The organism is Chryseobacterium angstadtii (assembly GCF_001045465.1).
GTDB lineage: Bacteria > Bacteroidota > Bacteroidia > Flavobacteriales > Weeksellaceae > Chryseobacterium > Chryseobacterium angstadtii.
The window spans coordinates 115,343-173,013 of sequence record NZ_LFND01000007.1 but is presented as its reverse complement, the minus strand read 5'-3'; the positions used below and the strand labels follow the sequence as shown (position 1 = coordinate 173,013).

At 38.5% G+C, this 57,671-nt stretch carries 45 protein-coding genes, 3 tRNA genes and 3 rRNA genes (2 of these 51 running past the window's edge); 19 read left to right on the top strand and 32 right to left on the bottom strand.

Annotated features, from left to right (window positions below; genetic code table 11):
• From ACM46_RS19765 to ACM46_RS19750, 4 genes are all read right to left on the bottom strand, one after another.
• Positions 1 to 557 carry the 5' portion of an SDR family NAD(P)-dependent oxidoreductase gene (locus ACM46_RS19765; RefSeq protein ID WP_048508411.1) on the bottom strand. The gene continues 178 nt to the left of window position 1, outside the view, so only the first 557 of its 735 coding nucleotides appear in the window; it begins with the start codon at positions 555 to 557; the stop codon falls past the left edge of the window.
• Between the two features lie 336 nt (positions 558 to 893).
• A complete protein-coding gene (gene yajC / locus ACM46_RS19760) occupies positions 894 to 1,259 on the bottom strand; it encodes a preprotein translocase subunit YajC (protein ID WP_048508410.1) in 366 nt (121 codons plus the stop codon).
• Positions 1,260 to 1,269: 10 nt separating this feature from the next.
• Entirely contained in the window at positions 1,270 to 1,791 is a 522-nt protein-coding gene (locus ACM46_RS19755) for a DUF1573 domain-containing protein (RefSeq protein ID WP_048508409.1), read from the bottom strand.
• Between the two features lies 1 nt (position 1,792).
• Positions 1,793 to 2,698, bottom strand: a complete 906-nt coding sequence (locus ACM46_RS19750) for a transcription antitermination protein NusB (RefSeq protein WP_048508408.1) — start codon at positions 2,696 to 2,698, stop codon at positions 1,793 to 1,795.
• Between the two features lie 90 nt (positions 2,699 to 2,788).
• On the opposite strand from ACM46_RS19750, the gene ACM46_RS19745 reads away from it, so the two are divergent.
• From ACM46_RS19745 to ACM46_RS19735, 3 genes are all read left to right on the top strand, one after another.
• A complete protein-coding gene (locus tag ACM46_RS19745; RefSeq protein ID WP_048508407.1) occupies positions 2,789 to 4,450 on the top strand; it encodes an ABC transporter ATP-binding protein in 1,662 nt (553 codons plus the stop codon).
• 99 nt (positions 4,451 to 4,549) lie between these two features.
• On the top strand, positions 4,550 to 4,885 hold the full coding sequence (locus ACM46_RS19740; protein ID WP_034701927.1) for a DUF3276 family protein: 336 nt from the start codon (positions 4,550 to 4,552) through the stop codon (positions 4,883 to 4,885).
• 340 nt (positions 4,886 to 5,225) lie between these two features.
• Entirely contained in the window at positions 5,226 to 7,043 is a 1,818-nt protein-coding gene (locus ACM46_RS19735; protein ID WP_241486062.1) for a M1 family metallopeptidase, read from the top strand.
• A 115-nt stretch (positions 7,044 to 7,158) separates the two neighbouring features.
• Here ACM46_RS19735 and ACM46_RS19730 read toward each other — a convergent pair whose 3' ends face one another.
• The 14 genes from ACM46_RS19730 to ACM46_RS19670 form a co-directional block, all read right to left on the bottom strand.
• Positions 7,159 to 12,198: a DUF4132 domain-containing protein gene (locus ACM46_RS19730; protein WP_048508405.1), complete on the bottom strand. Its 5,040-nt coding sequence runs from the start codon at positions 12,196 to 12,198 to the stop codon at positions 7,159 to 7,161.
• A gap of 24 nt (positions 12,199 to 12,222) precedes the next feature.
• Positions 12,223 to 12,657 (bottom strand): hypothetical protein, encoded by a 435-nt coding sequence (locus ACM46_RS22865; protein WP_053082730.1) that lies wholly within the window; start codon positions 12,655 to 12,657, stop codon positions 12,223 to 12,225.
• A gap of 279 nt (positions 12,658 to 12,936) precedes the next feature.
• Entirely contained in the window at positions 12,937 to 15,177 is a 2,241-nt protein-coding gene (locus ACM46_RS19720; RefSeq protein WP_048508404.1) for an RCC1 domain-containing protein, read from the bottom strand.
• Between the two features lie 594 nt (positions 15,178 to 15,771).
• Positions 15,772 to 15,847 (bottom strand) — tRNA-His (locus tag ACM46_RS19715).
• A gap of 35 nt (positions 15,848 to 15,882) precedes the next feature.
• Positions 15,883 to 16,602 (bottom strand): bacillithiol biosynthesis deacetylase BshB1, encoded by a 720-nt coding sequence (gene bshB1 / locus ACM46_RS19710; RefSeq protein WP_048508403.1) that lies wholly within the window; start codon positions 16,600 to 16,602, stop codon positions 15,883 to 15,885.
• A gap of 82 nt (positions 16,603 to 16,684) precedes the next feature.
• Positions 16,685 to 18,334: a tetratricopeptide repeat protein gene (locus ACM46_RS19705; RefSeq protein ID WP_048508402.1), complete on the bottom strand. Its 1,650-nt coding sequence runs from the start codon at positions 18,332 to 18,334 to the stop codon at positions 16,685 to 16,687.
• A gap of 91 nt (positions 18,335 to 18,425) precedes the next feature.
• Positions 18,426 to 19,298, bottom strand: coding sequence for a PstS family phosphate ABC transporter substrate-binding protein (locus tag ACM46_RS19700; RefSeq protein ID WP_048508634.1), 873 nt, complete (start codon positions 19,296 to 19,298; stop codon positions 18,426 to 18,428).
• Positions 19,288 to 19,485, bottom strand: coding sequence for a C4-dicarboxylate ABC transporter (locus tag ACM46_RS23045; protein ID WP_173426503.1), 198 nt, complete (start codon positions 19,483 to 19,485; stop codon positions 19,288 to 19,290). The genes ACM46_RS19700 and ACM46_RS23045 overlap by 11 nt, the downstream gene beginning before the upstream one ends.
• A 77-nt stretch (positions 19,486 to 19,562) precedes the next feature.
• Positions 19,563 to 20,402 (bottom strand): energy transducer TonB, encoded by an 840-nt coding sequence (locus tag ACM46_RS19695; protein ID WP_048508401.1) that lies wholly within the window; start codon positions 20,400 to 20,402, stop codon positions 19,563 to 19,565.
• A gap of 23 nt (positions 20,403 to 20,425) precedes the next feature.
• On the bottom strand, positions 20,426 to 20,998 hold the full coding sequence (locus ACM46_RS19690) for an ExbD/TolR family protein (RefSeq protein WP_048508400.1): 573 nt from the start codon (positions 20,996 to 20,998) through the stop codon (positions 20,426 to 20,428).
• Between the two features lie 15 nt (positions 20,999 to 21,013).
• Complete coding sequence (locus tag ACM46_RS19685) at positions 21,014 to 21,616, bottom strand: ExbD/TolR family protein (RefSeq protein ID WP_048508399.1); 603 nt, start codon at positions 21,614 to 21,616, stop codon at positions 21,014 to 21,016.
• A gap of 68 nt (positions 21,617 to 21,684) precedes the next feature.
• Positions 21,685 to 22,548, bottom strand: a complete 864-nt coding sequence (locus ACM46_RS19680) for a MotA/TolQ/ExbB proton channel family protein (protein WP_048508398.1) — start codon at positions 22,546 to 22,548, stop codon at positions 21,685 to 21,687.
• A 240-nt stretch (positions 22,549 to 22,788) separates the two neighbouring features.
• Positions 22,789 to 25,602, bottom strand: a complete 2,814-nt coding sequence (gene leuS / locus ACM46_RS19675) for a leucine--tRNA ligase (protein ID WP_048508397.1) — start codon at positions 25,600 to 25,602, stop codon at positions 22,789 to 22,791.
• Positions 25,603 to 25,781: 179 nt separating this feature from the next.
• The gene (locus ACM46_RS19670) at positions 25,782 to 26,255 is read right to left on the bottom strand and encodes a lipocalin-like domain-containing protein (protein ID WP_048508396.1); all 474 of its coding nucleotides are present in this window, start codon (positions 26,253 to 26,255) and stop codon (positions 25,782 to 25,784) included.
• Positions 26,256 to 26,434: 179 nt separating this feature from the next.
• Here ACM46_RS19670 and ACM46_RS19665 point away from each other — a divergent pair, with 179 nt between their 5' ends.
• From ACM46_RS19665 to ACM46_RS19655, 3 genes are read left to right on the top strand one after another with little or no spacing between them, the layout of a single operon-like run.
• Complete coding sequence (locus tag ACM46_RS19665; RefSeq protein WP_131707632.1) at positions 26,435 to 27,430, top strand: acyltransferase family protein; 996 nt, start codon at positions 26,435 to 26,437, stop codon at positions 27,428 to 27,430.
• Between the two features lie 23 nt (positions 27,431 to 27,453).
• Positions 27,454 to 28,209, top strand: a complete 756-nt coding sequence (locus tag ACM46_RS19660; protein ID WP_048508394.1) for a glycosyltransferase family 2 protein — start codon at positions 27,454 to 27,456, stop codon at positions 28,207 to 28,209.
• Positions 28,209 to 28,835, top strand: coding sequence for a hypothetical protein (locus tag ACM46_RS19655; protein WP_048508393.1), 627 nt, complete (start codon positions 28,209 to 28,211; stop codon positions 28,833 to 28,835). The genes ACM46_RS19660 and ACM46_RS19655 overlap by 1 nt, the downstream gene beginning before the upstream one ends.
• Here the strand turns inward: ACM46_RS19655 and ACM46_RS19650 are convergent.
• The 5 genes from ACM46_RS19650 to ACM46_RS19630 all read right to left on the bottom strand — a co-directional run bounded on the left by ACM46_RS19650 (position 28,827) and on the right by ACM46_RS19630 (position 32,345).
• Positions 28,827 to 30,059, bottom strand: a complete 1,233-nt coding sequence (locus ACM46_RS19650) for a 3-deoxy-D-manno-octulosonic acid transferase (RefSeq protein ID WP_048508392.1) — start codon at positions 30,057 to 30,059, stop codon at positions 28,827 to 28,829. The two genes, ACM46_RS19655 and ACM46_RS19650, sit on opposite strands and share 9 nt — an antisense overlap.
• A 5-nt stretch (positions 30,060 to 30,064) precedes the next feature.
• The gene (locus tag ACM46_RS19645; RefSeq protein ID WP_048508391.1) at positions 30,065 to 30,409 is read right to left on the bottom strand and encodes a cupin domain-containing protein; all 345 of its coding nucleotides are present in this window, start codon (positions 30,407 to 30,409) and stop codon (positions 30,065 to 30,067) included.
• Positions 30,406 to 30,873, bottom strand: coding sequence for a DUF1648 domain-containing protein (locus ACM46_RS19640; RefSeq protein WP_048508390.1), 468 nt, complete (start codon positions 30,871 to 30,873; stop codon positions 30,406 to 30,408). The genes ACM46_RS19645 and ACM46_RS19640 overlap by 4 nt, the downstream gene beginning before the upstream one ends.
• 21 nt (positions 30,874 to 30,894) lie before the next feature.
• Entirely contained in the window at positions 30,895 to 31,611 is a 717-nt protein-coding gene (locus ACM46_RS19635; RefSeq protein WP_048508389.1) for a C40 family peptidase, read from the bottom strand.
• Positions 31,612 to 31,697: 86 nt separating this feature from the next.
• Positions 31,698 to 32,345: an O-methyltransferase gene (locus tag ACM46_RS19630; RefSeq protein ID WP_048508388.1), complete on the bottom strand. Its 648-nt coding sequence runs from the start codon at positions 32,343 to 32,345 to the stop codon at positions 31,698 to 31,700.
• A gap of 692 nt (positions 32,346 to 33,037) precedes the next feature.
• On the opposite strand from ACM46_RS19630, the gene ACM46_RS19620 reads away from it, so the two are divergent.
• Genes ACM46_RS19620 through ACM46_RS19610 form a run of 3 tightly spaced genes read left to right on the top strand, consistent with a single transcriptional unit; the run spans position 33,038 to position 35,259 of the window.
• On the top strand, positions 33,038 to 33,634 hold the full coding sequence (locus ACM46_RS19620; protein ID WP_048508386.1) for a hypothetical protein: 597 nt from the start codon (positions 33,038 to 33,040) through the stop codon (positions 33,632 to 33,634).
• A 49-nt stretch (positions 33,635 to 33,683) separates the two neighbouring features.
• Positions 33,684 to 34,259, top strand: coding sequence for a hypothetical protein (locus ACM46_RS19615; protein ID WP_048508385.1), 576 nt, complete (start codon positions 33,684 to 33,686; stop codon positions 34,257 to 34,259).
• A complete protein-coding gene (locus tag ACM46_RS19610; RefSeq protein WP_241486061.1) occupies positions 34,243 to 35,259 on the top strand; it encodes an HTTM domain-containing protein in 1,017 nt (338 codons plus the stop codon). Before ACM46_RS19615 ends, ACM46_RS19610 begins: the two co-directional genes overlap by 17 nt.
• A gap of 56 nt (positions 35,260 to 35,315) precedes the next feature.
• Here the strand turns inward: ACM46_RS19610 and ACM46_RS19605 are convergent, their stop codons facing one another.
• A complete protein-coding gene (locus tag ACM46_RS19605) occupies positions 35,316 to 36,149 on the bottom strand; it encodes an OmpA family protein (protein WP_048508384.1) in 834 nt (277 codons plus the stop codon).
• A gap of 89 nt (positions 36,150 to 36,238) precedes the next feature.
• On the opposite strand from ACM46_RS19605, the gene tilS reads away from it, so the two are divergent.
• From tilS to rrf, 10 genes are all read left to right on the top strand, one after another.
• Positions 36,239 to 37,561: a tRNA lysidine(34) synthetase TilS gene (gene tilS, locus ACM46_RS19600; protein WP_048508383.1), complete on the top strand. Its 1,323-nt coding sequence runs from the start codon at positions 36,239 to 36,241 to the stop codon at positions 37,559 to 37,561.
• Complete coding sequence (locus tag ACM46_RS19595; RefSeq protein ID WP_048508382.1) at positions 37,534 to 38,088, top strand: RNA polymerase sigma factor; 555 nt, start codon at positions 37,534 to 37,536, stop codon at positions 38,086 to 38,088. Before tilS ends, ACM46_RS19595 begins: the two co-directional genes overlap by 28 nt.
• A gap of 97 nt (positions 38,089 to 38,185) precedes the next feature.
• Positions 38,186 to 39,157 (top strand): redoxin domain-containing protein, encoded by a 972-nt coding sequence (locus tag ACM46_RS19590; RefSeq protein WP_048508381.1) that lies wholly within the window; start codon positions 38,186 to 38,188, stop codon positions 39,155 to 39,157.
• A 96-nt stretch (positions 39,158 to 39,253) separates the two neighbouring features.
• Positions 39,254 to 40,168: a hypothetical protein gene (locus ACM46_RS19585; protein WP_241486060.1), complete on the top strand. Its 915-nt coding sequence runs from the start codon at positions 39,254 to 39,256 to the stop codon at positions 40,166 to 40,168.
• Between the two features lie 281 nt (positions 40,169 to 40,449).
• Entirely contained in the window at positions 40,450 to 40,626 is a 177-nt protein-coding gene (locus ACM46_RS23430) for a hypothetical protein (protein WP_157859466.1), read from the top strand.
• Positions 40,627 to 41,598: 972 nt separating this feature from the next.
• Positions 41,599 to 43,115, top strand: a 16S ribosomal RNA gene (locus tag ACM46_RS19580).
• A gap of 205 nt (positions 43,116 to 43,320) precedes the next feature.
• Positions 43,321 to 43,394 (top strand) — tRNA-Ile (locus tag ACM46_RS19575).
• 83 nt (positions 43,395 to 43,477) lie between these two features.
• A tRNA-Ala gene (locus tag ACM46_RS19570) sits at positions 43,478 to 43,551 on the top strand.
• 202 nt (positions 43,552 to 43,753) lie between these two features.
• Positions 43,754 to 46,513: ribosomal RNA gene (locus tag ACM46_RS19565) — 23S ribosomal RNA — on the top strand.
• A gap of 212 nt (positions 46,514 to 46,725) precedes the next feature.
• Positions 46,726 to 46,833 (top strand): 5S ribosomal RNA (gene rrf, locus ACM46_RS19560).
• The 16S, 23S and 5S rRNA genes sit together here with 2 tRNA genes alongside, the layout of an rRNA operon.
• 846 nt (positions 46,834 to 47,679) lie before the next feature.
• Here rrf and ACM46_RS19555 read toward each other — a convergent pair.
• From ACM46_RS19555 to ACM46_RS19520, 8 genes are all read right to left on the bottom strand, one after another.
• Positions 47,680 to 48,168 carry a hypothetical protein gene (locus ACM46_RS19555; protein ID WP_131707631.1) on the bottom strand — a complete coding sequence of 163 codons (489 nt, stop codon included), beginning with the start codon at positions 48,166 to 48,168 and terminating at the stop codon, positions 47,680 to 47,682.
• 90 nt (positions 48,169 to 48,258) lie between these two features.
• On the bottom strand, positions 48,259 to 48,783 hold the full coding sequence (locus ACM46_RS19550) for a hypothetical protein (protein ID WP_048508379.1): 525 nt from the start codon (positions 48,781 to 48,783) through the stop codon (positions 48,259 to 48,261).
• Entirely contained in the window at positions 48,780 to 51,536 is a 2,757-nt protein-coding gene (locus ACM46_RS19545) for a COG1470 family protein (RefSeq protein ID WP_048508378.1), read from the bottom strand. Before ACM46_RS19545 ends, ACM46_RS19550 begins: the two co-directional genes overlap by 4 nt.
• Positions 51,529 to 52,329 (bottom strand): WxL protein host-binding domain-containing protein, encoded by an 801-nt coding sequence (locus ACM46_RS19540; RefSeq protein ID WP_048508631.1) that lies wholly within the window; start codon positions 52,327 to 52,329, stop codon positions 51,529 to 51,531. Before ACM46_RS19540 ends, ACM46_RS19545 begins: the two co-directional genes overlap by 8 nt.
• Before the next feature lie 95 nt (positions 52,330 to 52,424).
• On the bottom strand, positions 52,425 to 53,003 hold the full coding sequence (locus tag ACM46_RS19535; RefSeq protein WP_048508377.1) for a hypothetical protein: 579 nt from the start codon (positions 53,001 to 53,003) through the stop codon (positions 52,425 to 52,427).
• Between the two features lie 222 nt (positions 53,004 to 53,225).
• A complete protein-coding gene (locus ACM46_RS19530; protein WP_048508376.1) occupies positions 53,226 to 55,568 on the bottom strand; it encodes a phosphocholine-specific phospholipase C in 2,343 nt (780 codons plus the stop codon).
• An 81-nt stretch (positions 55,569 to 55,649) separates the two neighbouring features.
• A complete protein-coding gene (locus ACM46_RS19525) occupies positions 55,650 to 57,185 on the bottom strand; it encodes a SusD/RagB family nutrient-binding outer membrane lipoprotein (protein ID WP_048508375.1) in 1,536 nt (511 codons plus the stop codon).
• A 19-nt stretch (positions 57,186 to 57,204) separates the two neighbouring features.
• Positions 57,205 to 57,671 carry the 3' end of a SusC/RagA family TonB-linked outer membrane protein gene (locus ACM46_RS19520; RefSeq protein ID WP_048508374.1) on the bottom strand. The gene runs 2,710 nt beyond the window's last position, so the window shows 467 of its 3,177 coding nt (coding positions 2,711–3,177); its start codon lies off the right edge, out of view; it ends in the stop codon at positions 57,205 to 57,207.

Sequence of the window (57,671 nt, the reverse complement as noted above, 5' to 3'; positions counted from 1 at the left end):
CTGATATAACCTATCACCAAAGCATTCACTTTTATGTTTCTGGAAGACAATTCCTGTCTTAAACCCGCCAGATATTGCGTAAATGCAGCTTTTGTGCTACCATACACAAAATTGCTCTTTCTGCCTCTTACACCGGATAATGAGGACAAACCGATTATTCTTTCCAGGCCTGTATTATTGGAATCCATGGCAACAATATTCAGGATAGAAACGGCTCCCATATAATTAACCATCATCATTTGTTGAGCTCCTTTAAAATCTCTCAGTGCTTTCTCGTTATCCACTAAAAATCCGGCTGCATACACCACGATATGGGGTTTTACAGGAAGTTCATCATAGAATTTCTGATGGGAATCAAAATCTACTGCATCAAAATAAAGGATATGAATCTTTGTTGCATCCAGTCTGTGATCTGCCACAAATTTTTCAAGTGAGGAAATATCCCTTGAAGCCGCTATTACAGAGAAACCTTTTTCAATATACTGCCTTATACATTGTTTAGCAACATCCGAATTGGCTCCTAATATGAGAACTGTTTTGCCTGTATTTTGATTCATGGTGCAAAGATATTTTATTTGATTTTATGATGAGGGATTTTTTTTCAAACGGTTTTACAGATAGCATTAATCTGACGAAATATGCGAAACCATAATGATCAAAGGTTTATGAGATACGAGTTTCGGGGTTTCGGGGTTGTAAGTCTTCAAACTTACACCAAAATTGATAATTCCCATTTCTTAATCTCGAACTTAGCCTTAGCCTAATAACTGTCTGATGTCTGATGTCTGATGTCTGAAATCTAGCATCTGAATCCCTGATTCTCAAACTGTATAAAAAGGCTCGGCGCGGTGAACTTCGTTCACCGCGCCGAGCTGTATTTTCAAACTAAAAAATTATTTCTTTTCAGTTTCTATTTCTTTTTTCTCTGCTGTTTTATCAGCAGCAGCTTTTGCTTTATCTCCAAAACGGGCTTCAGTAAATTCTCTTGAAACGGCCGCTTTTTCGTATTTCAGTTTTCCGGACAAAGTTTCGATAACGAATCCATCATCCTGAACCTGAGCAATTCTTCCGTGAAGACCTGAGGTAAGAACTACTCTGGTTCCTACTTTCAAGGTTTCCTGAAAGGTTTTTTCCTGCTTTTGCTTTCTCATCTGTGGTCTTATCATCAGAAAATAAAAGCCCACAAACATTACCCCCATCATGATCAGCATCATAGATGAAGATCCTCCCTGCTGTGCCTGTAAAAAGATTGTCAACATATTATTTAAATTATGGTTGAATGTTCGCTGTGAACGTTAATTTGATAGGAGCTTTATCTACGTTTGCAAATACATCTGCATATTTCTGAACGTTTCCGTCGAAGCTTGAAGAATCAAAATGCAAAGTGATTTTTCCTTTTTTACCAGGAAGAATAGGCTCTTTTGTAAAATCAGGGGCAGTACATCCGCATCCTGGTTTTACTTCGGAAATGACCAAAGGGTTTTTTCCGGTGTTTGTGATTTCGTAAATATGTTCTACTTTATCTCCTTTCTTAATCTTTCCAAAATCGAAATTGCTTTCAGATAATGCAATAGATGTTACCGGCTGGTTTGAAACCGGAGCGGCAGCTTCTGTTTCAGCAGAAACGGGAGCAGCGGCAGAATTAACCGGAGCCAGATTGGTAGCACCTGCTGTAGAATCTGCAATATTAGCAGCTTCTGCACCTGCTGCAGCTTGTTGATTTTCTTTTTTACAAGAAACCAAACCAAAGCCTATGATAGACAAAGCGATAATTGATAACGTCTTTTTCATGTTAAATTCTATTTTGATCTTTACAATATTTATCCAAAATTCCGTTAATAAATATATTGGAACGGTCTGTTGCAAATACTTTTGCAATTTCAATATATTCATTGATAATAACTCTTGAAGGGGTAAAAGGAAAATTATCCAATTCTGAAATGGCTGTCGACAAAATAACTTTATCCATTAAAGAAACTCTTTCCAGATCCCAGTTCTCAAGTCTTTCACCCAATTTCTTTTCATTTACTTCCCAATTGTTCAGGGTATCTTTAAGAAGTTTAGCCGCGAAAGTTTTATCATCTTCATCTTTAATCATCTTAATTAAAGTTCTGCTTTCTTCATCTTCTTTCAGGAAACCAATTGTTTTCTGAACCATAGAGTTCGCAATGTGGATATCATCATACCATGAAAGTTCTTTATCTCCAAGATAGTCGTGAAAATCATCATTTTCAGCAATATATCTTAAAAAAAGTTTTCCGATAAACTTCTGATCATCTTCAAAAGAATATCCGTCTTCTTTCATGAAATCCTGATAACGTTTTCCTCCTGTAATTCTCTGGAAAGTCTTCACCAGTAAATCATCGTGCATATCCCATTTCAGCTGTTTGTGCTGGCCTGTAAAGAATAATCTTTCAGGATTTTCTTCCAGCTTGATCAGTACCTGGTTGTTGATAAATTTCTGGTTAGGATTAAGGTCTGCATCAGTTTTAAGATATTTGTTCTTCCCGATTTCAATTTGGGTTTCAGCCAATTCTTTCAGTGCTACCAAAAAATTAAGCTGATAGATATAGAGATAATAGATTTTCTCTATTCCAGAGAACATATTTTTCTCTAAAACATCAAATTTTACAGGATTCTGATAGTATGAATACACTGTTTGTACTACTTTTTCACGGATTTGTCGTCTTCCTAACATTCAAAGAGCTTTTTATGGGTGCAAAGATACAAAAATTAAAATTGATGAAATTCGTAGTCTGTCTACATTTTCGTAAATTTGTAAAACTTTATGAAAGCGCTAAAAACCTTAAACCCTTACTTTTGGAAGCACAAAATATTATTGTTTTGGGGGTTGTTATTTATCATTGCCAGTAATTTCTTCAATATATATAAAGTTCAGTTTGTAGGAAAATCTGTGGACGAACTTACCAAAAGCGGTAACCTGGGCTTCAATAAGCAGGTTCTGGTGTATGTAGCCATTATTGTAGGCTGCTCACTTTTGACCGGATTTTTCACTTTTATGATGCGCCAGACCATCATCGTGGCATCCAGAAGAATTGAATATGAACTGAAAAATAAAATTTACAGACACTATCAGGAACTCTCTCTTACGGATTACAAACAGACCACGATAGGTGACCTGATGAACAGACTGAGTGAAGACGTAGTTGCAGTAAGAATGTATCTGGGCCCGGGCGTGATGTATGTCATTAATTTGCTTGTTCTTCTTTTGATTACCAGTATTTATATGGTAAAAACGGACAGTTCCATGACTTTATGGACTTTGCTGCCCCTTCCTATTTTATCCTATATTATATTTAAGGTAAGTTCCATCATCAATCAGAAGTCTAAAATAATGCAGAAAAGCCAGTCTGCTATTTCCACTTTTGTACAGGACAGCTTTTCAGGAATCCGGGTGGTGAAATTTTTTGCCAAAGAAAACTACATCAAGAAAAACTACGGAATAAAGGTAACCGACTATCAAAATAAAGCTTTAGATTTAGCTAAAACAGAAGCGTATTTTTTTACCATTATCTTATTTGTAATCGGGCTTCTGAATGTAGTGGTTATTCTTATTGGCGGTCAGAAATATATAGCAGGAGAACTGAGTGTGGGTAAAATTGCCGACTTCTTTATGTACATCAATATCCTGATCTGGCCATTCTCGATGGTAGGCTGGGTAACGTCTGTGAACCAGAGAGCGGAAGCTTCTATGCAGAGAATTAATGAATTTCTGGATAAAAAATCGGAGATCATTAATACCAACTTTGACACTTATCCTATAAAAGGAGATATTGAATTCAGAAACGTGTCTTATGTATATCCCAATACAGGAATCAGAGCTTTGGATAATTTAAGTTTTACCATCAAAGCAGGAGAATCTCTCGCGATTATGGGGAAAACCGGAAGCGGAAAATCTACGATTGCCCTTCTTCTCTGCAGACTGATTGATCCTACTGAAGGGGTGATCTTGATTGACGGTAAAAACCTGAAAGAGCACAATCTTACGAATTACAGGAACTTCATTGGCTATATTCCTCAGGAAAGCTATCTGTTCTCGGATTCTATTGAAAATAATATCGGTTTTGCCATTGATCATCCTTCCCATGAAAAAGTGGTAGAGTATGCAAAAATTGCGGATGTTGATAAAAATATTGTTGAATTTAAAGAGCAGTATAAAACACTTGTTGGTGAACGCGGAGTGATGCTTTCGGGAGGACAGAAGCAAAGAATCTGTATCGCCAGAGCCCTGATTAAGGATCCAAATATCATTATTTTTGATGATTCTCTCTCTGCTTTGGATACCGAAACAGAGCAGAATATTCTGGAAAATATTGATAGAAAAATCAGTAATGCCACATCCATAATTATCACACACAGAGAGTCTAGCGCTCAAAAAGCCGATAAAATCATCAACCTCACCGAAATTGCCAATTCTGTAACTGCTTAGCCGTTTCGTTCTCAATTGTTAAATAAATCATAAAAAAAATTTTGTGATTAAAAGAATTCTTTTATATTTGTTCTTAACAAGATTAAAAAATATCTAACAATGAGTGAATACAAGGAACGCCATGAAAATGAAATTTTCACTAAGGTGTTAAAAGCAGGGAGAAGAACTTATTTCTTTGATGTGCGCGAGACGAAAGCAGGAGATTACTATCTTACGATTACCGAAAGCAAAAAGAATTTCGGAGAGAATGGGGAAGCTACATTCGAGAAGCACAAAATTTATCTTTACAAAGAAGATTTTAAAAGTTTTCAGGAGATGTTTAATGAATCCACAGATTTCATCATTAACGAAAAGGGTGAGGATGTAATATCAGAAAAACACGACAAAGACTTCAAGAGCAAATCATTCACAATTGATTCTGACGACGAAGTTTAAAAAAAGAATATCTAAAAACACAAGCATCTGAAAAAGGTGCTTTTTTTATGCCCGCAATTCTTATAAAATAAAGCTACTGATTTAAAATAGCCTTCCATCTTTTTTTTGCGCAAACAAAGTAAGAAACTGAAAACCAATAATTTTCAAAGCAACATATTGTACAGCTAGATATTGGCTTTGTTAAAAAATTAAGTTATATTAGTCGTCAATTATTCCAAATAAACACAGATTATTAACAATGAAAGCAAAATTAAATTACATCTTATTAATCATTTTGTCATCTTCATTAATGTTTTCGCAAGAAAAAAAATATGATATTGACATGATTTCTAAAAAGGAAATGAAATCAGTTTTGAATACAAAGACAGTTCTATTCAATCCCAACACTGTAAACTATGATGTTACCTATCATAAAATAGAATTAAAAGTTAATCCAAGCGTACAAAATGTATCCGGGAAGGTTACAACTCATTATACTGCACTATCGGATATGAATACTCTGACTTTCGATTTGGTCAATCAAATGGTAGTAAGTTCAGTAAAACAAAATAATGTAAACCTTTCATTCATACAAAATACAAACAACGAATTAGTCATTACCCTTCCTGGTACACAATTAGCCGGTACAAGCGCATCCGTAGAAATTGTATATGCCGGGGTACCACCTGATACGGGGCATGTTTTTTTTACAACCCATAACAACTCTCCCATTTTCTTTACCTTATCAGAATCATTTGGAGACAGAGAATGGTGGCCGTGTAAACAAGATATGAGAGATAAAATAGATAGTATTGATTTATATATTACTGCCCCATCACAATATTTAGCGGTAGGAAACGGAGTCGAAACCACCAGCCCTGTAATTTCCGGCCCGGATAAAACCACCCATTTTCACCACAACTATCCTATTCCTGCTTACCTGGTTTCCGTTGCCGTCACCAATTACAGCACGTTCAATCAAACCGGAGGCACAGCACCAAATACCTACCCGATTATTAACTATGTTTTTCCAGAGCATCTGAGTTTAGCACAAAATAAATTAAGTGCAGTTCCTTCATTTTTAAACTTTTATGAATCCCTACTGGGAGTTTATCCTTATCATAATGAAAAATACGGAAACGCTGAAGTTACATATAGCGGAATGGAGCATCCAACAGTATCTTTTATTAGTAATTATGACAGATATATGATGGAGCACGAAATGGCTCATCAATGGTTTGGAGATAAAATTACCTGCGCTACCTGGAATGACATTTGGCTAAACGAGGGTTTTGCCACTTTCATGGATGAACTGCTAATAGAACATTATGATGGTAATGCAGCAGGAATATCGAACAGGTCCGGAATGATCAACCACATAACATCACAACCTAATGGTGCGGTATATCTTACGGATGCAGAAGCTCTAAATGAAGACCGTATTTTCAATGTCCGTCTTACTTATAATAAGGGAGCTATGGTCCTTAATATGCTGAGGCTCAAGTTGGGTGAAACAGCATTCTTACAAGGGCTTAAAAATTACATAAATGATCCCAATCTAATATACAAAACTGCAGAGACACCAGATTTTAAAGCCCATATGGAGGCCGTTTACGGAAGCAGTCTGACAGATTTTTTCAATGACTGGATATACAATCAGGGGTATCCTATTTACACCATTAAGGCTCAAAACATAGGATCCGGCCAAGTAAGAGTTCTTGTGAGCCAGACCCAATCACATCCTTCTGTTAATTATTTTGAAATGCGTTTACCCTTACAGTTTACAGGGACAGGAGGGCAAGTGTATAATACCTATGTGAATAATACCGTAAACAATGAATCATTCGTCATTAATGTTCCTTTTAACATAACCGGAGTAAAATTTGATCCGGAAAAGCATATCATCTCTAGAAATAACTCAGCGACATTAGGGATTAATGATGTAGATTTCGAAAAAGACAAAATAGAAATTCATCCCAATCCTGTAGTCAATATTTTAACGGTAGATTCTGCCACACCAATTAACAAGGCGATAATTACCGATATGGCGGGTCAAAAAATACCAGCCTTTATTATAAACAAAAATCAGATTGATTTTTCTAAGTTTAGCCCAGGTGTTTACTTATTGCAGCTGAATACTCAAAATAGTACAAAAACAATAAAAGTAATAAAGAAATAGAAGCAACGTTTTCCGACAGGATTTCATTAAGTAAATTTCCACATTTAAAGTATTCTCAATGTTATATTTAATCACCTATTGATTGATAAGTGATTAAATATAACTTTGGGAATTATTATTTATATTCCTGTTTTATCTGAGTAAGAATGGTAGGGTCCTGTATTTCATTGTCTTTGGCCAGCAACAATACTTTAGATATAACTTCTGCAGACTTCGGATCATCGTCCGCAAAAGGTAAAAACAGCCTGCCTCTATGCTGGGAATGAACCGGAAGAATAGAAAGGTATTTACCCGGAACCTGATGAACAACCGCACTACCCAAATGAACACTGTATTCTGCCATTTTACCTTTCACCAGTACATGGGAGCCTTCAATACTCACATTATCCAGCTTGAATAACCGGGCAGTTTCTTTCATCAGTACCGCCCGCATTTCAATGGAAGAATGGCTGGCTTCAGGATCTACTCCGCCCACATGAGCGACAGATACCACCAAATCTATATCCCGCATCACCTCCGAAAACAGTCTTGGATTGATATTTTCGAAAGGAATATTTTTATAATCCTTTAATGAATGGAATTCTATGGTTTCCAAGGTAGGATGCTCTACCTCTGCAGGAGAAAACCAATTGGCAATGGCATATAACTTCACCTGAAAGCCTTCTTTGTGATAGACTTTCTGTAGTCCTTCTTCATAATCTACTTTCCAGCCTCTTGTTTTGAGCAATGCCAATGTCTGCTTCGGCTGAACCTGGTGCCCTGCATATCTTCGTGACACGGATTTTTCTTTCAGCTCATCAGCGGTAGGTACATACAGTTCCCTGAATATCTGTTTGAATGGCTGAATCAGTTTCTCCGTAAAACAATAATGCTGATAATCGCTCCACACAGAATGCTGATGAAGATCCACGCAATGCGCTATACGTAAAGCCGCATCTTCTTTTAATTCCTGAATTTCACCATGAGCATTCACCAAATTCCCGTCATGGTAGAATCCTATTTTATCATCATTGGAGATGAATACGAGTTTTTCTAAATGCTTTACAATAACCGGATGTTCAAAAAGATTTTTAATTTCTGCAAAAAGAAACTCATCCCCTCTGATCATGGCTTCTTCCAGTCCTTTCCGGGAACGGGTCCATTGTTCGCGCATAATTTTACGGTAGTTCCCCAGTTCCACAATCGCTTTATCTTTTTTGATCTTCGGCGGAATAGATTTTAATTGTTTATCATCTCTGAAAACCACTATTTCAGCTTTTCCATCGTTTTCGATAATCAAGCCGACAGTCACTCCATCAATAGTCACCTGTGTTTCTTTCGAGAGAATGGTTTGAATCTGTTTCGTTTCCATAGCCCAGGTTAATCTCACCGGATCCGGATAACCCGCATTTCTTGCCAGGTTTTCCAAAGCCACCCGAATAGCCAGAGCTTCACTTGCCTGCTTCATGGATCCAAATTCCTTACTTTCTTTTTTGAATTGCTGGATGTATTCATAACGGCTTAGAACATCTTTCTCAGGATTGGTCTTACTCAGGGGTACAAGCCCGTAAACACGCAGATAATCCTGATCGCGTTTATCTTTTACTTTGGCAGTTACTTCTTTTATTTTCAAATCACCTGTAAGGGTATCAGAATAGAGTCTGGCGCGACGGTGTCCGTTTCCGTCCGATATATATTTTGCAGATTCGTAAAGCATTTCCCAGCGGGCTTTTCCTAATTCCTTATAAGCTGCCGTAAACCAGTCTTTATCTACAGCTCCATCCTGAAATTCCTGAACATCCACAGATGAATATTTAGCTACCTCACTTTCTAACTCTGAGTTCTGTGCCTGATAAGCACTGGTTTTGGTATGAGCATGCATCCACCAGATGGCAGAATCAAGGCCTTTCCATCCCAAATAACTGCTGATGAGTTTCTGCCACTGTGGCGCATAAACAGCAGCCTGTATCAAACGGAGTTCTGCGATCTTCTCCTTCTTCATCATCTCATTAAAAGATTCCTGGGTATCATTTGCTGTGGGATAGCAATTGGAAATCAGATAGGAAAACAGTTTCTGTTTGGTCATACTTTCTCTGCCATAGCTGTAAATATAATTGGCATAAAGCGAAGATTTTCCCAGTCCTTTCAAGAGCTGTACAAGGCGATGCGCTCCGTAAACGGTTTGAAATTCCTGTACAAATTGAGAAACTGCGGTATTGGAATCGCCCCTGATGAGTTCTACATCCAGGAATTTATTCTGTATTTCCTCAATAATCGGTTTCAGGAAAGGAAAAGTCTCCAGATATCTTTCCTGATAATGGCTATGAGTTCTGACTGTAAGATCCCGTATAACAGAATCGGCGGTGAAAATCCCCTCATAAAGCTCATCTTTGGTGATTTTTTTCAGTTCATAAGCTTTGCAGAACAGATAGAAATTCGGAACCGCGTGTTTTATATTTCCTTCCAGGCCATTGTGCTGCATCCACCGGTACAGGTTCCATTGTTTAATATATTGCTCATCCGTCAGGTTTTTAAAAGGAATGGCCTGTAAAAACACATTGAAAAAGCCCAGCTGCTGCCATCCGCTGCCTCCGTATCCATAATAATAGTCGCTTTCTTTTGCTTTGTATTGAAGGATATCCGCAGGCAGATGAGCAAAGAGATTGCTACATGCATCAAGCAAGAAATCTGTTTTTTCTTCAAATACAAATTGATACTGTAAGGATTCAAGGATTTTTTTTACAGGATTATCCCAATAGTAATCACTTTTCATCGGATTAGGCATCATATCCTTGTGATAGAATACATAATTTTCCAGGAAGTCACGGAATTTTTTCCGGTCACAGCTTTCTGTAAAAGTCAGTAGAAACAAATCACGCGGCTGCAGCCCTGAATTCTCATACCATTGTTTCCATACTTCGTGTAAAGGATAATTGGCTGCTAGCTGTTCCGGTGTAAAATTTTCGGTATTGTTTCTGATGTGACGGAAGGTATTTCCCATCAAAACCGTTATTGTAGAGCCGTTCCAGCCTTCTACTTCATATTCGTGGTCTTTATGTTTTAAAAATAAATCATTGAGTTTTTTTAATTCTCCTTTAATATGATTCATGGATTGGGTAAAACCATACTTATCCTTTTTAACGGCCTGCACATACACAGAGCCTGCATCTGCTTTCGGCAGTCTGTATTTTGAAATGACGGAAGGATCATAGAACCCGAATCCGTTTTCTGCGGAAAGAACTTTCTTGTCTTCGGAAGGATTAAGCTGATCGAGAAGGCTCTGTTCTCTTTCTGATATTTTTGACTTTTCCGAATATTTCTGTATCCATATCCCAATTTGCGCTGAAACTCTCTTGTCTTTCCTGAGTTGAAGCATTATATCCAGTGAAGCTGTACGCTGTTCTATATCTCCTTTATCTGCCAGTTCCTCAACCAACGGAGTAATGATGCTGTCTTCCTGCTGTACCACCAGCTCTATAAGTTTCTTGCGTAATGTACCTCCTTTTCTTTTGAACAGATCGGCAAAAAGCATGATCTCTTCTTTATTTAAAGGATTTTGCTGCAATACATTAATCCCGGAAGCCACCATAGACTCGCCTCTGTCTTTTATGATTCTAAATGCAAATTCTTTCTGGAACGGGGTTACTACTTCTTTTTTCTTTCCAAAATTGTAAGAATAGGAATAACAGTAAAAATCACCCAGAATAGATCTTGAAAGCTGCTCTCTTAACGACAGTTCAAACTGATCAAAATAAGAAAGTACTTTATCAAGCCGGCTCTGATCCTCCCCTACCAGATAAAACATGGACGCATACAAATGGCTTTTACTGAACGTTGAAGTGAGCCATGAAAATACCTTGCCTTCAAACTTTTTTTCCTTGACATCTATTTTTTTGGTGAGATCATGCAGTTTTTCAAAGAAATCAGGATAATCCGGATTGTTGATGAAAAATTTAGACGTTACATTGGCATTCAACAAGGTAGATAAAGGGCCGCCTGCAAAAGCCAGCACCTGCAGATCTCCTTCCAGCACCGCTTTATAATACAACGGCATCTGAATATAAGGATCAAAGGTTTCCACGGCGAATTTTATGGCCAGACATTTTTTTTCCACATTTCCTGTGTCATAAAGCTGATGAAGATAAGGAACTGCTTTTTCCACATCCCATACCGACTGTACCCAAAGCGCCATATACACTTCATTATTATTCTTACTTCTGATTGCATCCGGAATGAGTTCCGGATTGGTGAAGTAAGTATCCGCTAATGACACTATATTTTTAACCACCGATTCTTTTTCAGCATCCCAGCCTAAGCCCGTCCAGGTATCTATCGCTCTCACCACAGAAGAAAAACGAGTAAGTTTGTGCTCTACAATTACATGAGTCATATATTGTAAAGCTCCGATGCTGGTTTCGTCCAGAGCTTCCAGAACAGTCTGTCTCAACCCTTCCTGCCGCTGAGCTGCCAGAAGAAGTTTTTCCACTAATTCCCAGCAATGCTGCTGCTCGCTGTTGAGTAATGCTTTTATGATGTTCCTTGAGACCTTTCCCTCAGGATGTTTGTTAAAAATAATATCTTCGATTAATTGATAAATAGCCGTATTTCCTGTATCTATCGCAGCAGACCAAAGATAAAACTGATATGAATTATTGGATATCTGAGTATCGTAGATTATCTGTTCCTCCAGTGAAAGGTTGTAATACTGTTCCCCGCCATCTCCGTAAGAATAAATGCTGGGAAACTGTATGAGGCTTCCGATGAGATTCACCTGGTTGAGCATGATGTATCTTTCGTTATTGGGTGCCCGGAAGGAGCGCCTGTAGTAGCCGGTCTGGTACATTTTATAAGGCATTTTATCCCAGGCATGCTTTACCAGTCCCGCATTGTCTCCAAAGAAATATTCCAGAAGTTTATAATAGTCTTTATCTTCCCAGATGTTGGGTTTTATATATTTTTTAAGTTTTTCTGCCTGCTCACAGCCTAAAGTCAGTTCCTGATAGTAATTGAATTTGCCCAGGATCAGCAGACCTAATTCCGCTACTTCCCTTTTTAGTTTAGGTTTTGAGAAAAGCTGTGATATAAAGCCTTTCTCCGTCTGTTCTTTTAAATCTTTCCGTAAACTCTTATAGTAATTTACAATTTTTTTCGATTCTAATTTTTCTTTAATTTCCATGTATTGTATGATTCAGTGTTTTAGCTACCAATAACTTCCTGCGAGAAATGTAAGTCTGATAAAAGCAAAAGTATGCTGCGTGCTCAGGTCTATAGTCTGAGAAAGGCTTTCAAGCTGCTCTTCATTGTAAAAAACGGCAAACATACCGTCTTCAAAGGCCTGTACAGCATTTTCCTGCGCTTTCTGAACATCTGCTTTTTTCTCGTTATAAATACTACCAAAGCCTGCTTTGCCAGTATCCGTGAGAATATTCAGATAGTTTTCCGCCGGAGCTTTTGTGTTATCCACATCCTCCTGCTCAAAAGATTTACTGTTGAATGATTCTACCTGTTGCTGAACAATCAGTTTCAGCAAATTTTCTAATGTAATTTCAGGATGATGATATTCAATTTCAATTTTCTGTTCCGAAAGAATGGGATGCTTTCTGCCTAATTGCTTTACTGTAACTTTGATTTCCATAGGTGAAGTTGATGTCAATAAATATAGGCAAATTTTTAGTGAAGCCCCCTTCAGGACCTACTGAAATTAACCTATTTTAACTATCCTTGAGAAGGTTTTGAATCTTGCCAAATATGTTTTCCAGCAAATTTTCTCTTCCGGTTCAAACTGGATGATATAAAAAAGCAATGATTGAAAACTGAATTCAGGAAGGGTATAAAATAAAAGAGTACACTTTAAAAAGTGCACTCTTTTTGGTATTAAACCGCTCTTATCTTCGTCGCGGGTATTTTTAATTATTTACTTTTTAATCACTTTTAATACTTTCATACGATCTTTTGAGTTTACTTTAACCCAATAAACTCCCGGTGCTAAACCTGAAACATCTATTGTCCCCTGATTAGCATTTATGGTTTTATTCAGCACTTCCTCCCCCAATACATTATAAACCAATACCAAAGAAATCTTTTCATCAGACGAAATATGAAGTTGATCTTTAACCGGGTTCGGATAAGCCTTTACAGTAATTTCCGATAGGGTAACATCATCAACTCCTAAAGTATTTGGACAGGCAATAGTTGTCGGAACATTTTTGTCAGCATTAGTACCATCACCTAATTGACCGTAAAGATTTAACCCCCATGTATTAGCAGTTCCGTCGCTCTTTAAGGCAAATGTGTGTGATATTCCACCAGCAACTGCCTTCCAGGTTGTAAGATTTCCTATTTGTACAGGAACATTGCTGTTTGACGTAAGTCCATTTCCTAATTGACCGTTTTGATTTCTTCCCCACGCCCAAAGTGTTCCGTTTGATTTTATAGCCGTGGTGTGATTTCCTCCCGAAGCAATAGTCTGCCAGTTAGTGGCTGTTCCTATTTGTGTCGGAACATTCTTATTGGCAGTTGTTCCATCTCCCAATTGTCCATTAGCATTATATCCCCAGGTCCAAAGTGTTCCGTCTGTTTTTAATGCAGCAACATGAAGCGCTCCAACACCAAGATTTTGCCAATTGCTCGCGGTTCCAATTTGAGTAGGTACCAGCCTGTTGGTATTGGTAGCATCACCAATGGTACCGTAAGTATTGCTTCCCCAGGCCCATAGTGTTCCGTCTGCTTTTAATGCAACGGTAAAATCCTGTCCGCATTGAACAGCTGACCAATTGTTAGCAGTTCCTATTTGAATTGGCACTAAGCTGGTCGTAGTATTGCCAGAACCTAACTGTCCATAAGGATTAAGTCCCCAAGCCCATAGTGTACCGTTATTTTTTATAGCCACTGTATGATACATTCCGGTATCAAAGGTTTTCCAATCGGTAGCAGTTCCTATTTGTACCGGTGTGTACTGATCTGTATTTGTGCCATTGCCCAATTGTCCTGAATTGGCTCCCCAGCCCCAAAGCGTTCCATCCGTTTTTTGAGCAATTGTATGATTACTTCCGCCAGCAATTTCTTTCCAATTATTACCGGTTCCCACTTTTTTTGGAGTTACTGCATTCGTGGTGGTACCATTTCCTAATTGTCCTGAATAATTATTCCCCCAAGCCCATAATGTTCCGTCCGCTTTTATAGCTACACTATGCAGACTACCAGCGTTTATTTTTTGATAACAGCCTGTTTGATCAGCACTTGGTGACATTTTTACTAAACCAAGCTGTAACGTTCCCAGCCAAACAGTTCCTGAAGATTGGGTCTTAACTGCACTAAAATAGTTATCCGGTAAACCAGAATTTGTATTTGTTGTGGTATAAGTCGTACAATTCGTAAAGTTTTGTACACCTGCTCCATTAAATCCAATCCAGACTTTGCTGTTTGTGTCAACATCCAAAGCGTTCAGATTGTATCCGGCAAGACAAGAATTGCTTTGGTAAGTGAATGTGATATTACCTCCGCTTGTCGCTAATGTAATTAAGCTATCAGAACCTTTCACATACACAGTATTGTTCGCTATTCTCAATATTCTTTGGGTTCCCTGAGCGATAAAATCAAAATCAGTTCCATTAAATTTATATAATACACCATCATTGGTAACCCAAACGCCATTATTACTATCAGTGGCTACAGAATTCAGATTCGTGACAGCAGGATAAGTAGACCAGGTAGTCCCGTTGAATTTTGTAAGTCCTGAATTGGTTGCAATCCAAAGATTATTTTGTCCGTCAACAGCTATATCATTGATCTCATTAGTCGGCAATCCTGAATTGGAAGTTGTATAGTTAGTCCAGGTCGTTCCGTTATACAAAATAATTCCGTTGAGTTGGGAGGCTATCCATTTTCTGCCCAGGCCATCAATTTGAATTTTTATAATCGAATTAGATGCAATACCGGAATTAGTCGTATTATAATTCGTAAAAGTAGTTCCGTTAAAAGTTGAAACCCCGTTATAAGTGGCTAACCACAGCAAACCATTGGCATCAGTTTTAATATCTGCAATGTAATTGCTTCCTATTCCTGAATTAGAAGTATTGTATGTTGTGTAAGTGTACGTTTGTGCAAATGCAGAAATTGAACTGAGGATTAAGAGTAAATAGTAGAGTTTTTTCATAGTTTTTAATAAAATAAGTTTCTTCATGTTTAAGTTTTATAGTTTTTTTTCCTACTCGTTTAGCTTTTCGGTTTCGCTTCGTTTGAATGGTTTCTGAACTCCATATGAAATGCAAACGTTCCAAAATCAAGTTGATTTCTGAAAAAACAGGAGCTTTGATTAAAATTTGATTTTAAAAGCTTTTGTTGATTAAATAATACTGTATGATTACTGAAAGAACATTCGAAATTCTCCCCGGTATAGATAAGGTTTCTAGGATTGTTGAAATACCCGATAAAATGAATTGACTACATAATTTATATCTTCAAAGAAACTCTGAGGGTATATTTTGGGTATAAATGGCCGGGAACAGTCAGTATTGATGAATTAAAAGAATAAAAGTTCAGGTACTTTTTTTATTTTCATGGTTAATTGTTTTTCAAATTTAGTTTTTAGCCACACCATGTATCATGATTACGATTTTTATGCTGTGGAGTGCAAAAATATACTTTTATTATGGAGAACCAAACAATTAATGAAAAAATTACACGCCAAATTGTGGTGATTAAGTAGGTATAAAATAAAAAAAGTACACTTTAAAAAGTGTACTTTTTTGGGTGAATGAGGGGTCTCGAACCCCCGACCTTCGGAACCACAATCCGACGCTCTAACCAACTGAGCTACAATCACCGTTTTGTGAGTGCAAATATAGGGAAGATTTTTTAATTACCAAACAATTCCATCAAAATTTTTCATCGCAATGAGCTTCTCAGACGTAAATCCCTCAGCATAAGCCACTCCCGATAACCGTCCTAAATCCTGAGCACGGTAGGTAAGACTTTCAAAAAAGTCTTTTGTTGCAATCGGAGTTACAGGTTCATTGGAATTTGGATCATAAAACTGTGTTTTGAAGGCCATACACGCTTCAATCTTTTTATCAAGGTGTTCAGATATATCGATAACGAACTCAGGTTTGATATTTTTCCACTGGATGTAATTAAAAATCTGCTTCGGTCTCCATACTTCCTGGCTTTCGCCGTTCACAACGGTTTCAATTTTTCTCAATCCGGCCAAAAAGCACGCATCCGACACTAATTTCGCTCCTTTTGCATGATCCGGATGTCTATCATCAACTGCATTGGCTAAGACGATTTCCGGACGGTATTTGCGGATCATTTTTACGATCTCCATCTGATATTCTTCAGAATTGACCAAAAAGCCATCTTTCATGCCTAAGTTTTCTCTAGCCGAAACTCCAAGGATCTTAGCAGCTTCACCCGCCTCCACTCTTCTGGTTTCATCTGTTCCCCTCGTTCCGAGCTCTCCTTTGGTAAGATCTACAATCACGCATGTTTTTCCTTCCGAAATCAATTTCGCAATAGTTCCTCCGCATCCCAGTTCCACATCATCAGGATGCGCTCCAAAAGCTAGTATATCTGTTTTCATATGTTCAAAGATAAGACTTAAAATAAAAACTTCCCAAACATTGAGAATGGGAAGTTTTAATATCTATAATTTAAATTTTAAATTACTTGTTGATTTCTGCATTTAATTTTACAGCATCCTGGTAAGTAGGATCAAGCTGTAAAGATTTAGCTACATAATCTTTAGCTTTTGCCGTATCAGAATCTTTATTCATATACGCTACTGCGAAATAAGCATAAGCAAGAGTCTGTTTGTTAGCTTCCGCATCTGCAGGTTTTACCGTGCTGATAAATTTCTCGTAAGCTAGCTTTGCAGCATCGTTGTTTCCTGCCTGCTGGTAAGAATACCCCTGGCTGTAGTAAGCCGGTGCCCAATCCGGAAGAAGAGCACTCATTTTCTGCCATGTAAGAACGGCTCCGTTCCAGTTTTTCACATCCTGGTAAGCAGTAGCTAATTTAAACAGAGAATCTGAATCTTCTTTATTAGCAGCTACTTTCTTTTTCAATGCTTCAATTTCCGGAGTCGTAGGTCCTTTTTCAGCTTCAGCCTGAGAAGCACCTCCTCCTGCGATATTAGCCAATTCAATATCCCACTTCATGGTTTCATCTTTAGCTGCTTTAGCAATGGCAATTTTTTGTTGTGCCTCAGCCATTAAAGCTGCTTTTTTAGCTGCATCAGCTTCTGTTTTTGCCAATCCTGCTGCGATAAGTCCCTGAAGACCCTGATCTGCCATCTGCAGTCTTGTTTTCTCAGCCTGAGCTACGAAGGTATCCATATTCTGTTTTGCTTCAGCATAGTTCGCATCTGCAAAAGACTGATATGATCTTAATTTAAATTTGATTGGATCATCAATTTTATCAAAAATCTTATCTAATACTGTTTTAGAGTTCGCATAATCTTCGTTGGTAAAATATAGCTTAGAGATTTCCAACTGAGTATATGGATCCTCATCTGCATATTTTGTATAGTTGATAAGGTCTTGTGTTGCTTTTGCATTCTGCTGATATCTGATATCATAAGCAGCCAATGCTTTATATGCCGGAGCATAAGTTGCATCTACCCCGATTGCTTTGTCAATATTTTGTTTAGCCTGCTGCCATTGTTGAGCTGCCATCCATAAAGTAGCCATTCTTGTATATACAGACGCTTTATTTTTAGCTAACGGTAACGCTTTGTCATAAGCAGACATTGCTTCTCCCGGTGTTCTTTTCAATCTGTAAGCGTCTCCAAGTGTATAATAGTAGTAAGCAGGAACTCCTTTTTTCTCAGCTTTTTCAATAGCCTTAGTCAGGAATTGAATAGCTGCGTCAGGCGCACTGTTTTTTTCAAATAAGGTTAAAGCTTCTGCTGCTCTGAATAATACTTCAGCATCTTTCTCTCTTGAATCTGCTACGATTTTCTGAATTTCAGCAACGGCACTTTTATCACCTTTACCTAATTTAATGGTAGCCAAACCGATTTTGTTAAGGAAACTTTTTCCATCTGCAGCTAAACCTTTGTTAAAGCTTTCAGTAGCTTTAGCATAGTCAGGATCAGCTTGTTTCAGATAAGTATTTCCTAAGTAGAAGTAATTTTCTGCTGTAGGTGCCTTTGCAACCATTTCCGTGAAGTTATTCTTAGCCTGTGCAAACTTATCACTGTCTATACTGTTGATACCATCCTGCAGTGTTTGTGCAGAGGCCAAACCGGCAAAAAATACTACGGCTGCTCCAAAAGCAATTTTCTTTACATTCATAATCATTATATCTTTCATTTTATATTTTCTATATTTTGAGTTATATGCTCCACAATTTTTGGACCAAAACATTTTTTTTATAAGAGATCTAACACTAATTTAATATTTTTTAACGCATCTGAACCTCTCTTTTGTATATATTATAGGGCTGTAAACCTTCTTTCTGAACGATCATCTGTCCCAGCTGTGTACATGAATATCTGATAAATCCGTTGGCAATATTAAAGTTTCCTTCATTGGTTAAAAAATACAGAACACGGGTAAACGGATACTTCATTTCACGCATATTGGCAAAATCCGAGGTATAGACTCCTTCCTTAGTCTGTACAGGCAGAACTTTCACCATATCTCTGAGTTTTTCAGAGGCCTTATCATAAGGACGGCTGAAGGTATTTAATCCTATAACTCCAATTTTATCGGGATATTTTCCCAGTTCTTCAATAATATTCTGATTTCCCGGAATGATGGAAAATTTAAGATCTTTCGGTTGTTTATTGAGCTTTTGGGCTACAAAGTTCAGGTTACTTGAATTGGTACCGTCGAAGATAAAATTCTTTGCTTCCGATTCAAGACCGCTTCTTATTTCATCTATAGAAATAGTCTGTTTCGGAGAGTCTTTAGGAACCACAAATACTACAGCATCTGCAGCGAATTTGGCAGGCAAAAACTTCAGATCCACCTGTTCTTCATACGTCTTTTTCTCCTCAGGAGTAAGATCTCTGGACATTACAGCTATTCTGGCCTTATCATTGAGTAAATCAAGGAAGCCTAAATCTTCTTTTTTGGTTACAATTTTAATATGGGTTTCAGGATAATTAATCATGTACCCATCTGCGAGTGCTTCTGTAACGCTTTTAAAAGACTCGTCGGTTAATATGGTAAGATCTCCTTTGTGATAAGATGGGGATTTATCTTCTTTTTTGCAGCTTAAAGCAGTGATGCTCATCAGGGAAAGCAAAGCAATTTTTACACTATTTCTCATTTCCTGAATCTTTAATTCTTGAAACTGCTCTATAGATTCTAAATACTCCATAAAGAATAAGCAAACCACCCATTGCATAGGCAATAGTGGGCTCTAAAGTCGTAAAAAAGAATTTGTAGTACATCACTACAACTCCCAAAACGATATAAAACAATCCTGTCACTAAGGATAACCAATTGAACATCATGTAACAAAAATACCAAAAAAAATAAAAAAGAGAAGCATATGCTTCTCTTTTTTATTTATAATTTGAATAAATAAGTCTTATTCAAAGTTCATAGTAAACGGTACGCTATAGTAAGATCTAACGCTCTCCCCGTTTCTTTTCGCAGGAGTCCATTTTTTCAGTTTCTTAACTACACGAACAGCTTCACTGTTGAAGTCGCCATTTGGAGATTTCTCTTCAATAGTTACTCCGGAAACAGTTCCGTCTCTTTCTACAACGAACTTCAGTTTTGCCTTAAGGGTACCTTCACCTCCTTCCATTAGAGAAGTATCGAAATTCTCTCCAAGGAATTTTCTTAGTGAATTCATCCCTCCAGGGTATTCTGCAGCCTGATCTACGTCTTTATAGATTTCGTTAGGGTTGTTTGCTTTTACTTCCGCTGTGCTCACTTTGTTACCAGTAGATGGTGGTGGTGGCGGTGGTGTATAAGCCGGAGCTTTTACCCCTTCCTGATTTTGAAGACCAGTCGTCGTTTCTAACTGCTTAGAAATTGGTGGCGGTGGTGTTTCAATCTTAGGAGCTTTTACAGGCTCAGGAACTACGTTCTGAATAACCTCAATTTTCTCCTCTTCTTTTGGAGGAGGTGGTGGAGGTGGTTCTTCTTCTTTTGGCTGTTCAATGATTGGGTCTTCTTCAATAATGTTTACCAAATCTGCCTTCACTTCCTGTTTAGGCGGTTCAGTAAGTCTCTTAATGGTAAGATAAATAAAAGGAGACAAAGCCGCAACCACGAATAATGCCGTTCCAACAATAAAAGATTTTGTCAGAAGTCTCGGATACTGATGTCTAAGATCATAGGCACCATATTCCTTGTTTCTATTTTCAAATACAATCTCGTCTAAAGTAAGATTCTGATTGTATACATTTTCATTTGCCATAGATTTACAATTTTATGGTTAGATTACTTTGTAGCTGGTGCAGCCGCAGCTCCATTATTTCCAACTTTCTTATCATAAATAGCTTTTTCCCACGGCTTCACATCGGTTACCCCGTACTGCTCACTTTTGGTGATGGCCATTTCGTCAAGAATATCTACAAAGTTCTTATATACTGCATCGTCAGTCGGTTTGATAATAACAGTAAATTTTGTTATATCTGCAGCGCCTGCCTTAGCTTTCTCAATTACTTTTCTAATTCCTTCTCTATCGTAAGTAGTCTCATTAAGATTCTGATCAGTTAAAGATGTAGGATCCTGCTGATGCCAGAAGATTTTATTGTCTTTTCCTAATAATAAAGAAATTGAGTTAGAAAGTTTAATTTCTGTTGGAGGTGGTTTCGGCTGATCCTCTTTAGGTTTTGCCGGAAGCCCCAAATCCATTACATTCGGTTTACTAAATGTGGTTGTGAACATAAAGAAGGTAATCAATAGAAAACCCAAGTCCACCATCGGAGTCATATCTACTCTGGTATTCTGCTTCTTGGAACGTACCTTGCCGCCTTTGCCGCCTTTTTCCTGTACTTGTACTTCTGCCATTTCTAAATGATATTATTATGGTTTACCTTCTTGTGATGTAATCAACCAGAATTTAAGAAAATCAATATCTCTTAAACCTTCAAATAAGCTTTTAACTTTAGGATACTCAGTAGTAACGTCACCCTTGATTGCTAATTTGTAATCAGGATTTACGCTTAAACTTTGTTTTACCCATTCTACTAACTGCTTATTTGTACTATCCATAGGAATCCCAGTAGGACTCTTAAAGCTCTTCTGCTCCTCATCTGACAAATCGAGATAGCCTTTCAGTTGGTTCATAGGAACCCCGATTGCTTGTACTTTTTGAAATGCAGCTTTTTCCTGATTGGTGAAAGTAATGTTATACTTTTGTCCCATTTTGTCTAAAAGCTGTAATCTCTCTGATGCGTTTTCTACCGGCTGGAAATAGAATTTTCCGTCCGGAGTAGCGTTGATGGTCATCAAACTTGCATCAGGAAGTAACTTCTCTGATATTGAAGATGGCGGTTTAATCTGCTCCACGTCAGGTTTTTTAAACTGAGTGGTCAATATAAAGAATGTAAGTAGTAGGAAGGCAACATCACACATTGCCGTCATATCCGTCACTACTCCATGTCTTTTTGGTTTGACTCTCGCCATTGTTTTGAATTATTTTTAATTAAACTTCTTTTAATTGGAATGCAAATTCCTTGCTACAAATTCAATTCTTAGTTGAATTCAGCGAAAGACTGCTGGATGCTCATAGCGATCTCGTCGATCTTATAAGTTAATCCGTCAATTTTAGATGTAAAGAAGTTATAAAGGATAATCGCGATAGCTGAAGTACCAATACCTAATGCCGTGTTGATCAAGGCTTCAGAGATACCTGTAGAAAGTGCAGCAGCATCCGGAGTACCACCACCTGAACCTAATGCGAAGAATGCTTTGATCATCCCGATTACAGTTCCTAAAAGTGCGATTAGAGTTGCTACAGTACCTAAAGTAGAAAGAATCATCATGTTCTTTTCAAGCATTGGCATTTCAAGAGTTGTAGCTTCTTCGATAGCTTTGTTAAGAGCTACCATTTTTTGCTCTTTATTTAAAGTAGTATCATGAGAAAGAGCTTTGTAAGTAGTAAGACCTTCTTTCACTACGTTACCTACAGATCCTTGTTGTCTGTCACACTCTTCTAAAGCTTCATCAATTTTGTTTTGATTTAGTAAGCTTCTTACCTGAACTACGAAGTTGTCTAGGTTTCCTTTACCAGCAGCTTTTCCTAGTACGAAATATCTTTCGAAAGAGAAAACGATTACGGTAATCATGAAAGTAATCAAGATTGGTACGATAACCCCTCCTTTGTAGATAATCCCTAAGAACGATTCTGGGTGAATGTCTTTTCCTTCAACGCTTGAGAAAGCTACAGACCCACTTCCTAGTTTTTCTGCATCCTTAAAGTTTCCTGGGTTTCCAAGAACGAATAAATAAATACAAACTCCTATAGCAAATAAAATAGGAATAATAACAGCCGGGTTTAAACCTCCTGCTTTTCTAGCAACTACTTGCTCATCATTTTTTGAAACATTCATTTCCATATTTAACTAAATTATATTGTTTTAAAATTTTACAAGGTGTAAATTAAAGGCAAAATTAATTAAAATGCAAGAGTCTTAAATAAACATTTTGCATTTTTTTGATAAAGAAATTTTAATACGATTTCGATATAATAATAATTTTTAAATATTTTATTTATTTTTCCCATTTTTAACATTTGAGTTAGAAATTTAAAAAAATAAGACCCTCATTTTTTTTAATTTGCCAATGTTAACTTTTTTTTAAATTACGATATTCACAATACGGTGATGCACTACGATGATTTTTTTAGGTGTTTTACCTTCCAAAATCGGCTTCATTTTTTCATCTGAAATCACCAAATCTTCCACCTCCTTAGCAGATAACTGGGCTGAAAGAGAAATTTTGAACTTCATTTTACCGTTTACGCTTACCGGATACTCAATTTCATCTTCTACAAGGTAATCCTCGTTTAATGCTGGGAATTTCTCAAATTCAACAGATTCTTTATTCCCCAACAGGCTCCAAAGCTCTTCACAGATGTGCGGTGCATATGGAGAGATGATAACGGCTAACGGTTCTAAAATATTGCGTTTGTTGCATTTTATTTTTTGAAGCTCGTTTACAGCAATCATAAATGAAGATACGGAAGTATTGAATGAGAAATTCTCAATATCGTAAACGACCTTCTTTATTAAGGTATGTAAAACTTTATATTCCGCTTTTGTAGGTTCTTCATCAGACACTTCAAAAACATCTCCGTTGAAATACAGATTCCAGAATTTTTTAAGAAAACCATACACTCCGCTTAATCCTTGTGTGTTCCACGGCTTGGACTGCTCCAAAGGTCCCAGGAACATTTCATATAATCTTAGTCCGTCTGCTCCGTACTCTTCACAGATATCATCCGGGTTGACTACGTTGTATTTAGACTTGGACATTTTTTCTACTTCACGGTCTGTGATGTATTTTCCGTCTTCCAGGATAAATTCTGCATCAGCATAATCCGGTCTCCAGGATTTGAAAGCTTCGGTATCTAATTCGTCTGATGCTCCTTTTAATAAGGATACATCAACGTGAATCTTCTGAGTCTTATAATTTTCTGCCAGATTCTTTGAAACATATTGGTTAGTTCCATCAATTCTGTACACAAATGCACTCATCCCCAAAATCATCCCCTGATTGATCAGTTTTTGGAAAGGCTCATCATGAGTAATATATTCTCTGTCTTTTAAGAACATGTTCCAGAAACGGGAATATAATAAGTGACCGGTAGCATGCTCGCTTCCTCCGATGTATAAATCTACCTGTCCCCAATAATCCGCCAGTTCTTTTTTAACGAAAACCTCCTGATCATTCGGATCCATATATCTAAGGAAATACCATGAGCTTCCTGCCCAACCTGGCATGGTAGACAATTCTAACGGGAATACGGTTTTATCATCAATAAGATCTGTAGCCACTACTTTCTGATTGGCTTCGTCCCACGCAAATACTTTTGCATTTCCTAATGGCGGATCTCCGTCTTCAGTCGGAAGGTATTTTTCAACTTCAGGAAGTTCCAGCGGTAAAGCAGAAACCGGAAGCGTGTAAGGCATTCCATCCTTATAATATATAGGAACCGGTTCGCCCCAGTAACGCTGTCTTGAGAAAATAGCATCACGCTGTCTGTAATTCGTAGTTCCGTGGCCAATTCCTTTATTTTCTATTTCAGCAATTATTTTTGACTTGGCATCATTATAATTCAATCCGTCTAGGAAATCAGAGTTTACACAAACAGAATCTTTAGAATCGAAAGATTTTTCCTGAACATCTTCTTCAGTAGCTACTACTTTTTTAATGTCAAGATTAAATTTCTTTGCAAATCTATGATCTCTTTCGTCATGTGCAGGAACCGCCATTACAGCACCTGTTCCATAGCCCATCAATACGTAATCTGAAATATAGACCGGCATTTTCTCGCCGCTGAAAGGGTTAACGGCATAGCTTCCCGTAAAGGCACCGCTCACGTTTTTCACGTCAGCCATTCTGTCTCTTTCCGTTTTTTTGGAAGTTTCTTCTATATATGCATCTACTTCTGCTTTCTGAGCATCTGTAGTAATGGTATCCACTAAAGGATTTTCAGGAGCCAGTACCATAAAAGTAGCTCCGAAAATAGTATCAGGACGGGTAGTAAACACTTCAACAACCTCATCATGACCTTCTACCTGAAACTGAACCTGAGCTCCCTGGGATTTCCCGATCCAGTATTCCTGGGCATCTTTAAGAGGCTGCGGCCAGTCTAATGTATTAAGACCCTGTAATAATCTTTCAGAGTAAGCCGAAATTCTCATGCTCCACTGCATCATTTTCTTTTGGAATACAGGGAAACCTCCTCTTTCGGATTTTCCGTCCTTCACCTCATCATTGGCCAATACGGTTCCAAGAGCGGGACACCAGTTTACGGTAGTCTCTGCTCTGTAGGCAAGACGGTAATTAAGTAAAATATCTTCTTTATCAAGGTCTGAAGAATCTTTCCATTCTTCTGCCGTGAAATTCAGTTCGTCGTTTTGGTTGGCATTTAATCCCTCCGTTCCTTTTTCTTCAAAATGCTGAATTAAGGTATTGATGGATTCTGCCTTATCGGTATTTTTATTATACCATGAATGATACAGCTCGATGAATATCCACTGCGTCCATTTATAATAGGATGCGTCTGAAGTTCTCACTTCTCTGCTCCAGTCGAATGAAAAGCCAATTTTTTTCAACTGCTCTTCATATCTGTTGATATTTTCTTCAGTAGTCACCGCAGGGTGCTGCCCTGTCTGAATGGCGTACTGTTCAGCAGGAAGGCCAAAGCTGTCATATCCTACCGGATGGAGGACATTGAAACCCTGATGCCTTTTGTATCTCGCATAAATATCCGATGCAATATATCCCAGCGGGTGCCCCACGTGAAGCCCTGCTCCGGATGGGTACGGAAACATATCGAGAACATAAAATTTCGGTTTGTCTGTGTTATTGGAGGTTTTGTAGGTTTGATTGTCCTCCCAGTACTTCTGCCACTTTTTTTCTATCTGCTGATGATCGTAAAACACTTTATTATAGATATTAGATGTTAGATATTAGATGTGAGATTGTCAACTCCCATTCTAATTTTCACAAAAATAATGAATTTAAAAGAAATGGAAATTTTAATTTTGATTAATTCAGGAATGTTCCTCAACAAAAAAATCTCATCCGGAGATGAGATCTATAGTAAGGTATGGAATGTATCTTATTGAGGAATTCTCTTGAACGTAAATGTTCTTGTTTTAAATACAGTCGGATCCTGAGTCTCTTCTCTGAATGCAAGATTTAGCGTGGTATCGTTGAGGGTAATGATTTTACCGTTGGCAGGTTCTACCGTACCCTGATATTTTACCACTACCGTTTTAGCACTTTTATCATAAGTGTAGGTAAAATTTCGGTCTGAAGTAATAGCACACTGTGGAGTAGTACCAATTTCACCCCAATCTGTTCTTTTACCAGCTACTTCCGTATTGAATCTCCATCTGGATTCTTTCTGACAGTCGCTGTACGTAATAACATCTGAAACCGGGTCCTCACCTGTTTCAACAGTAGTAACCACTTCTTTCAGCGGCTGCCATACTCCTACAAGAGGAGATTCCATCACATTATTATCATCATCATTACATCCTGTAGCCACAAATAATGATAAACCTGCAAATAGTAATGCTAATTTCTTCATATATAAAATTTTCAAGGGCTAAAATTATAATTTTTTTGATTTATATCACCATTTTTTGTGAAAAATTATTTTGATATTCCATATTTCTGAAAATTTTAGAACATTAGTCGCCATAATAGCCGTTATTTAACAAATTTTGAATCTCCGGAACGTCTACTATTTTATTAAAAAAACTATTTTTGCAGAAAGAAACAAAAATGCAGGATATAACGAAAAATAATTTTGACTTCATACGTGTTCTCCTTGCTTTCATTGTCTTTTTAGGACATTTGGGAGCTTTAAGTGACTCCAGTCAACTCTATTTTTTAACGAACAGCCCTGTAGAAATTGCGGTTTTTTCTTTTTTCATCGTCAGTGGTTTTCTTATTGCGAGAAGCTATGAACGCTCTTCCAGCCTGAAAAGCTATATCAGGAAAAGGATCAACAGGATTGTTCCGGCCTATTTATTGGTTGTTTTTCTGTGTACCGTTCTTCTGAGCCTTGTCAGTACGCTCCCGTTGTCAGATTATTTTGGAAATATCCAGGTTTATAAGTATTTCTTCTGGAATTCCTTATTTATGAATTTCATGGCACCTTCTCTTCCCGGCGTATTTGGAAATGAAGCGGTGAACGGTGCTTTATGGACACTCAAGATAGAAATGTGTTTCTATTTCGCAGTCCCTCTCATCTTTTTATTGTTCGGAAAAAATAATAAGTACAGAAACATAAGCCTTATCGTCCTGTATTTTCTTTCTCTGGCATTTCTCAATTATTTTGAAACGGCCGGAAAAATTTCTATTTCCAAACAGCTTCCAGGCTCGCTGTGCTATTTCATCGGCGGGATGTTCGGTTATTTTTATTTCGACAAGTTCATTAAATATAAAAACACTCTTTTCATTATTGCCATCATTACGGTTTGGATTGATTTGATTTTACATATCAAGCTGTTCTCTCCCATTATGATCAGCATTATTGTTCTTTATATCGCTTACTCCCTGAAGTTTCTGAATAATTTCGGAAAGTACGGAGACTTCACGTATGGTATTTACATCTTCCATTTCCCTATTATCAGGGTATTTGCCACGCTGGGACTGTTCGCGGATTACAATCCTTTCTTCATGAGCTTTGTATGCATGCTTGTGGTGATAGCCGTGGGAATTGCATCATGGCATCTTTATGAGAAAAAATTTTTATAATTTTACTCCCAGTAAAAACATCAATGAAAGACCTCGTTTCCATCATCACTCCCTGCTACAATTCTGCTGAATTCATCGAAGAAACCATACAGTCTGTTTTAAACCAGACCTACGAAAACTGGGAATGGCTGATTACCGATGATTTATCCAAAGATCACACGGTAGATCTGATCAAAAAATACAATGACCCGAGGATAAAGCTCCAGGTTCTTGAGAAAAACGGAGGCGCCGGAAATGCAAGGAACAACAGCCTGGAAAGAGCTACCGGAAGATATATTGCTTTTCTGGATTCTGATGATTTCTGGTATCCTGAATACCTGGAAACCATGACGGATTATATGAAGGAAAACAATGCAGAACTGGTATACTGCAACTATTCAAGGTGTAATGAACAGCTTGAACCTGTGCTAAAAGATTTTCTGGCCGATAAAGTCGTAACGTTTTCCAATCTTCTGAAAACCTGTAGGCTGGCACCGGTTTCTACCATGTACGACACCAAAAGAGTGGGCAAATTTTTATTTCCGATAAAAAGCAAACGGGAAGATCATGTGATGTGGCTGAATCTTTTAAAAGTAATCCCGGAAGGAATGCCCGTAAAAAAGACATTGGCCAAATACAGAATGCGCGAAAACAGTGTTTCCCGAAAGAAAAAGAACATCATCAAAGATCAGTATCTTGTTTATAAAGATTTCATGGGATTCTCTACATTAAAATCTCTGTACTATACAGCTAATTGGGCTATGAACGGGTTTCTGAAATATTCTAAAATATTCAATTAATGGAGTATTCAAAAGAATTTAAAGCAGCATTAAGTGCTTTTTCCGCCATAGAAAAAGACCGTCTTATTTTCAGACTCCTGAAAAAGGATAAACTGTTGTCTAAAAAGCTGTATTTCGAACTGATTGACCAGGAAACTACCGATGATAAGCGAAATGCCATGGAGGAAAATGTCGCTGAAAAACTTCTTCTCGCGGCTAAATACATCGGAAATGCCAAGTATTTTATGAGTACGATCCGCACAGTAAGTGCAGACATCACCGAACACGTTAAAATAACAACGGATAAGTTCGGGGAAGTATCATTGAACCTTCTGCTTGTGAATAAAATTCTGGATTCCAACAGTGACCTCAGCAGACAGAGGTTCGACAATGTTTACAAACTCTATATTTACATCATTAATAAAGTATTCAAAGCACTGGCTCTGACGAGAAAACTGGATGAAGATTACTGGATGGAAATTGATGAACTTCTGGAAGAAACCCACCGTAAGATTCAGGAAAACCATTATCTGCAAAAATTATGCATCAATAACGGTCTGGATTTTAACTGGCTTCAGAGTGACCGTATTCCGGAAGACATTGAACAGATTATAAAAGATATCAAAAGCCAGGGATTTTTACGCTAAAATTTTCTGTAAAATCAAATGGGTAGCATCCGGTTTATCGGTGACAAATTTCCCGGCATAATCAGCCATTTCTTTACGTTCTTCTTCATTGTTCAGAAGATATAGAGCAAAGTCTGCGGCAGCTAGTTCGTCTGTAAAAGATTTCCCTCCGTTGGCTTTAATCAAATCATCTGCCTCAGGATTTTTTCTGTAATGGTTTCCGAAAATCACAGGGACACCAAATGTGGCCGCCTCCAAAATATTGTGCAGTCCGGCATCATGAAAACCTCCTCCAACAACAGCAATATCTGCATAAGAATAAAGTTTTGACAACAAACCTATACTGTCTATGATTAAAAGCCGGTATTCAGAAATTGGGTGTTCTGCCTTATGAATTTCGCTGTATAATAACGCTTCGGGAAAATTATTTTTTAAATGTTCTACTCTTTTCAGATCATGGGGAGCCACAATTAGCCTTACATCTTCATTCATTCTAAGAACTGCTGCTGCTATCTTTTCTTCGGCCTGCCAGGAGCTTCCAAATACAACCGCCTGATGTCCGCCTATAAAATGTGAAATCGAGTCAACGTGATTATTCCGTACTCTGAGCTGTTTTACTCTGTCAAATCTCGTATCTCCCGTGATTGATGAATGCACAAGTCCGATACTTTTTGCCAGTGCAAAAGAGAATTGGGTCTGGTGAAAAAACCAGTCTACATTTTTGCGGAGCTGTTTCACAAACCATTTCCCATAAGAAGTAAAAAAAGACTGTCTTTCATAAAACAAAGCCGAAATCACATAAATCTTAGTTCCACGTGTTTTCAGTTCAGCCAGAAGATGATACCAGTAATCATATTTTACGGTAAAGAACAGTTCTGTATCAAACCGGGAAATAAACTCTTTTATGGTGCTCCTTTTATCGAAGGGAAGGTAGCAGATCACATCTGCCATATGTTTCTTTTTCGCTACATTTTCATATCCTGAAGGCGAAAAGAAGGTGACCAGAATTTTATGTTCCGGCATTTTTTCTTTAAGCTTTTCTAAAACAGGGAGTCCCTGCTCGTATTCACCGAGGCTGGCCGCATGCATCCAGATCACCTTATCGGATGGTGAAAATATGGCTTTTACCTTATCCAAAGACTGTTTTCTTCCTTCAACTCCTTTTTTAGTTTTATCATTAAACCCGGAAAATATTTTCATTCCGAAAATGAGAAGGCTGACAAATATGTTGTATAGAAAAGACATCTTAGTTATTTTTCGATTTCAAAACGGTCGTTATGGGTAGATGGGCCGGAGATCACAAGAAATTCCAGTTCTTCATTCAATTCATTGGAAATATAATGTTTTGATTCGGGCTGAACAGTAATACTTTCTCCTGCCTTTACGGTAAATTTTTCGTGATCAATATACAGAACAGCTTCTCCTTTTAAAATATAAAACACCTGCTCTGCCATCTTATGAAAATGCAGCTTTTCAGCAGTTCCGGAAGGCATTTTTTCCTGCTTCACCGAAAGACCCCGGGAATCATTCAGAATCCAACTGTCACAGCCGTTCCCCCATGTATAATGCTCTGAATTATTTTTAGAATGTATCATTTGAAAATCGCTACAAAAATAAAAACTACGATCAGGCTTCCTATCACGGATAGAAGAGCTGTAGATAAGGGAACTTTGGGTTTCACTTTTTCATCAAAAGAATACCTGAACATATAATCCTGTCCGTTCATAAAAATAAGGATGACCAGAACAAACAGCCATCTTAGAAAAATCTCCATGATAAGGAACTGGGCAGATTTGTTTCCGTCTGTAATTTCTACAGGAAAATTAGCTGTTTCGGGATGCCTTAATGCATATACAAAAAAGCAGTAAAGAGCGGTTCCCAGAAGCGGGGTTAAAAAAGAATACTTCTTGCTTCCAAAGTTATCCGCCTTTCCGTCAAAATCAAAATGCACGGGAATTCTTTGGGGAAGATTCTTATAATGTTTCAGGGTAAACCACCAGAAAAAAATGAGCAGTCCGAAATTAAAAATATCAAAAACTGTAAAAAGAATATTCTCCATCCGGACTCTATTTAATTAAGGCTAAAGTAAATTTTTAATCACTCTCAGTTTATGAGTATGTTTATTCATTTCTTTATTAAAAATCCCTGTAGAATCAAGGATGTCTATTCTTACTTTTCCGGATGCGTGAATAATCCTTTGGTTATCGAGCATGATTCCTACATGAATAATTTTCCCTTCAGGGTTTTCAAAGAAAGCTAAATCTCCGGGACGGCTTTCCTCCACAAAAGTTAATGGCTCCCCTACTTCCGCCTGCTGATAGGTATCTCTGGGCAGTTTAATATCATGAATTTTATAGATAAGTTGGGTAAAACCCGAACAGTCTACGGCAAAAAAACTTTTACCGCCCCATAAATAAGGAACGTTCAGGAATTCCTTTGCAGCCAGGGAAATACTTTCGCGGAGATCGTGGCTCCTTCTTGAAGCTACCACCGGAAACTCTACCTCAGACCCCATTGAAAGAAGGGTTTTTCCATCATTCATGAGTACCGAAGAAAAATCTTCAGTCACAACAGTCACTTTTCTTTTGGTCAGTTCTTCTTCCGTTACCGGTTTTAGCTGTTTGGTATCCATCCAACCTTCATATCCGTCATAATGCATTTTTATTCTGGTCCAGTTTTTATTCACTTCCAGAATATCGGCACTTTCTCCAAACAATATTTCCGTAACAATTTCCGATTTGTCCGAACCTTCTGCCCGAACCGGTGCTACCGTAACGTTACAAATTCCTTTATTCATAGTTTTTTAGATGATAGATTTCAGACAACAGATTTCAGATTTCACTGAAGCCGGCATCTGACATCTGTTGTCTTATATCTGATGTCTTATTTCCTCCTAAGGAAGTTCACTCCATCGCGCAAAGGTAAAATAAGATTTTCAAAATCATTGTCTTTTGCCACTAAATCATTCAGTTCTTTAATCACCTGCGTGGACTTCTGCTTTGGATTTTCCTCCAATACTTTTCCGTACCACAGCACATTATCGAACATCACCACAGAGCCGGATTTTGTTCTTGGTTTTATCAGCCTGAAATATTCGGCATAGTTTTCTTTATCGGCATCAATAAAGATAAGATCAAAAATCTGATCTGTTTCTCTTAAAAATTCTTTGGCATCCTGAAGTTTAAATTCGATCTGTGAAGCATATTCACTCTCTTCAAAGTATTTTTTAGGCAGATAAGCCAGATCTTCATTGACATCCAGAGTGGTTATCTTACCGTCTTTAGCAAGGCCCGATGTAAGGCAGAGCGTGGCGTAACCTGTAAAAGTACCTATTTCCAGCACATTCTTCGGCTGCATCATTTGGGAAACCATAGTGAGAAGCCTTCCCTGCTGATATCCGGATATCATGTGAGGCTGTGTGGTTTTCTGATAGGTCTCTCTTCTCAGTTTTCTCAGAATTTCAGGTTCCGAAGAAGCATGTGTCTCCAGATACCTGTCCATTTCAGGATTCTTTTCTTCAAAAAAGCTCATACTGCAATTCTTTTATAATCTTCAAAATTACTTAAATATAAAGAAAAAATGATTACCAGCCTATACTTTTCGTACACCGCCCCGGAAAATCCCCATGAAAAATACCGTGAAAATACGGATGTTTTTTTCGGACGCATAGTTATACATTTGCAAAGAACAAGGGGTAAAAACACTAAGGAAACAAGAAAAATGAATGCAGAGGAAAAACTAATTAACAGAGAGAATCGGAAGACCGCAGGGCCTAAGGGCAGGGCGGATTCTTCTTTTAAAAAAACTAAAACGCAAGTATCCAATTCATTTTTACAGAGAATTATTTCATTATTGAAAAAAGAAGAATTAATTTAATCAAAAAAACAAATCCTGAATCTCTTCAGGATTTGTTTTTTGCATTCTACCCATAGACTTCCCAATGCCTTTTTTTTACACTTTTACACTCCATTTCCAAGACTCACCATCTTATCTCAGAGCTTCCGGTTTCGGGAAAATCCTTTCATTTCTTTTGAATCTCTTTACCTATCAATTAAAAAAAGAGGGAAAACACCTTTCTTAAAACGGGAAAATTCCTGCGCCTTTTTATTGCAGATAAAAATACATTTGATACAGATTATTAAACGTATGAATACTGGACAATAAAAAGGAGAAACCCGAAAATCCTAAATAAAGAGTAGGGATATCTAATTTCTAAAAACCACATGAAAACAAAAACCTTACTTCTCATTGGAGCCATTGCCGGATTAGTCTTTTTCTTCTCCCGACTGGCCCCTCAGGAAATGACTTTTTACAAAGAAAAGGGCAATTATGTAGTTGACAACAACTATATCATTAAGAGCGTAAAGAAAATATCTGATGACGATCTTAAAAGTTTACTGAAACTCCAGAAAGACTATTCCACAAGCTTAGGAACGAACTTTATTGTGTACAAAATGAACCGCCAGTACATCATCCGCGGATGTCTTTTGAAAGCCAATATCGACTGGAAAAAATATGGAGATCTAAAATCTAAAGTTGATGGTATTCTACAGAAATACGGGGCCAAAGAACTTACTCCTAATTATTATGCTATTCAAAGTAACCAGGCTGTTACCCAGGCAGCACTTTTGACTCAAAAAGACATCACTTCATTAAACAAACTATCTATAAGAGGCGCTGATGAATATACCATCTGCCCGCCACTTATCGGCAGAAAGAATCTTACGAATGTTCTCATGAAATCAGTAAGAAATGATATTGGAGGAATTGATCCTAAAATCAATACAAGACTTAATAATATACTGGTTAATTACAAATAAAACAGAGGGCTGGTTGTATTGTGAATCAGCCCTTCTAAAAATTTCTGTTATGAAAAGGAAACTTCAATTATCCGGAATTTTCATTCTGTTGTTCCTTGTCTTTGTGACGGGTCTGAAAAGTACATTTGACGGATTTTATGGATTCTATTATGAAAATAAGACGTATCAGAAGCCTTTGATCTACACTCTGTCGGAAAATATTGTACAAGCCACGCCTGTGAATATGTTTGCCTCTTACACAGGCTTTGATACGGGGTATGGTTTTTATGCACCTAATGTGGCGAGCGACTTTCTCCTGAGTTTTGAACTGAAAGATAAAAACGGGAATGTTTTGGAAGAAAAATTAATGCCTTCTTTCAGGAAAAAAGAAAGCAGGGTGAGATACACCACGGTCTTCAATATGTTTCTCGATAAAATATCGGCCGATAAAGGAACTTACGACAGCAGATATTATCAGTATCTGGATCTGATTATCAAGCAGACCGCGATGAATGTAATGAAGGAAAATACCAAAGCATCCCACGTTACAGCGAAGCTTTACCTTTACGATTATCCTACAATTGCTGATTTTAATAAGGGAAAAGTGAAAGAAAATTTTATTCTTATTGATGAATTTAAATACTAAAGTGATGAAAAGCGTGAACCTTATTTATGCGAAAATTGAAAATTTCTTTTTCAAAAAAGATGGAAATACAGAATTTTTAAGCTTTTTCAGAGTAGCCACAGGACTTATTATTTTACTGCAGTTTATGGCGACTATGCCGGATTTTGAAAAGCTTTTCTCCAGCAACAGTATTATTCCGCAGGATATTATGAATGTTTTCACTCCGGACTGGCTTATTACCATTCCGAAGGTCGTCAGCTTTTTTCAGTCTTTCGGAATTCCGGAAAGCACTACTCTTGCGGGTGTAAAAATATCGTTCATCACACTTTGTGTTTTTGTTATTGTTGGATTTTATTCCAGAATTTCAGCTTTTCTGCTGCTGATATTACAGATCGCTTTATTGAAAGGAAGCTCTTTTTTCGCTTATGGAGCAGACTTTTTCACGAGCATGTCTCTGTTTTATCTGATTCTTTTCCCATCGGATCATAGTTTCTCATTAAGGAATTTACTATTCGGCAATACGCCAGAGGACATTAATATTACTCCCGTTAAAAGGTTATTTCAGCTTCACATTTCCATTGCTTATTTTTTCTCCGGTTTGGATAAAATCCTGGGATTTAACTGGTGGAACGGGGAGTCTATCTGGAAAGCCATCCATCTGCCCTACTCCAACAGAGATCTGAATATTGATTTTACTTTTCTTGCCGAACATTCTTATCTGTTGATACTCATAGGTTGGTCAACAATTATCATAGAAATGTTTTATCCTTTTTTTATCTGGAACCGGAAAACACGAAAAATGGGACTTTGGCTTACCATTTCCATGCATATAGGAATTGCCCTCGTTCTCAATTTATACTATTTTTCAGCGATCATGATCATCTGGAATATCACCAATTTCTATTTTGAACAGCCCGTAAAGGAAACAGCCCGTTCTCCCAAAGGATACAAGAAGGCTACAACAGGCAGATTCTTTCTCCGTAAGCTTATTAATCCATTAAAAAAGGAAAAATTAATATAAAAAAAATCCCGAATTGCTTCGGGATTTTCGATTGATATCGGATAGGTATGGTATCCTTATTTTTTTGGAGCGATATCCATTAATTTCATGAATTCATCCAGCTTAGGCATGATGATGATTTCTGTTCTTCTGTTTTCTGCTCTTCCTGAAACACTCATATTGGTTGCTTTAGGATTGTATTCAGAACGTCCGCCTGCAGTAATTCTCGCAGGATCTACTCCAAACTGAGTCTGAAGAACTTTAGCAATTGAAGTTCCTCTCAATGCAGAAAGATCCCAGTTGTCTCTTGGCAGGTTTGCAGAGTTTAAAGGAGCATTATCTGTATTACCTTCAATCAATACAGAATATTTATCATAATCATTGATTACTTTAGCTACTTTCCCTAACACTTCCTGAGCGGCAGGCAATACATTGTAATCTCCTGTTTTGTATAACATTTTATCCGAAAGAGAGATCATTACCACTCCTTTCAGTACTTTCACCTGTACGTCTTCATCTCCTACATTATCAAGAGATCTTTTAAGCTTGTTAGACAACGCCATATTCAGGCTGTCATTCTTAGCATTGTTTGAAATCAGCTGCTTGATATAAGAGTTGGAAGCATTGATTTCCCCAACCAGTTTATCAATATTTGCAGAGCTTTTACCGGTATTTGAAAGACATGCATCCAAAGATGATTTCAAAGCATCATGCTGGCTTTTTAAAAGATTGTTCTCCCCTGACAATGCAGAATTCTGAGACTTTAAATCCTGGATTTCTCTTTGTCTTTCGCCAATATTTTCAATACACTGCTTATAGTTTGAACTTAAAGCTTCGTACTGCTTTTTGGTGACACAAGAGGTCAATCCTAACGCCATTGCAGAAACTGCTAAAATTTTAAAAATCTTCATAAGTAATCATTTTTAGACGAATCAAAGTTAGAAAAATCAATTGAATAATATGAATTATCTTTGTATGAAATAAATCTTCAACCTATCTCTTGGAAAAATACAGTTTTAAAAATCAGCTTGAAAACCTTGTTCGGGAACCGGAAAATCACAGCTATCTTCTGGCCGTAAGCGGCGGTGCAGATTCTATGGTTCTGGTCTCTCTTTTTCAGGATTCAGGGCTGGTTTATGAGGTAGCCCACATCAACTATAAACTTCGTGGTGAAGATTCGGATCTGGATCAGAAAACGGTTGAACGTTTTTGTGAGAAAAATCATATTCCATTCCATCTTTACGAGGTATCGGAAAAGGACAAAAAACCGGAAAACTCTATTCAATTATGGGCCAGAGAGCTTCGGTACCACTTTTTCAGAGAAATTCAGGAGCAGAAAAAACTGGATTTTCTGGTGACTGCCCATCATCTGAACGATCAGCTGGAAACTTTTATAATCAATCTTTCCAAAGCATCCGGTATCCACGGACTGAGTGGAATTCCGGCCCGCAATCACAATACCATCCGCCCGCTTTTAACTTTTTCAAAAGAGGAAATTTACCAATATGCTGAAGAGAATGGTATTGATTTCCGGGAAGATCTTTCCAACAAAAAAAGTGATTATCTGAGGAATAAAATCAGAAACGAAATTGTCCCGAAACTTCTGGAAACGAACGATCATTTTCTGGATAACTTCAAAAAAAGCTCTTCTTATCTGAACCAAACGAAAGATTTTGTTCAAGAACAAATTGAAGAGATAGAAAACAGACTGAGTCTATTTAACCCTGAACATAAAATTTTATCAAAGGAAAAGCTGAATAAAGAAAGTCCTTTCGTCAAATTTGAAATTTTAAAGAAATACGGATTTAATCAGGAAGAGGAAATTCCTAAATTTTTCAAAGCGGAAAACGGAAAAAAATTCATTTCCAAAGATTATGAACTGATCATCAACAGGGATGAATTTATTTTTAAAGCCCGCACCGCGAAAATAGTTTCCGACTCAGAATCTGAAGAAATTGTATTAACGGTTGGCCCTGATCTGGAAATTATTTTCCCTGAAGACTTTAAACTTCAATTTTCAAATTCACACCCTTTCGAGTGGCATTTTAATGGGGAGAAAATCCATCTTCCGCTCAAATTAAGGAGAAAGAAAGAAGGAGATCTCTTTTTTCCTTCCGGCATGAATGGCAAAAAGAAAGTTTCGAAATTTCTGAGGGATGAAAAGCTATCCGTTATTGACAAGGACAATATCTGGCTGCTATGTGATTCAAAAGATGAAGTTTTGGGCATACTTCCCTACAGACAGGACCGCCGGTTTTTAGCAGATACAAAGGCAAAAAAAGTGTTGAAAATAATATGGACAGGAGAACAACGAACATTTTAGCGATAGAAGACTTCAAAAAAGACAGCAATGCCGCATTTGGGATCCTGTATCAAAAATACTTTGGGTCCACCAAAAAATTTATTCTGAGTAATAAGGGTAAACTGGAGGATGCGGAAGATATTTTCCAGGATTCGCTTTTAATTCTGTATGAAAAATTATATGCGGATGACTTCAAAATATTTACGTGTCTAGGAAATTATGTTTTCGGAATTTCTAAAAATTTATGGCTTAAAAAATTAAGGAATAATGGCTTTTCAGTGGAAATAACGGAAAATTATTACGCAGAAAACCAGGAAGAGATAGATCTTGCCATTGAGAACGAAAACAGCTACTGGGACAAACTGAATTTTTACATCGGATCTATTTCCTCTCACTGTCAAAATTTAATTCAGGATATCTTCATTAAAAATAAAAGCATAGAAGAAATCCAGAACAAGTATCAGTATTCCAGCAAACACAATGCACAAAACCAAAAGCACAAATGCGTGGAACAGATCCGGAAAATCAAAGACAGCGACAATTTTTAATACTGAAATTCAATACTTTACAGAAAATATTTAAAAATCATCCGAAATCCGGGTGATTTTTTTTTGTTTCCGGAACTTCTATATAAATACCAATATTATGCTTAAAACAATCGTATTCAGTTTATGCTTATTGATGGGAGTTTCCATGAATGCACAGAACAAAGGCATCAATTTCCAGAAAGTCGATCTGGAAGCAGCCAAAAAAATAGCTCAAAAAGAAAATAAGCTGATTTTCATTGATCTTTATACCACCTGGTGTGGCCCGTGTAAGCTGATGAAGAAAAATACGTTTACCGATGCCAAGCTTGGTGAAATGTTCAATAAAAATTTCGTGAATCTGGCTATTGATGCGGAAAAAGAAGGAAAAGATCTTGTCAAAAAGTTCAAGATTGTCAATTATCCTTCATTCTTATTTTTAGACAAAAACGGTGAGCTTGTTCAATATGATTTCGGATATTACAATGCCCCTCAATTTTCCGCGGTCGGAATGGCCGTTCTGGATAAAGCCTCTTCCCAAAACATGGCTCAAAACATGACTAAGACTATAGATCAGGTGAAAGGAAGAATGGTTGGAGAAAAAATTAATGATTTTTCGGCTGATGACCGGTTCGGGAAAAAATTCACATTATCCAATGAAAAGCAGAAAATCGTTTTAGTTTTTATTCGCGGACAGTGGTGTCCTTACTGCAATAAATACATTGAAACTTTGCAAAACATTTCACCTCAACTTCAGTCTAAAAATGCAAAACTGGTGATTGTATCTCCGGAAAAACCTGAATTTATAGAAAAAACCATCAATAAAACCAAAACAAATTACACGGTTTTATATGACAAAGACTATAAAATTGCCGAGCTTTTCGATGTGCTTTATACGCCTGACCAAAAAACACTGGATTTCTACAATTCAAGACTGAAAGATGATTTTAAAAACAGCAGATCCGACCAATCAGGAAGACTGCCTGTTTCCGCCACCTTTATCCTTAATGAAAATCATGAAATTACCTGGAGACATTTTAATCCGGACTATAAGGAAAGAGCATCAGTAGAAGACATTCTGAAAAATTTATAGAAGTTCTTACCCGGAACTTTAAAATCTAAAAGGCCTTAATCAGGAACAATCTTTCCTGCTCCTGATTGAGCGCCTTAACCTTAAAAAAATCAAATTATGAAAAATACATATTTATATTATTTCGGCCTGTTTCTGATGATTTTCAATGGAGGTTTAATTAAAGCACAAGGCTGCAGTGACGCAGGTTTCTGTACTGTGAACAGCTTAAAACCTCATAGCAACGATTCTATATCGCTCTATAAAAATCAGTTTAAAGCCGGGCTTTCTGTAGGTAAGGCAGATCATTCCATTACCGTGTACAGCCCTTATTTGGAATACAACAGAGAGATTAATTCTCAATGGGGCATCAGCGTTAAAGTGGCTGCCCTTTCCCAATCCGGAAATGGAGTGAGTACCTTTGGAGTATCTGATGTATACGTGAATACCAATTACCGTTTAGATCAAAATCTGTCTTTTACTTTAGGGACTAAAATCCCTCTGGCCAACGGAAATAAAATGAAAGACGGACAGCCTTTGCCTATGGATTACCAGTCCAGTCTGGGAACGCTGGACCTGATTGCCGGAATTGGATATCAGATCAAAAAGTTGCAATTGGTAGCGGCTATTCAGCAGCCTTTGACCCAGAACAGCAATCAGTTTGTTGCTGAAAACACTCCTGCCAATTCCATTTGGAGAGATTTCCAGACGACTAAGGATTTTAAACGAAGCGGTGACATTTTGTTCAGGGCTTCTTATCCGATCAAAATTACCGACAAATTTCTGGTTACGCCGGGCCTGCTCAACATTTACCATCTTTCCGATGACCAATTTTCTACTATTTCCGGAACTGAACAGAAGATTGAAGGCTCAAAAGGCCTGACGATCAACGGAAATCTGTTCTTAGACTATGTACTGAATAAAAAACAGGCTCTCCAGCTTAGTATCGGAGCTCCTTTTTTAGTTAGAGATACCCGACCGGATGGTTTAACGCGGAGTTTCCTCGGCACTCTTGAATACCGTTTTAACTTTTAAGCCCATGAGGCATCCAAGAACATGGACTGAATTGAAAAAATCAATAATCACGTTACAAAAAGAGTCCGGATCATCAGTAAGAGCACTGAATTCTACAGGGTTTTAGAAAAAAGGAAGTTTCTAAATTTTTTAGGGACAAAAAAATATCTATTTTAGCGAGGCAAAAAAAATATGGATTGGGATCCCGCATTCCATGACCGGAATATTTTAAGACTGGCGATAGAAAATGCAAAGGATGGGAAAACATAACGTATTCTCAAAAATTTTAATGAAAAGAAAAAATGAAATTTAGAAACTGGTTTTTAGTAGTGTTGCTGTTTCTAGCAGCAGGAATGAATGCGCAGATTAAAAATCCTGTCAAGTTTAAGTTTACCATCAACGATTTGGGGAACAATCAATACGAGGCTGTTTTAAATGCAACCATGGAAAGCGGCTGGCATATTTATTCCTATTCTTAACCCTTTGTCACTAAATGCTTCTTGGCTGTCATATCATATTTGTATCCTATATATTCACTAGGAGCGGGCTAAAGCCCGCTTACCCGACATTAGCCATTCCCCAGGCTTTAGCCTAATCTTAAAACATAAAATCCCTCCCGGATAAAATAATAACATAAATATCTGTGTCAATCCGTGGTCAATAAAATTAATTTCTTACCATGAATAGATATGGCTTACACGCCCGCTTAAAAAGAATCAAAGAAATTAATTCTTCCTTCCTTCTTCCCTCGTACTTTTCTTTTCTCATGAACATTTTTACCCCGTCACCTTCCTATTCTATATCCCCCTTTGCTACTTTTTCCCCATTCCCAACATATTCCTTCCCTGACTTATCCCCTGGCTTATTTCTTTTTCAAACATCCTACCCCTAATTAATCCATCTTTTGCTCAATGTTAATAAGTCCACTTTTCGCGTAATCTATTTTAAATTAGATCTTTATAACGACACTTATCCCCATTGTTACAGTTGGATGAATTTTATGTTAAATAAATTTGTTTTACGTTGTTTAAAGGCGCTATCTTTGCCCCACTGAAAAACGAAAGAGATTCAGTAGCGCAGAAGAGCTTTTAGCTAAGCAGAATTTACCCTCCTATAGATATAAAAAAAGCAGGCAACATTTATTGAAATAAAAGTTGTGAGCGTTAAAAAAGTTTGTATCTTTGCAGTCCGGTTATTCGGGAGCGCAGGAGTAGAGATAAAATGATTTGAAATACTATTTAAGGTTACTTAAAAAACTTTAAAATATTCTTGAAAACATTTTGTCATTAGAAAATAAATTTATACTTTTGCAACCGCAAATAAGGAACAGAACGACAGAAAAAAGTTCTTTATTAAAGCGGAAAGAACAAAGATCATTGACATACAATATAACAACCAAGTAAGGAAAAAAACTAAAGCGTAATAAACTTTGAGCGGGTCAGGAAAAACATACAATGGAGAGTTTGATCCTGGCTCAGGATGAACGCTAGCGGGAGGCCTAACACATGCAAGCCGAGCGGTAGGTTTCCTTCGGGAGACTGAGAGCGGCGCACGGGTGCGGAACACGTGTGCAACCTGCCTTTATCAGGGGGATAGCCTTTCGAAAGGAAGATTAATACCCCATAATATGTTGAATGGCATCATTCGATATTGAAAACTACGGTGGATAAAGATGGGCACGCGCAGGATTAGATAGTTGGTAGGGTAACGGCCTACCAAGTCAACGATCCTTAGGGGGCCTGAGAGGGTGATCCCCCACACTGGTACTGAGACACGGACCAGACTCCTACGGGAGGCAGCAGTGAGGAATATTGGACAATGGGTGAAAGCCTGATCCAGCCATCCCGCGTGAAGGACGACTGCCCTATGGGTTGTAAACTTCTTTTGTATAGGGATAAACCTTTCCACGTGTGGAAAGCTGAAGGTACTATACGAATAAGCACCGGCTAACTCCGTGCCAGCAGCCGCGGTAATACGGAGGGTGCAAGCGTTATCCGGATTTATTGGGTTTAAAGGGTCCGTAGGCTGATTTGTAAGTCAGTGGTGAAATCTCACAGCTTAACTGTGAAACTGCCATTGATACTGCAAGTCTTGAGTAAGGTAGAAGTAGCTGGAATAAGTAGTGTAGCGGTGAAATGCATAGATATTACTTAGAACACCAATTGCGAAGGCAGGTTACTATGTCTTAACTGACGCTGATGGACGAAAGCGTGGGGAGCGAACAGGATTAGATACCCTGGTAGTCCACGCCGTAAACGATGCTAACTCGTTTTTGGGTTTTCGGATTCAGAGACTAAGCGAAAGTGATAAGTTAGCCACCTGGGGAGTACGGACGCAAGTCTGAAACTCAAAGGAATTGACGGGGGCCCGCACAAGCGGTGGATTATGTGGTTTAATTCGATGATACGCGAGGAACCTTACCAAGGCTTAAATGGGAATTGACAGGTTTAGAAATAGACTTTTCTTCGGACAATTTTCAAGGTGCTGCATGGTTGTCGTCAGCTCGTGCCGTGAGGTGTTAGGTTAAGTCCTGCAACGAGCGCAACCCCTGTCACTAGTTGCCATCATTCAGTTGGGGACTCTAGTGAGACTGCCTACGCAAGTAGAGAGGAAGGTGGGGATGACGTCAAATCATCACGGCCCTTACGCCTTGGGCCACACACGTAATACAATGGCCGGTACAGAGGGCAGCTACACAGCGATGTGATGCGAATCTCGAAAGCCGGTCTCAGTTCGGATTGGAGTCTGCAACTCGACTCTATGAAGCTGGAATCGCTAGTAATCGCGCATCAGCCATGGCGCGGTGAATACGTTCCCGGGCCTTGTACACACCGCCCGTCAAGCCATGGAAGTCTGGGGTACCTGAAGTCGGTGACCGTAACAGGAGCTGCCTAGGGTAAAACAGGTAACTAGGGCTAAGTCGTAACAAGGTAGCCGTACCGGAAGGTGCGGCTGGAACATCTCATTTTAGAGCGTCTTTCGGGACGAAAAACAAAATTAAGTACGCAAGTACATTGATTCTGCTTAAAGTGAGCTTTAGTTTTTTTATTTGGTTGATATATAACAATACACAACCCACTAGAAATTAGTAAAAGGGATTGAGACCAGAGGCAGGATGTAATGATAAAGATTAGTCTGATATCTAATATCTGAAATCTGTTAGTCTAACAGACAGTCTCGTAGCTCAGCTGGTTAGAGCGCTACACTGATAATGTAGAGGTCGGCAGTTCGAGCCTGCCCGAGACTACTAATTAAGGCGGCTGGCATATGGCTTATAGCAGATGGCAAAAAAGCCAAAAGCAAGAAGCAAATCGCCAAAAGCAACTAGAGGGGGAATTAGCTCAGCTGGCTAGAGCGCCTGCCTTGCACGCAGGAGGTCAAGGGTTCGACTCCCTTATTCTCCACATTTGTATAAAGTACGTAAGTATTTTATATAAGGTACGAGGGTAATAAATGGAAGAATGTATGCTCATAATGATGAGAGCCATCATTAATACATTTTACATTATTACAGTAGTACAGCAATAAAGATCATTGACATTAACGGTAAAGACATCACAAAGAGAAAACCGAGCGCATAAAAGCGCTTGAGTAACCAAAAATAGGAAAGAAATCGTTAAGGGCGTATGGCGGATGCCTAGGCTTTCAGAGGCGAAGAAGGACGCGGTAAGCTGCGAAAAGCTGCGGGGATCGGCACACACGAATTGATCCGCAGATGTCCGAATGGGGCAACCCGGCATGTTGAAGACATGTCATCCCTTATGGGAAGCAAACCCGGAGAACTGAAACATCTAAGTACCCGGAGGAAAAGAAATCGAAGAGATTCCGTAAGTAGCGGCGAGCGAAAGCGGATTAGCCCAAAAGCTTTTATATGTTTAATAGAATGTTCTGGAAAGAACAGCCGTAGAGGGTGATAGCCCCGTATATGAAAGGCATATTTAAGTGATAAATGAGTAGGGCGGGACACGTGAAATCCTGTCTGAATATGGGGGGACCATCCTCCAAGGCTAAATACTCCTGAAAGACCGATAGTGAACAAGTACTGTGAAGGAAAGGTGAAAAGCACTTCGAATAGAAGGGTGAAATAGAACCTGAAACCGTACGCCTACAAGCGGTCGGAGCCCACAAGTTGGGTGACGGCGTGCCTTTTGCATAATGAGCCTACGAGTTAATGTTACTAGCGAGGTTAAGGTATTCAGTACCGGAGCCGGAGCGAAAGCGAGTCTGAATAGGGCGCTTAGTTAGTAGTATTAGACGCGAAACCTTGTGATCTACCCATGGGCAGGTTGAAGCTCTGGTAACACAGAGTGGAGGACCGAACCGGTTGACGTTGAAAAGTCTTCGGATGACCTGTGGGTAGGGGTGAAAGGCCAATCAAACTGGGAGATAGCTCGTACTCTCCGAAATGCATTTAGGTGCAGCGTCGTATATAAGTTTATTAGAGGTAGAGCTACTGATTGGATGCGGGGGTTTCACCACCTACCAATTCCTGACAAACTCCGAATGCTAATAAATGTTCTACGGCAGTGAGGGCATGGGTGCTAAGGTCCATGTCCGAGAGGGAAAGAACCCAGACCAACAGCTAAGGTCCCCAAATATATGTTAAGTTGAAGCAACGCGGTTGGACTGCATTGACAGCTAGGATGTTGGCTTGGAAGCAGCCATTCATTTAAAGAGTGCGTAACAGCTCACTAGTCGAGCGGTCCGGCATGGATAATAATCGGGCATAAACATATTACCGAAGCTATGGATTTATACCTTATGGGTATATCTGGTAGGAGAGCATTCTGTTTGCGCCGAAGCAGTATCGTGAGGTATTGTGGAGCGGACAGAAAAGAAAATGTAGGCATAAGTAACGATAAAGGGGGCGAGAAACCCCCTCACCGAAAGACTAAGGTTTCCTCAGCCATGCTAATCAGCTGAGGGTTAGTCGGGACCTAACGCGCACCCGAAAGGGGAAGTGGATGGACAATGGGTTAATATTCCCATACTTGCTCACACTAAAAAGGGGACGGAGTGCCGTACTTACTGGAGACTGACGGAATAGTCAAGACCTAGCCTTCGGGCGAAGTTGCTGTAAGGAAAGTGCTTCCAAGAAAAGCCGAAGTGAAGCAACCCGTACCAAAACCGACACAGGTAGTCGAGGAGAGAATCCTAAGGTGCTCGAGTGAGTCGTGGCTAAGGAACTAGGCAAAATAGTCTCGTAACTTCGGAAGAAGAGACGCCATCAGCAATGGTGGCCGCAGTGAAGAGGCCCAGGCGACTGTTTATCAAAAACACAGGACTCTGCTAAATCGAAAGATGCTGTATAGGGTCTGACACCTGCCCGGTGCTGGAAGGTTAAGGAAGGTGCTTAGGGTTAAACCGAAGGCATTAACTGAAGCCCCAGTAAACGGCGGCCGTAACTATAACGGTCCTAAGGTAGCGAAATTCCTTGTCGGGTAAGTTCCGACCTGCACGAATGGTGTAACGATCTGGGCACTGTCTCAGCCACGAGCTCGGTGAAATTGTAGTATCGGTGAAGATGCCGATTACCCGCAATGGGACGAAAAGACCCTGTGAACCTTTACTATAACTTCGTATTGACTTTGAGTAAGTAATGTGTAGGATAGGTGGGAGGCTTTGAAGCAGGCACGCTAGTGTTTGTGGAGCCAACGTTGAAATACCACCCTTTACTTACTTGGAGCCTAACTTCTTTCAGAAGGACATTGCGTGGTGGGTAGTTTGACTGGGGTGGTCGCCTCCAAAAGAGTAACGGAGGCTTTCAAAGGTACCCTCAGCACGCTTGGTAACCGTGCGTAGAGTGTAATGGCATAAGGGTGCTTGACTGTGAGACCAACAAGTCGATCAGGTGCGAAAGCAGGACATAGTGATCCGGTGGTTCCGTATGGAAGGGCCATCGCTCATAGGATAAAAGGTACTCCGGGGATAACAGGCTAGTCTCCCCCAAGAGCTCACATCGACGGGGAGGTTCGGCACCTCGATGTCGGCTCGTCACATCCTGGGGCTGGAGAAGGTCCCAAGGGTTGGGCTGTTCGCCCATTAAAGTGGCACGCGAGCTGGGTTCAGAACGTCGTGAGACAGTTCGGTCTCTATCTATTGCGGGCGTTAGATGTTTGAGAGGGCTTGATTCTAGTACGAGAGGACCGAATTGAACAAACCTCTGGTGTATCAGTTGTACCGCCAGGTGCACCGCTGAGTAGCTACGTTTGGAAGAGATAAGCACTGAAAGCATATAAGTGCGAAACTCGCCTCAAGATGAGACATCTTTTAAGGGTCGTTGTAGATGACGACGTTGATAGGCTACAGGTGTAAAGCTGGTAACAGCATAGCCGAGTAGTACTAATTACCCGTAGATTTATAGCCTATGGTTGCTATATGAAAGTATTTAAAGATTAAAAGATTTAATAATTAAAGAATTTAATAATTAAAACATTCTAACAAGTTCTTTTGTGCGCAGACAAGGTTTTGTCTTTGTGAAAGTTTTTATCGATAAAATCAGAAGTTAGACTCTAGATATTAGAATTTAGTTTTACTAATCTCTAATTACTAACCTCTAACCTCTTATATAAAGCCTTTAGGGTGGTTTTAGCGGTGGGGCTCACCTGTTCCCATTCCGAACACAGAAGTTAAGCCCACCAGCGCCGATGGTACTGCTAACGCGGGAGAGTAGGCCGCCGCCAGTTTTTATTAAAAAAGTCTCATACATTATTGTGTGAGACTTTTTTTGTTTTGGGACTATCTGAATTGAGGTTGAGACTAAGGTAAAGATTAAGACTAAGATTTATCTTTGCAGTAGGCAGTAAGCAATAAGCAGAGCAAAGAATAAAGAATAAAGAATAAAGAATAAAGAATAAAGAATAAAGAATAAAGAATAAAGAATAAAGAATAAAGAATAAAGAATAAAGAATGAAGAATGAAGAATGAAGAATGAAGAATGAAGAATAGTTTACTTATGATCTAAGCGGTAAGCAGGATATATTAATCTCGTTTTTTACCTTTCTTTCTCTCTTTCTTTTCATCCCTTGTATTACTCTGAAAGAATAAAGAATAAAGAATAAAGAATAAAGAATGAAGAATAGTTTACTTATGATCTAAGCGGCAAACAGGATATACGAATCTTATTTTTTGCCTTTCTTTCTTTTCTTCAATTCCCTTGTCTTCCTTTAGATAAGTTTACGCCTTTGTTTACCTTAATTCTACGGTTTAGCTGTAATCTATTCTTTGTCTAGCCTTGCGGTTATATTTATTACTATTCTTAACCCTTTGTCACTAAATGCTTCTTGGCTGTCATATCATATTTGTATCCTATATATTCACTAGGAGCGGGCTAAAGCCCGCTTACCCGATATCACCCATTCCCCAGGCTTTAGCCGAACCCTAAAACCTTAAAAACATAAAATCCCTCCCGGATAAAATAATAACATAAACATCTGTGTCAATCTGTGCCACCTGTGGTAAAGAAAACATTATGATCACTGATCATCCTTCTTTTAATTCTTATTATTTATCCCACAGTTTTAAAACGTTCTTTAATTTGGACCTATTGTGAAAACAAGCTGTGAGCTATAGGATGCGGCGGGAATTACTACAGAAACACCGCTTATCTGCAATTGTACATTAATTCCGGAATAAGATACACTGTTACCAAGTCCTAAAACTCCTGAAAAGTTTATGGTACACAATGCAGTATCAGTTGCCTGTAATATTTCTGCATAAGTTGTTCCCCCATTAACAGTTGCAGTACAGCCAATACAAAGTCCGCTGATAGTAGCAGTTCCCCCGCTTCTTTTTGCGTATAGACGCAGAGCGTTATTCCAGAGAGTAGGCGTGTAGCGCACACTGATCCTGGCAGCCCCATTTGAGAGAAGATTAAGGAAAGACCCGGGCATTGAGCCGGATAATACAATTACATTAGTAGCACTCGCATAAGTCCCTCCGTAATTATTTCCTGCTTCAGTAATAGCAGGTACACTTACAGTCCAGTTACTTCCACTGGGAGTTACTGTTTGAGCTTGCAAATAACTGCTAATTGTTAACGCAGCAAGATACAGATATTTTTTTAAAAGCATATTCCTTAGAACGCTACTAATGATTTTCATTTCCAAATTTTATTCTGTGATGGTATAGGTGATGACAACTGGTGTATTGATATGGGCTGAAAGATTGGCATATGTATTCACGGAAAGGCTGATCGTAAGCATATGGCCGTTATTCGCCCCATTTCCCGTATATGCGCCGCCTATTCCCGTAATTATGGTTGATGCTGTTGTAGAAAGAGTAACCAGTCCTGAAGATGTTCCTAATGTCCCGCCGCCAGCACCCGAAGCCGCTGCTGCCTGCACTCTTATATTTACTCCCGGAATCACCTGATTGATAGATGCTGTAACTCTTCTTGTAAGTCCTCCGGAGGCAATTGCTGAAGTATAATTGACCCATTTTGTAGTATTGGCTGCAGGAGCAGTTAAAGCCTGTCCGGCTTCTGTAGGAGCTGTAAAATTCAATGTGAAGCTTCCTGTAGGTTCTACATCCAGGAGAGTTACCACAGGGAGTGTTAGTGCAACAGTGGTTTGTGAGAATAGTCCACCGGACATGAGACCAAAAGTCAGGGATAGTATAAGTTCTTTCAGTTTCATTGTTTCTTCTTTATTTTGTTATATCCTACTTTGATCATTTCCTGCTGGTATTTAATTTCACTTTGCTGTTTTACAATATGAATAACAATATTCTGGGTTTCTGATGGTTTAAGATGATACTGAAAAGAATCTATTGCTATTTTATACCGCTTATCCAAACCATTCCTGTAAAGCTTAATTTTCCATTCCCCGGGACGCAGATAGGTGAAGTCAAAAGGTTCTCCGATAAATGCTATTTTTCGGTAAGTCTGATCCCCGCTGGATGCTTCAATGATGATGCTTTGCTTTTTCTTTTTTTCGGTTGAAGGACGTAGCTGCACAAAGCTGTATTGTTCCTTATCGTCATTTTCAGACAGCTGAATAATCCCTTTGACTGTTGATGCCGTTGTTAATCCAAAATTCAGGGTATTTTCTTTATCAGTAAGATTCACGGATACAGGGAATGGAATATTGGTGATATCATTAATATCTGCTGTTGAACGGTCTATTTCAAGAAAATAGTTCCCTGGAATAATATTTTTAAACATATAATTTCCGTCTTTGTCTGTAACCGATAAATAATTACCCAGCATTAATCTGATTCCACCTGTTCTTTTTACCCCCAGATTACTGATGTTTCCGGATAAAGTAGTGTATTCTGCAATCCTTTGAACCGGAACATTAAGACGAAGAGTGTAGCGCAAAGAAAATATAAAATCCTTATTCCCAAGATCGCCGCGCTGAAGAGAATACCTTCCGGACAAATCAAGCTCACTGCCGGGAAACAGCTGTTGATGAAATAATACCTCAAAAAGATTCCGGTCTCTGAAATATTCTTCAGGCATATAATTATTCTGATAAAAAAGACTTAAACTGGTCTTATCTGAAAAACGGCTATAGATTCTGGCTCCATAATAAATCTGTCTCTGATTTTCCAGCTGATATCTTGACGTAATTGCATAGCTTGCATAAATATTAAAAGACGTTCTGAACTTTTCAAACGATATATTCGTGCTGTAAAAATTGGAATTTCCATTAAATCCACTCAGATAATTGTTGGTTTTCCCGAATTGGCCCTGCAGATTAATCTGAAACATTCCGATCTTCTGATCTACACTTACTTTAAAAAACCTTTCATAATAATCGAATTGTCTGGGTTCAAGACGGTCCTGGTATTTCTGAAATCCATTATATACTGTGATAAGTCCGTTAGTCAGATATTTGTACTGTATTCCATACTGAAGATAGTTCCGGTAGGGTGCTGCGAGAAACAGGGTATCGCGTTCAAAGTTTCTGGCATCCTGCATATAATTGGCGAATACACTTACTCTGTTTAGAACTCTGTACTGAAGATTTCCGTTAAAAGTGCTGGAATTCGTAAAATATCCCGCAAATTTAGGACTCGCTCTCATATACATTAGATTTCCATTAAGCCTGTCGAATGTAGCCTGAGCCTGGGCCATATAAGCAGTTCCTTCCATCTGTTCGGTTTTGCTGTAGGCTGCTTCTCCGGAAAGAATGATGTTTTTTGAAATCTTAAATTTTCCGGCAGTATAAGGAAGATGAGCCTCGGAGTCCAGTCTGATATTGGAAAAATTCATTTCCCCTTTTCTGGGTACCTTATAAAGATATCCTGCAGTAACTTCTGATTCTTTCCCCATCTTGAATGCCGAATACACATTAAATTCATCTTTGATATCTCTGAAAAACCTCGGATGATTATAAAACCCGCCTAAGCTGAACTTTTTGAAATCATATCTTATTTCAGCTCCACGGCCGTATCTTGCATATTCGGTTAAATAAGAAGCAGAATAAGTTTTATCCCCCAGATGAACGAAAAAATTGTTTCTTTTATAATTGATGAAATACTCTTCGTATTGGGTAAAAGTATTGAATTCAACAGGATTGGCTGTTACTGCATGGAATTCGATCTGATTTTTATTCTCTTTGTCTAAAGTTCCCTTACCATATATTTCACCCTGAAATCCGTTGTCATAAACTCCCATATTCTTCATTCCTATAAAAGATAATGAGGCAGATACCGGAAGCCTGTGGTAGACATCGTCTTCTGTAGGTTTTACCGAAATCACTCTTACGCTTACATAAGCTGTTTGATTTTCTTTCGGATTGTCCTGAGAATAAACGGACAGATTAAGATTCTGATATTCGTTCTGACCCAGTTCTGCATTGGTAATTTTGGAAATTCTGATCACTTTAGATTCATTGGGTGCCAGTGTAATATAGGTATCATTGTCTACTACCGCATTCTTACTTTCCAGAATCAGTTTTTCTGTAACATTTCCGTTATTTTTTAATAGAAAAGAAGCCTGAATGGTTTCCCCTGCCCGTATAAATTCCGGTGAATCTAAAGAAGTAAGGCTAAGCTTACGGTTTCCTGAAACAATTACCTTTGTCGTTTTTGTAAAGCTGGTCCCGTCATACCGGTCTGTTCCATATAAAATAACAGAATAAGTACCCTGTGCTGCTTCTGCTGCAATACGGATCGGAACAATATAAACCGTCTTTTCCTGAGCGGCTATTTTGACTTCCGCTTTGGCTAATATCGGAGTGATAAACGGACTTGATGATTGAACGGTGAAGTCGTAGTTTCTGTCCTGGGTAGAATTGTTTTCCAAAGAAAAGGAAATAGAAGTAGACATTCCCGGCATTAAACTATCTTTTTTACTGGCCAGTAGACCTGGCTGCTGTTGAGAAAAAAATAATACCGGGAATGGTAATAAAAGGATACTATATAAAATCCAGGTTTTAATCATTCTTTACTTCTAATTCCACATTGAGGGCAAAAGCATTTTCATCTTCATCGGTAGCTATAATCACAGCTTTGTAGAGATCTGCGGGAACCTTGCTGATATCAATATAAAATGATTTGGAGGTTTGCGGCAACAGTCCCATGGCAGTACTCATATAGCTCCCGATACGTTCTCCGGTTTTCCGGTTGTAGATTTCAATAGAGGCTGTAGGTTTGCAGTACAGATTTCCATTATTGGCAATGGCAATTTTCGCAATCTGCTTTCCTTCTTCTTTCTCTATTTTTACACTTTCAAATTTAAGATCCGGTTTGGCCTGATCAGTTTTATAATCCGTAATCACCTGAATGGCATATCGGATAACGGAAGTGATGTTCACACCCGCTTTATCATTGCTTGGCTTTATATCATCTACAGGTTCTACAATAATCACGCTCCAGTAGCTTCCGGGATCGGCAAGCTGGTCAGGAACTGTAATCTCATAGAAAACTTCAGTTTTTTCTTTTCCTTTCAGTGTAATCAGATTCGTATTCAGCTTAATCCATTCGCCATTGGTTTTACGATTGGTGTGTAATGTGGTATAGCTGATGGAGCCGTCTGCCTGATACGTGAAATCCTGTAGAAATAATTTTACATTCTGAGCTTTGCTGCCTGTGTTTTCAATAGCAATTTTTCCTTTGTATACTTTTCCGTTTTCTACTTTATAGGCATGGGTAAGGCCGTTCAGAACGACAATCCCGGCATATAAAAAGCTAAACTGCAGCATCATAAACATCAAAAGGAGAATACGCTTTATCATAATCATGTAAAGTTTGGAATTAAATAATGGCCATATAAAGCCAGGAAGAAACTGGCACGCCGCTTCTTCTTGTTTTACCTTTAAGCTAACCTGAACTAGTTATCTGAGATCGTATACGTAACCGTAGCTATAGTAGTTGCCGTGGCCTGTAAATCTGCATACGCAGCTACACCGCCGGGTCCGCTTCCTGCCGCTAAAGCATACGTAAGATTGTGTCCGTTGTTGGCTCCGTTTCCGGTATAGGCACTTCCGATCCCTGAAATAATAGTTTGATCTGCTGCACTTAAAGTGATCTGAGCTGCAGGTGTTCCTAATGTACCTGCTCCACTTCCCGTAGCCGCTGCTGCAGTTACGTGGATATCCACTCCGGGAATAATAGCATTTACTTTTACGGATACATTACGGGTAGGATCTGCTACAGATTTAATGGAAGAATAATTCAGCCAGAGCGTATTATTGGAAGCACTTGCCGTAACAGGGTTACCTGCTTCAGTAGGGGCTGTAAATCCCAGCGTGATGTTTTTTGTAGCTGCCGGTTCAATATCTACCAGTGCAACCTCAGGAATAGAAATGGTGATCGTGTGATTGTCAGTATTCGTGTCCTGGGCTTTAAGGTCTGCCGAAAATGCGGCGGCCAGAAAACATACTGCAATGCTTAGGTTTAATTTTTTCATGATGTTTGTTAATTAGTTAGGTGAATTTAATAAAAATCAACAAATAATAGTAATAAAATCTCATATTTTAAATATTATTATTTATTCATTTATAGTATTGCATTATGTATTGAAATATTTACATGTGAATTATGTAAAGTTATTGAGGCGAATAACGACCATTATCATAAGAAAAGCCTTACTCAAATTGGGTAAGGCTTTAGTGTTTTATAATCATTTGGGTTATGCCCAATGAGGATCCGAGATGGAAATTTTTCCGGTTTCCGCTCTTCCTGCAAAATGCCAGATATGGTCGTCAAATAATATTTTCAGATCATACCAGCCTTTCTTTTTGCCGAGATCAACCATTATTTTTTCTTCAGGTTGTTTTAAGGAGATTGTTTTTTTACTTTTTTCATACAGATCTTCCAAAACTACGGCATGATTTCCTTTCCCTTTTTTAAAGATCAGCTCCGCTTCATTTTTTGAACCGTTGCAAATCAGTTGTACTTCCAGTTCAGGCATTTTATTTCCACTGAATTTTCTGAAAAAACCATTCGGCCCGAAAACCTCATAATCGTATTTTCCTGTATTGATAGGGTGGGACAGTTCCTGTTTTGCATACAGAGCATAGGAAAAATGATATTGATTACCGTTTAACTGTGTTCTGTCATATACCAGCAACGGGACCCCATTTTCCTTTAGATTGGTCATCTTTATCTTTCCGTTTTCCATATTAACGTGGAAATGATAAGGTAAAGGATTCGAAGGCCTGCTTCCTCTTTCCTGAATATCCAGAAGATGATCATTGATTTCAGTTTCGGCATACCATTTAAGATTCGGTACAGGCTTGGTTCTGGCGGCATTAATGGTCTTCGCATAATTTTTCTGATCCAGATAATCCATTTTCGGAGCTTTTGTATCGGATGAATTGAAAGCTGAAGTAAGATCTCCGCAAATTGCTCTTCTCCAGTCACTGATATTATCCACCTTGACATCTTTACTGAATTTTTTTGTAATAAATTTTTCCAGAAACTGAAGCACAGAGGTATGATCGGATACCTCTGAATTAACAAATCCACCTTTGGTCCACGGCGATGCAATAATCATAGGAACTCTGTAACCCAGACCCACCGTTCCCTCTATTCTTTCATGATCTTTTAACGGAAGAAGAGACATATATTCCTGAGATTGATCCACATATTCTACGCCTTCTTTACCGTTCATATCAACAGGCTGGCTTGGATTTAAAGGGGGTGCAAAAGGAAGAACATGATCAAAATAACCATCATTTTCATCATAATTGATGATAAAAATTGTTTTTTTCCAGGTCTCAGGATCTTTGGTCAGAATATTGAGTACTTCAGAAATATACCATGCCCCATACCACGGCGATCCCGGATGGTCCGAAAAATGTTCCGGAGCAACCAGCCATGAAACCAGCGGAAGTTTTTTCTCTTCCACATCTTTACGGAATTGAAACAGTACATCTCCTTTCGGGACTACAAGCCTTTCTCCATGCTCATCTTTTCCAATCTCCAGATTCCAGTAATCAGGATCATTGATATTGGTTGTAAATGCTTTTTCGTGAAGATTTTTTTCCTTCTGTGAAAGTTGAGCATACTTTTCAGGTGTATATTGAGTCTGATCTTCTTCAAGTTCGGCGATCAGCGCTTCAAATCTTTTCTTCTGATCCGGTTTTTTTACCATTTCTTCCTTCAGGTAAGCAATGATCTTAGGAATATTCTGATAATAACCTTTTGAAAATTTGACATTGAATTTCGTAAACCATTCAATAGGATTGTCGGTGAAATTACTTAACCATGCTTCCTGCTCTCCTGACATTCCTTTGGGCAGGCTGATCTCGTTCTGATAAATCTTCCAAGATACATTCTGATCCTCTAAAATTTCAGGAAAACTTTTCCAGTGAGCCTGTCGGGATTTATCATAATCAATATTTTCATTGTAAACATTGGCTTTCACTTTTCCGTTTTGCTGCTCGCGGAGTGTTCCTGACCAGTGGAAAAGTCTATTGGGTGTAGTACCTGTCAGGGAGGAACAAAAATATTGATCGAATATCGTGAATGCATCTGCCAGCTGATAATAAAAAGGAAGATCTTCCCGATTGTAATAGCCTAAAGTAAGCGGAATGTTTTTATAATCTTTATTTCCCGACGCTTTAAATTGAAGCCATTGGTCATATTTACCCTTGTTCAAAGCCTTTTGCTGGTCACCCCACGAATGAGGCAGGGAACTCATCCACGTAGACTTTGTATTTCTAAGATCCAGTCTTGCAGGAGCTGCGTATTTCCCGGAGTTATCTTTTTGGAAAAAAACGGAATGGCCGTCCTGTTTGATAAAAGCTCTTTTATCCAAAAAGCCTCTCACCCCTTTCAAAGCCCCGAAAGCATGGTCAAATGAACGGTTTTCCTGCATAAGGATCACAACATGCTCGGCATCGTAAAAAGTAGATAATGCCGCAGGTTCAATGGCTAATGCTTTTAAAATGGCAGGATGAAGAACGCTTGAAGTTCCCAGCCCGGCCAGTAAAAGACTCGATTTTTCTAAAAATTCTCTTCTGTTCATGTTCGGTCAAAATAAGAAATAAACCGCAAGTTAGCTGGATTTTCCTGCGGTTTATCTGTTTTTATATAAATATTTATTGGCTTACTGAAGCCACCACGGTTTAGAGTTGATATTATCGTTTCCTCCATACTGTGCATTCAATGCTGCTTTCAGATTGGTCCCGTTATAATTGTATTCAGCCTGTGGATACCTGAATCTGAACGGAGCAGAAACTCCTGCCTGTAAAGGATAATTTGGATATCCGGTTCTCAGATAATCATAATAGGAAGTCCATTGGCCCTGATGAAACATCGTCATGTATTTCTGAGTCATAATTTTTTCAAGGCGGTTCGGAAGCGTATCAGCATCATTATAAACCACCATAGGAGAAGCCAGATAAAGGTTTACATCAAATCCTGCAAAATACTGTCCCGGATTTTTTACATACGTGTGATAAAAGCTGAAACTGGCTTTGATTGCATTATCATAGTGAGTTTTGGCTGATCCGGAGATCCATCCTTTAGCTGCAGCTTCTGCAAGGATAAATTCCTGCTCGGAATAGCTAAGAACAGAAGATGGTTCGTTGGTAGGATCCTTGTAAAAACGGTCATTCACTTTGGAGATATTTTTTGCCGTAATCAGATCTGCATTGTCCGAATAAGGCGAAGTAGGATTTCCTCCGTTGTATCCTGAAAAATCCGTAACAGGTTTTCCTGCTTCTTTAGCCGCCGTAGTCTGAGCCGCAAAAGTGAAAAGACGAGGGTCCTGTCTTGCTTTAAACAGATTGATGAAATAATCAGCCATATATAAACTGGAACCGTAACCGCTGTTGTTGAACATGGTATATCTGCTGTCCGCAGCATCCGCAAACTTGAGCTCTCCATTGTCCGCAATGGAAGTCATTAAAGCCTGATTTCCCGCAATGGAAGCAAATTCAGAGGCTACATTATAACTTCCCAACGTGGTTTTTTTAGACATTGTGATCAAAATCTTCAGACGGAAAGAGTTAATCAGCTTTTTCCATTTTGAAGCATCGCCGTTGTAGATGATATCGCCTTCAATTTTGTCTGTGTTATTGATAAGATCGTTGGCTTCCTTTAATTCGGATAATATTCCGGCCATTACAGTTTCCTGACTGTCGTATTTCGGCTGGGTAATTCCAGATTCTCCTTTTACAGCTTCCGTGTAAGGAATGCTTCCGAATTTTAAACTTAAATTGAAGAAATAATAAGCTCTGTAAAACTTACCGATGGCGCTGTAATTTTTATTGTTGATTTTTTCGGCTTCCTGCATCATTTTTCCCGTATTCAAAAGCCCGTTGGTGTAAGGATCGAAGGAATCATTGTTCCATTTCATATACTGATAGACGTTTTCTCCGTCTGTACCAATCATCATTCTGGAAGCATACATATTGTTGCCGTTTACCTGAAATGCATCCCTTGAAACGTACGTGAGAAGAACTTTAGGATCTACGCTGGCTTTGTCATTGGGGTTTTCATTGATCTTATCAAGATCGGATTCACATGAGGTCAGCATGAGTATTCCTGCAAATGCGGCAGATTTTATACTGAATTGTCTAAGCCATTTTGAGGTTTTACCACCTTGTGGCTTTGCTATAGAATTGATATTATTTTTCATTGTTCAGAATACGTATTCGTTAAAATTTAAGATTAAATCCAACGCCTATCCATCTGCTGGAAGGGTCCTGGATATCATTTCCGGATCCGATTTTAGACCGGTCTTTGCTGTCATTTCCTGTTCCTATTTTGAAATCCGGGTCCGAGTACAGGTTTTTAGATTTTTTCCACATGGCCAGATTGTATCCTGAAAGATTGACTGTGAAATTTTTAATCATTCCCTTCGGATTCAGAAGATAAGAGAAGTCGTATTCAAGAACTACAGATCTTAATTTGATAAAAGTTCTGTCGAAAACGTTAGCGAACAATTCACTTTCATCTTCCGTTACTCTCGCCTGATAAGGATAATTCTGAGCCCAGTCCTGGAAGCTTATAGGTTTGGTGTGAGGGGTGTAAGTTCCCGTTGAAGCATTATAATTTACACCATCCGGGACAAAATAGTAAGTTCCCGGAGTGGCATATTCAAGATCTCTGTAAGCTGTGGAGT

Excerpts from the sequence above, each read along its gene's own strand:
- yajC (WP_048508410.1), bottom strand. The coding sequence starts at position 1,259 with ATGTTGACAATCTTTTTACAGGCACAGCAGGGAGGATCTTCATCTATG.
- ACM46_RS19755 (WP_048508409.1), bottom strand. The coding sequence starts at position 1,791 with ATGAAAAAGACGTTATCAATTATCGCTTTGTCTATCATAGGCTTTGGT.
- ACM46_RS19750 (WP_048508408.1), bottom strand. The coding sequence starts at position 2,698 with ATGTTAGGAAGACGACAAATCCGTGAAAAAGTAGTACAAACAGTGTAT.
- ACM46_RS19745 (WP_048508407.1), top strand. The coding sequence starts at position 2,789 with ATGAAAGCGCTAAAAACCTTAAACCCTTACTTTTGGAAGCACAAAATA.
- ACM46_RS19740 (WP_034701927.1), top strand. The coding sequence starts at position 4,550 with ATGAGTGAATACAAGGAACGCCATGAAAATGAAATTTTCACTAAGGTG.
- ACM46_RS19735 (WP_241486062.1), top strand. The coding sequence starts at position 5,226 with ATGAAATCAGTTTTGAATACAAAGACAGTTCTATTCAATCCCAACACT.
- ACM46_RS19730 (WP_048508405.1), bottom strand. The coding sequence starts at position 12,198 with ATGGAAATTAAAGAAAAATTAGAATCGAAAAAAATTGTAAATTACTAT.
- ACM46_RS22865 (WP_053082730.1), bottom strand. The coding sequence starts at position 12,657 with ATGGAAATCAAAGTTACAGTAAAGCAATTAGGCAGAAAGCATCCCATT.
- ACM46_RS19720 (WP_048508404.1), bottom strand. The coding sequence starts at position 15,177 with ATGAAAAAACTCTACTATTTACTCTTAATCCTCAGTTCAATTTCTGCA.
- bshB1 (WP_048508403.1), bottom strand. The coding sequence starts at position 16,602 with ATGAAAACAGATATACTAGCTTTTGGAGCGCATCCTGATGATGTGGAA.
- ACM46_RS19705 (WP_048508402.1), bottom strand. The coding sequence starts at position 18,334 with ATGAAAGATATAATGATTATGAATGTAAAGAAAATTGCTTTTGGAGCA.
- ACM46_RS19700 (WP_048508634.1), bottom strand. The coding sequence starts at position 19,298 with ATGAGAAATAGTGTAAAAATTGCTTTGCTTTCCCTGATGAGCATCACT.
- ACM46_RS23045 (WP_173426503.1), bottom strand. The coding sequence starts at position 19,485 with ATGATGTTCAATTGGTTATCCTTAGTGACAGGATTGTTTTATATCGTT.
- ACM46_RS19695 (WP_048508401.1), bottom strand. The coding sequence starts at position 20,402 with ATGGCAAATGAAAATGTATACAATCAGAATCTTACTTTAGACGAGATT.
- ACM46_RS19690 (WP_048508400.1), bottom strand. The coding sequence starts at position 20,998 with ATGGCAGAAGTACAAGTACAGGAAAAAGGCGGCAAAGGCGGCAAGGTA.
- ACM46_RS19685 (WP_048508399.1), bottom strand. The coding sequence starts at position 21,616 with ATGGCGAGAGTCAAACCAAAAAGACATGGAGTAGTGACGGATATGACG.
- ACM46_RS19680 (WP_048508398.1), bottom strand. The coding sequence starts at position 22,548 with ATGGAAATGAATGTTTCAAAAAATGATGAGCAAGTAGTTGCTAGAAAA.
- ACM46_RS19670 (WP_048508396.1), bottom strand. The coding sequence starts at position 26,255 with ATGAAGAAATTAGCATTACTATTTGCAGGTTTATCATTATTTGTGGCT.
- ACM46_RS19660 (WP_048508394.1), top strand. The coding sequence starts at position 27,454 with ATGAAAGACCTCGTTTCCATCATCACTCCCTGCTACAATTCTGCTGAA.
- ACM46_RS19655 (WP_048508393.1), top strand. The coding sequence starts at position 28,209 with ATGGAGTATTCAAAAGAATTTAAAGCAGCATTAAGTGCTTTTTCCGCC.
- ACM46_RS19650 (WP_048508392.1), bottom strand. The coding sequence starts at position 30,059 with ATGTCTTTTCTATACAACATATTTGTCAGCCTTCTCATTTTCGGAATG.
- ACM46_RS19645 (WP_048508391.1), bottom strand. The coding sequence starts at position 30,409 with ATGATACATTCTAAAAATAATTCAGAGCATTATACATGGGGGAACGGC.
- ACM46_RS19640 (WP_048508390.1), bottom strand. The coding sequence starts at position 30,873 with ATGGAGAATATTCTTTTTACAGTTTTTGATATTTTTAATTTCGGACTG.
- ACM46_RS19635 (WP_048508389.1), bottom strand. The coding sequence starts at position 31,611 with ATGAATAAAGGAATTTGTAACGTTACGGTAGCACCGGTTCGGGCAGAA.
- ACM46_RS19630 (WP_048508388.1), bottom strand. The coding sequence starts at position 32,345 with ATGAGCTTTTTTGAAGAAAAGAATCCTGAAATGGACAGGTATCTGGAG.
- ACM46_RS19620 (WP_048508386.1), top strand. The coding sequence starts at position 33,038 with ATGAAAACAAAAACCTTACTTCTCATTGGAGCCATTGCCGGATTAGTC.
- ACM46_RS19615 (WP_048508385.1), top strand. The coding sequence starts at position 33,684 with ATGAAAAGGAAACTTCAATTATCCGGAATTTTCATTCTGTTGTTCCTT.
- ACM46_RS19610 (WP_241486061.1), top strand. The coding sequence starts at position 34,243 with ATGAATTTAAATACTAAAGTGATGAAAAGCGTGAACCTTATTTATGCG.
- ACM46_RS19605 (WP_048508384.1), bottom strand. The coding sequence starts at position 36,149 with ATGAAGATTTTTAAAATTTTAGCAGTTTCTGCAATGGCGTTAGGATTG.
- ACM46_RS19595 (WP_048508382.1), top strand. The coding sequence starts at position 37,534 with ATGGACAGGAGAACAACGAACATTTTAGCGATAGAAGACTTCAAAAAA.
- ACM46_RS19590 (WP_048508381.1), top strand. The coding sequence starts at position 38,186 with ATGCTTAAAACAATCGTATTCAGTTTATGCTTATTGATGGGAGTTTCC.
- ACM46_RS19585 (WP_241486060.1), top strand. The coding sequence starts at position 39,254 with ATGAAAAATACATATTTATATTATTTCGGCCTGTTTCTGATGATTTTC.
- ACM46_RS23430 (WP_157859466.1), top strand. The coding sequence starts at position 40,450 with ATGAAATTTAGAAACTGGTTTTTAGTAGTGTTGCTGTTTCTAGCAGCA.
- ACM46_RS19550 (WP_048508379.1), bottom strand. The coding sequence starts at position 48,783 with ATGAAACTGAAAGAACTTATACTATCCCTGACTTTTGGTCTCATGTCC.
- ACM46_RS19545 (WP_048508378.1), bottom strand. The coding sequence starts at position 51,536 with ATGATTAAAACCTGGATTTTATATAGTATCCTTTTATTACCATTCCCG.
- ACM46_RS19540 (WP_048508631.1), bottom strand. The coding sequence starts at position 52,329 with ATGATAAAGCGTATTCTCCTTTTGATGTTTATGATGCTGCAGTTTAGC.
- ACM46_RS19535 (WP_048508377.1), bottom strand. The coding sequence starts at position 53,003 with ATGAAAAAATTAAACCTAAGCATTGCAGTATGTTTTCTGGCCGCCGCA.
- ACM46_RS19530 (WP_048508376.1), bottom strand. The coding sequence starts at position 55,568 with ATGAACAGAAGAGAATTTTTAGAAAAATCGAGTCTTTTACTGGCCGGG.
- ACM46_RS19525 (WP_048508375.1), bottom strand. The coding sequence starts at position 57,185 with ATGAAAAATAATATCAATTCTATAGCAAAGCCACAAGGTGGTAAAACC.